This is a genomic window from Pseudomonas sp. Tof1, assembly GCF_055390395.1.
The window spans coordinates 2,108,502-2,163,453 of the sequence record NZ_AP024344.1 but is presented as its reverse complement, the minus strand read 5'-3'; the positions used below and the strand labels follow the sequence as shown (position 1 = coordinate 2,163,453).

The following is a 54,952-nucleotide window of genomic DNA, read 5'->3' as shown; positions in this document are numbered from 1 at the left end:
GACCCTGGAGGAAGGCTCGTGGATCTCCACCTCCTACCTGGTGGCGGAAATCATCATGATCCCGCTCACCGCCTGGCTGGTGCAACTGCTCTCGGCCCGGCGCCTGGCGACCTGGGTATCGCTGGGCTTCCTCGCCTCGTCGCTGTTGTGCTCGATGGCCTGGAACCTGGAGAGCATGATCGTGTTCCGTGCCATGCAGGGCTTTACCGGCGGCGCGCTGATCCCGCTGGCCTTCACCCTGACCCTGATCAAGCTGCCGGAACACCACCGCGCCAAGGGCATGGCGATGTTTGCCATGACCGCCACCTTCGCCCCGTCGATCGGCCCGACCCTGGGTGGCTGGCTGACCGAGAACTGGGGCTGGGAATACATCTTCTATATCAACATCCCGCCCGGCCTGATCATGATCGCCGGCCTGCTCTACGGTCTGGAGAAGAAGGACGCGCACTGGGAACTGCTCAAGAGCACCGACTACGCAGGGATCGTCACACTGGGCGTCGGCCTGGGCTGCCTGCAGGTGTTCCTGGAGGAAGGGCATCGCAAGGACTGGCTGGAATCGGAGTTGATCCTGGCCCTGGGCAGCATCGCCCTGCTGAGCCTGATCACCTTCGTCATCCTGCAACTGTCCAGGCCCAACCCGCTGATCAACCTGCGCATTCTGCGCAATCGCAACTTCGGCCTGTCGAGCATTTCCAGCCTGGGCATGGGGGTCGGTCTGTACGGCTCGATCTACCTGTTGCCGCTGTACCTGGCGCAGATCCAGAACTACAACGCCCTGCAGATCGGCGAGGTGATCATGTGGATGGGCGTGCCGCAGCTGTTCCTGATTCCGCTGGTGCCCAAACTGATGAAATTCGTGTCACCGAAGATGCTCTGCGCCGTGGGTTTCGGCCTGTTCGGGCTGGCGAGTTTTTCCTCGGGGGTACTCAACCCGGACTTCGCCGGCCCGCAGTTCAACCAGATCCAGATCATCCGCGCCCTGGGCCAGCCGCTGATCATGGTGACCATCTCGCTGATCGCCACCGCCTACATCCAGCCCCAGGATGCCGGCTCGGCCTCCAGCCTGTTCAACATCCTGCGCAACCTCGGCGGCGCCATCGGCATCGCCCTGCTCGCCACCCTGCTGGATGCACGAACCCGGGAATACTTCGACTACCTGCGCGAAGCCATCGTCCCGGCCAACCCGCAAGTGGCCGAGCGCCTGGCACTGCTGGCGCAGAAGCTGGGCAGCGATGCCGCGGCACTGGGCAAGCTCAGTGAAATCACCCACCAGCAGGCGCTGATCATGGCCTACAACGACGCCTTCCATTACGTCGGGCTGGCACTGGGCATCAGCATGCTCGCGGTGCTGCTGACCCGGGCGCTGCCGGCGGGCGTCAAGGCCGGGGAGGCGCATTGAGTTCAAGGGCCCCTTCGCGGGCAAGCCCGGCTCCTACAGGGGGAGCGTCGTACACACCATTGGCGGACACCTCATCACTGTAGGAGCCGGGCTTGCCCGCGAAGAAGCCAACACAATCCCGCAGTAACTACAGAAGCGCCCCGCCGCGCTCGCGGATCAGCTCGATCAACGCCCGCAACCCCGCCGGTACGTGTCGGCGGCCCGGGTAGTACAGCGACAGACCATCGAGCGCTGGTGTCCAGTCCCGCAGGACCGGGACCAGAGTCCCCGCCGCCACATCGGCCGCCGCGTTCCACTGCGAGATAAAGGCCAGTCCCAGCCCGGCCCGCGCGGCCTCCAGGACCAGGCCCGGCTCATCCAGGGTCAGCACGCCCGGCACATCCACCTCCAGGCTCTGGCCGTGGCGCGAGAATTCCCAATGGTAGATCCGGCCGCTCGGCATGCGCAGGCGAATGCAACGATGCTGGTACAGATCGGTCGGTGTCTGCGGCAGCGGATGCCGCGCCAGATAGTCCGGGCTGCCCAGCACCAGCAGGCGCAACGGCAGACCCAGGGGAACGGCGATCATGTCCTGGGGCACACTCTCGTGCAGGCGAATGCCGGCATCGAAACCTTGCGCCACGATATCGATCAGCTTGCTCTCGGTGACGATATCCACATTCATCTGCGGATAACGCCGCATGTATTCGATGAACAACGCCATCGCCTGGTTCGCCGCCCCCACCGACGTGTTGATGCGCAACGTCCCGCTGGGCACACCGGCATGGCTGCCGGCCTGCTCCATGGCCTGACGGATGGTCGACAGTGCCGGCGAGATGCGCTCGACGAACTGCGTCCCGGCCTCGGACAAGGCCACGCTGCGGGTCGTGCGGTTGAACAGGCGGGTGCCGAGCCGCCCCTCCAGCGCCGACACCGCATGGCTCAATGCCGAGGTCGACACGTCCAGGTCGGCGGCCGCCGCGCGAAAACTGCGGTGCCGGGCCACCGCCAGCACCGCTTCCAGTTCACTGAGCCCTGATGTGCGCATTATCCCAAATCACTCACCAAGTCATGCCGATTTATCCCACTTATCAGGCCAATGCTAGTCGCTTACCGTATTCGACACCACCCGAACACGCTTTGGAGCCGCCATGCAACGCATTGACCAGATCTACATCAACGGCACGTTTGTCACCCCCCATGGCCAGGAATGGTTCGACCTGTTCAACCCGAGCACCGCCCGGGTCATCGGCCAGGTCCGTCTCGCCGACGAGCACGACGCCGATGCCGCCATCGCGGCCGCCAAGGCGGCCTTTCCGGCCTTCTCCCGCACCGGCAGGACCGAGCGTGTCGCCCTGCTGCTGCGCATGCATGCCGCCATCGCCGCCCGTGAAGAACAACTCAACGAGGCGATCATCGAAGAGTACGGTGCCCCTGCCTCGCGCTCGCTGTGGATGGCCCGGCACGCGGCGAGCGTGCTGCAGGAGGCGGCCCGGGTCCTGCAGGACTATGACTTCATCCGCCAGGCCGGCAGTGCCCAGGTGAGCATGCAACCGCTCGGGGTCGCCGGCCTGATCACCCCGTGGAACAGCAACGCCGGCTTCATCTGCGGCAAGCTCGCCGCCGCCATCGCCGCCGGCTGCACGGCGGTGATCAAGCCCAGTGAAATGAGTGCCCTGCAGACCCGCATCGTCAGCGAGGCGCTGCATGAGGCCGGCCTACCGCCCGGAGTCTTCAACATCGTCACCGGGCGCGGCGAAACCGTTGGTGCGCGGCTCAGCAGCCACCCGGACGTGGCGAAGATTTCCTTTACCGGCTCGACCGCCGTCGGCAAGCACATCCTGCGCTCGGCCGCCGACAGCCTGAAACGGGTCACCCTGGAGCTGGGCGGCAAGTCACCGGTGCTGATCCTAGACGATGCCGACTTCGACCAGGCCATCCCCCTGGCCCTGCAGGCCGGCTTCATGAACAGCGGCCAGGCCTGCATCGCCGGCACCCGGATCCTGGTACCGGAGCAACGCCTGGCCGAGGCCGAGGCGGCCGTGCTCAAGGCCATTGCCGGGATCCGTAGCGGCGATCCGCGGTCGGCGGACACCAGCATCGGGCCGATGGTCAGCGAGAAGCAGTGGCAGCGGGTGCAGCGTTACATCCGCATCGGCCTCGACAGCGGCGCGCGCCTGCTGAGCGGTGGCGAAGGCCTGCCCGAAGGTCTGGAAGCCGGCTGGTTCGTCCGGCCGACGGTGTTCAGCGCGGTGACCAACGACATGACCATTGCCCGCGAGGAAATCTTCGGGCCGGTGCTGTCGATCATCACTTACCGTGACGAGGAGGATGCCCTTCGTATCGCCAACGACACGCCCTACGGCCTGCAGGCCTATGTGCTGGGCCACGATATCGAACGGGCCCGCAAGGTTGCAGAACGGATCGAGGCCGGGCGCGTGCTGATCAATACCCTGGCCCACGAGCCGAAGGCTCCGTTCGGTGGGTTCAAGCAATCGGGGATTGGCCGCGAGTACGGTACCTATGGCATGGAAGCCTTTCTCGAACCCAAGGCGCTGCTCGGGCTGCCTGCCTGAAATGCGATCCCTGCGGGAGCGTGGCTTGCCCGCGAACAGGTACTCAAGCCTTGCGCAACACCCGGGAATCGCCCACAAGGACCAGGTGGCAATCAGAATCAACTGACAGGCTTGCCCCGGCGGTCCCTCGGCGTTAGGTTGGCCGACATTCACTGGCCAACGGGCGGAGAGCCGCATGTCCAACGTCGTACTGGTGTTGACGGAGACCGTCACCGAATACCTGCCGATCATCGAGCGCCATGGCTTCGAACTGATCCTCGCGCCCACCAGCGCCCTGCGCGCCGAAGCCATCGCCACCCAGGGCGCACGCATCAACGCCGTGCTGACCCGCGGCCCGCTCGGCCTGTTCGCCGATGAAATCGCCGCCCTGCCACTGCTGGAGATCATCTGCGCGATCGGCGCCGGCTATGAAAAGGTCGACCTGCACGCGGCCAGGCAACGCGGCATCGTCGTGACCAACGGCGCCGGCGCCAATGCCTCGTCGGTAGCCGATCATGCCCTGGCCCTGCTGCTGTCGCTGGTCCGTGATATACCCAGGGCCGACGCCTCGGTACGTCGCGGCGAATGGCGCAAGCTGATGCGCCCGTCACTGGCCGGCAAGCGCCTGGGTATCCTCGGCATGGGCGCCGTGGGCCTGGAAATTGCCCAGCGGGCCGCACGGGGTTTCGGCATGGCGGTGAGCTACCACAATCGTCGTCAGCGCGAGGCTATCGAATATGCCTACTGTGCAACGCCAGTCGAGCTGGCTGCCGCCTCGGACTTCCTGATCGTCGCCACGCCAGGCGGTGCCGCGACCAACGGCCTGATCGGCCGAAAGGAACTCGATGCCCTCGGGCCGGACGGTTTCCTCGTCAACATCGCCCGCGCCAGCGTGGTGCTCACCGACGAACTGGTCGCCGCCCTGCAGCAGGAGCGGATCGCCGGTGCGGCGCTGGATGTCTTCGACGACGAGCCGAACGTGCCGGACGTGCTCAAGGGCTTGCCCAATGTGGTGTTGACACCCCACGTCGCCGGCCTGTCGCCGGAGGCTTCGCAGGCGACGGTCAGCCTGGTGGCGCAGAATCTGCTGGCCTATTTCTCTGGCCAGCCGGTCCTTACACCCGTTGCCCTGCCCGAGTGATCGCCCCCCTTTCCCAACGCCCCAAGATCATTCCCGGCGATGGTGTCACCGTCCATGCCAGCACCGAGGACGGCTGGGCCCAAGTCATGTACGTTGCCCGGAACGGTGAGGATTTTACCGGCTGGATCGAGGAAGACCGCCTCAAGCTCGGCGATCACCTGGGTGGCAACCTGGAGCCGGATGACGCCCCTGAGCAGTAAGTCTGCCCTCGGTCTGAACTTCCGTCGAGCCATACCGGTCAGCTCAGTGAGTGCCGCCACGCTGCGCACTCAACCAAGCCTGTTCCTCGACCCGGAGTCCCGCGGCCATGACCGAGCGTTCCAACGAACCCCAGAGCCCAATCGAAGCCCACGGCATCATCGGCGACAGGGGCAGCGCCGCGCTGGTCAACGACCGTGGCAGCGTCGATTTCTTCTGCTGGCCGGCCTTCGACAGCCCGGCGATCTTCTGTGCCCTGCTGGACACGCCCGACGCCGGGATCTTCCAACTGGCCCCGGACCTGCCCGACGCACGCCGCGAGCAAATTTACCTGCCCGACACCAATATCCTGCGTACCCGCTGGCTGAGCGCCCAGGCGGTGGTGGAGATCACCGACCTGCTGCCGGTCAGCGATGACCAGGACGACCTGCCGCTGCTGATCCGCTGTGTGCGGGTGGTCAGCGGCCAGGCGACGTTCCACCTGCGCTGCGCGGTCCGCCATGACTACGCCCGCGCCGCCACCACCGCCCGCCCCGACGGCAACGATGTCTGCTTCGATGCACCGGGCCAGCCGAGCCTGCGCCTGTGCGCCGACCAACCCTTGCAGGTGGAACGCAATGCCGCCGTCGCCAGCTTCCAACTGGGCCAGGGCCAGGAAGCCGAATTCCTTCTCGGCGCCCTCGACGACCCACGGGTCCGGCTCGGCGACAGCCAACTGGCCCTGCAGCACACCCTGACGTTCTGGCGGCACTGGATCGGCCGCTCCACCTACCGTGGCCGTTGGCGCGAAGCGGTCAACCGTTCGGCCCTGGCCCTCAAGCTGCTGACCTCGCGCAAGCACGGCGCGATCCTCGCCGCCGCGACCTTCGGCCTGCCGGAAAGCCGCGGCGGCCAACGCAACTGGGACTATCGCTACACCTGGATCCGCGATGCCTCGTTCACCATCTACGCCTTCATGCGCCTGGGCTATGTCGAGGAGGCCAACGACTTCATGCGCTGGTTGCGCGGGCGTGTCGGCGACGGCTGCGAGCAAGCCATCAAACTCAATATCCTTTACGCCATCGACGGCACCCGGCAGTTGCCCGAAATCGAGCTGACGCACCTGTCCGGCTACGGCGACGCGCGCCCGGTACGCATCGGCAACCAGGCCTGGGAGCAGGTCCAGCTGGATATCTTCGGTGAGCTGATGGATGCGGTGTACCTGACCAACAAGTACGGCGAAGCGATTTCCCACCAGGACTGGCTGCGTGTCGGCCAGCTCATCGACCACGTCTGCGCCAACTGGAACAAGCCCGATGTCGGCATCTGGGAGATGCGGGGCGGCCCGCACCACTTCCTCCATTCGCGACTGATGTGCTGGGTGGCCCTGGACCGCGCCATCCGCCTGGCCTCCAAGCGTTCGCTGCCGGCGCCGTTCGCCCGCTGGGACCAGGCCCGCCAGGCCATCCACAACGATATCTGGAACAACTTCTGGAATGCCGAACGCGGACATTTCGTCCAGCACATCGGCGGCACCGGCCTGGACGGCTCGATGCTGCTGATGCCGCTGGTACGCTTCGTCGGCGCCACCGACCCGCACTGGCTGGCAACCCTGGACGCCATCGAGAAAAGCCTGGTACGCGACGGCCTGGTGTACCGCTACCGCAACGACGACCACCCCATCGACGGCCTGCCGGGCAACGAAGGCGCCTTCGCCGCCTGCTCGTTCTGGTACGTCGAGTGCCTGGCCCGCGCCGGCCGCGTGGAGCAGGCGCACCTGGAGTTCGAACAGTTGCTGCGCTACGCCAACCCGCTGGGACTGTATGCCGAGGAATTCGATCCCCAGGCCCGGCACCTGGGCAATACGCCACAGGCCCTGACCCATCTGGCACTGATCAGCGCGGCGTGCTTTCTCGACCGCAAGCTCAGCGGCGACGTCACGCCGTGGCAGCCTTGAGCGGCAAGGCTGGGGGCATTTGTATGAAGTTTGTAACGAAACTGAATATAGTTCATGGCCCGTCGATACACTGGGTTGGAATTCTTTCAATCACCCGACATTCGACAGGACATTTCCCATGGTTTTCTCACCAGAAACCGGGCAGGACGCCAAGGCCGCCAGCCACCTTAACGCTGGGGGTCGGGTATGAGCGTAGGTTCGATCACCGCGTGGGCCACCGAGATGCGCTCGCGGGTCCTCAAGCAGGGTACCGCGGCGGCGGAAAAGGCCGCCAAGCAGAAGGTCAAGACCGACGAGGTGCTCAAGGACATCAAGCCGGACCCGAAGGCACTCGACACGGCCAAGATGGCCAAGGACAAGTTGCAGTCGAAATTCCAGGGCTTCGACCCGAAAGCGGTCACCCCGAGCAGTTGTCCAAATACAGCGACATTCTCAAGGAACAGGGCCTGATCAGTGCCTCCACGGCGAACCTGCTGTCCAGCGCCGGCACGCAGAAAAAGCCGAACGAGAAGTTCAACGCCCTGGACTATTTCGCCAACCAGATCAGCACGCTGCAGAGCGGCCCGAGCAAGAACGAGCCGTTCGCCAACGTCATGATCCCCGAGTACAAGCGGGCGATCAGCGTGATGCTCAACCTGCAACAGTTCGCCAACTCCGGCGCCAGCCTCTCCATCGACACCAAGGCCTGAGGGCCTTGTCTCCATCCGTGGCGCCAGGCGCCACGGGTTGCCTGCCGACAATCCCCCGCAGCTTTCATGTACCCGTCTGCCTTCTCGCGCCGCGCCTGAAGCGCAAATGATCTTTATCTATCAATGCAAATGATTATTATGTAGATTGAAATCCGACCGATTCGCGCAAACTGGAGCACCCGCAAGATGCCAAGCACAATCAACCGGGCTTGGGCCGGAGCCTGCAAGCGTCTAAGCTGGGGACCCCATTCCTTCAGCCTTGGATCGCCGTGTGAAATTCAGCCTGCCGAAAGTTGCCACCGCCCCCTTCTGCCCTTCTGAAGTGAACGGCTCGATCGCAGTCGACAGCGGCGCGCCGTTCTTCAAGCGCGTGCTGCGCTTCGCCGGCCCCGGTTTGCTGGTCTCCATCGGCTACATGGACCCGGGCAACTGGGCCACGGCCATCGAGGCCGGCTCGCGCTATGGCTACAGCCTGCTGTTCGTGGTGCTGCTGGCGAGTCTGGCGGGCATGGCGGTGCAGTGCCTGTGCTCGCGCCTGGGGATCGCCACCGGCCGGGACCTGGCGCAACTGTGTCGGGACCGCTACAGCCCGCGCTCGGCCAAGGCCCAATGGTTGCTCGCGGAAATTTCCATCATCGCCACGGACCTGGCCGAGGTGCTCGGCTGCGCCCTGGCCTTCCACCTGCTGCTGGGCTGCTCGCTGACCTTCGGCATCGTCCTGACGGCTTTCGACACACTGCTGATCCTGGCCTTGCAGAACCGCGGTTTCCGCCGCCTGGAAGCGATCATGCTGGTGCTGGTGGCAACCATCGGCGTGTGCTTCTTCATTGAACTGGTGCTGATCAAGCCCTACTGGCCGCAGGTGTTCGACGGCTTCAAGCCCTCGGTCTCGGCCCTGAGCGAAGCCGCTCCGCTGTACCTGGCCATCGGCATCCTCGGGGCGACCGTGATGCCGCATAACCTCTACCTGCACACCTCCATCGTGCAGACCCGCCTGGTCGGCCGGGACCTCGCCAGTCGCCGCGATGCGGTGCGACTGGCGCGCTTCGACACCATCGGCTCGCTGGCCCTGGCACTGCTGGTGAACGCGGCGATCCTGATCCTCGCGGCGGCAGCCTTCCACCAGTCCGGACACACCGAGGTGGTGGAGATCCAGGACGCCTACCACCTGCTCGATCCGCTGGTGGGCGGCGCCTTCGCCAGTATCCTGTTCGGGATCGCGCTGCTGGCTTCGGGGCAAAGCTCGACCTTCACCGGCACCATTGCCGGGCAGGTGATCATGGAAGGCTACCTGAACCTGAAGATTCCCTGCTGGCAGCGCCGCCTGATCACCCGCGGCCTGGCCCTGATCCCGGCGTTCATCGGCGTCTGGCTGATGGGCGAAGGCGCCGTCGGCAAGTTGCTGGTGCTGAGCCAGGTGGTGCTGAGCCTGCAACTGCCGTTCGCCCTGTACCCGCTGATCCGCATGACCAGCGACGAACGCCTGATGGGCGAATTCGTCAACCGCTGGTACACCCGGGGCCTGGCCTGGCTGCTGTTCGTGGCGATCAGCGCGGCGAACGTGTGGCTGATCGCCCAGGTGTTCAGCGACTGACCGAGCGGCGCGCAGACCTGGTCGGGTCGCTAGCGGTTACACTGTGCTTCCCTTGCTCCCGGGACGATCCATGGATATCGACCTCGCCCGCACCTTTCTCGAAATCGCCCGCTGCGGCAGCCTGGTGGCTGCCGCCGAGAAGCTGCACGTGACCCAGACCGCGATCACCGCCCGGGTGCAGAAACTCGAAAGTCAGCTCGATGCCAGGCTGTTCGTGCGCAACCGCGCCGGCGCCCGGCTGACCGCCGACGGCGAGGCCTTCGTGGTCTACGCCAACCAGCTGGTGCAGACCTGGGATGCCGCCCGCCGCAATCTGCCGCTGCCGGAAGGGTTCAACAACATGCTGCACATCGGTGGCGAAGTCAGCCTGTGCAACCCGCTGATTCTCAGTTGGGCGAAGGCCCTGCGCGAGCACATCCCCACCCACGCCCTGCGCACGGAAATCCGCGACGGCGAGCAGTTGCTGCGCCAGCTCGAACTAGGGGTGCTCGATGCCGCGCTGGTCTATCAGCCCACCTACTGGCCGGGGCTGCAGGTGGAACAGTTGCTGGAGGAAAAGCTGATCCTGGTGCGTCTGGTGGAACAGCCCGACCCTTACGTGTATATCGACTGGGGCGAGAGCTTCCGTCGCCAGCATGACGCCGCCCTGCCGGACAAGGCCCGGGCCGCCGCCAGCTTCAACCTGGGCCCGGTGGCCCTGCAGTTCATCCTGGGCAATGGCGGCTCCGGCTATTTCCGCACCCGCGTGGTCCAGAGCTACCTGGACAGCGGCGTGATGGAGCGGGTGCCCAAGGCGCCGGAGTTCAGCTACCCGACCTACCTGGTGTATGCCCGCGAACGGGACTCGGCCGCTCTGCAGAAGGCCTTCGAGCTGCTGCGCGAAATCGTCAGGGCCGATACCGACTGGTCCCAGCGCTGGGACCCGACGACCTGAACCTCAGGCCGGGCTGACACTGGCACGTCGCCCGTGCCTGGCGAGCACGCTCTGGATGAGCCCCCTCTTGCGCAGGCCTCCCCGCGTCAACGCTCCCACAGGTTTCAGGCGGGTGCGAGATCCTTGTGCGGCACTGCCCCCAGGGTCGCGGCAGCGTCGAAGCGATCCGCCAGAAACGGCGTGATATCCAGCGGCAGTGGCTGCTCATTGACCAGGCGTTCGAGCATCACCCCGGTAATCGCCGAGGTCAGGATCCCGGTACGGAAATGGCCGCAGGCATTGAGGTAGCCCTCGACACCCGCCATCGGTCCGAGGATCGGCAGTTCATCGGGCGAACCCGGACGCAGGCCGGCCCAGCAGCGCTTGAGGTTGATGCCCTGCAGTTGCGGTACGCAGCGCACGGCCCCCTGCACCAGCCCGGCCACTTCCGGGAAGGTGGTGGTCACGTCGAAGCCCTTGTCCTCGGTGGTGCTGCCGATCAGGATCTCGCCGTTGTCCTTCTGCGCCATGTAGCAATCGCTGGTGGTCAGGCAGCCACGCAACAGGCCGGGCATGCGTTCGGTCAGGAGGATCTGCCCCTTGACCGGCTTGACCGGAATTGCGATCCCGGTGGCCTGCCGGCTCAGTTCGGCGGCCCAGGCCCCGGCGGCATTGATCAGCGTGGAGCAATGGAACTCGCCCTCCTCCGCCGTCCTTACACCACTCACGCGGCCGCCGTGGTGCAGCACGTCGGTGACGTTGGTGTTGAAAAACAGATCGACACCATTCTGCCGGGCGCCCTCGGTGTAGGCATCGGCCAGGCGGAACGGGCTGACCTGATGGTCGCAGAGAAACTCCAGCGCGCCTTGCGCCTCGCCACTCACCGCCGGCTCGGCTTCGCGCAGGGCGTCACGGTCCAGCCAGCGCAACTGGTCGGCCAGGTGCGGGATGTGCGAGACGATATGTTCGGCATAGAGCCGATCCTCCTCGTCATAGATCACATACTTAAGGCCGGTGCGTTCGAACTTGCAGTCCATGCCGTGACGTTCGAGCAGTTCGCGATGCAACTGCGGGTACAGCGCATTGGACTGCAGGGCGAAGTCGAAGAACGACTGCGGCAGGATATGCGGGGTGCTGGAGTCCACCGCCACCGCCGCACCATGGGCCTCGCGACGGCGCCGGGCGGACATCATGCGAAAGAAGATCACCCCGCAGCCCAGTCCCACCGATTCGCCGATGGCCCACAGGCCGCCGGCTGATGCGCGGGTCGCGTTGCCCGGGCGCTTGGCATCGATCAGGGCGATCCGCAGGTTCTTCTCACGGGACAGGTGATAGGCGCAGGAAGCACCGATCACCCCACCACCGGCAATCACGACATCGTAGGTTCTGTTCATGGTTCAGGCGTCCTTGCCCAGTTGCTCGAAAGCGGAAAAAGGAATCGGCTCGATAGGAAAACGTGGTCGCAACCAGCCGACGTCGGCACGACCAGTGGCATCACGCAGGCGGTCGCTGCAGTAGCCGACACACATCCGTCCCTGGCAATCGCCCATGCTCACGCGGGTACGCATCTTCAGCGCGGCCATGTCCTGCACGCCCTGGGACAGTGCCAGGTCGATGTCGGCACGGGTGGCGTGTTCACACCGGCAGATCACCGTGTCGGGCCTAGCCAGGTCGATCTGCCGGGTGCCGCGCCGGGTGTAGCGGTCGATACCGGAACGGAACTTGCGGATCTTCGCCAGCCGTTCGAGATAACCCTGGCGCAACGCCAGGGCCGCGTCGGCACCGAGCACATCCCGCTGCATCAGGATGGACACCGCGGCGATCCGTCCGGCCAGCATGGCCGCTTCGCCGCCGCGAATGCCGCCCATGTCGCCGGCCAGGTGAATGTGCGGCTCACTGCTCTGCTGCCAGACATTGGTCTCGGCGCACAGGTAGCCGTCGGCATTGAAGGCGTGGGCCAGGCCCATCTGCTGGCTGAGCTGGGTGCGTGGGATGAAGCCGTAGCCGACGGCCAGGGTCTGGGCTTCGAGCTGATGCGCCCGTGCCAGGTCCGGTTGCCAATCCTCGGAATACGGCGCCAGGGTCACGTGGGTCAGTTCGTCCTGGCCCCGTGCCTCGACCACGCCCCAGCCGTAGTGCATGGGGATGCCGTGCAGCTTCAGGTAGGCCAGCATGCTCAGGCCATCGAGGAACATCTGCGGCTTGTTCAACAGCACCAGGCTTTCCCGGGCAATGCGGCCAAAGGCGCTGGCTTCGTAGATACCCGCCACCGGCACACCCGCGGCATGCAGCTGGCAGGCCACCAGTGGCAGCAACGGCCCGGTGCCGGCAATCACGGTCGCGCCCAACGGCTTGACCACGCCACTCTTGATCTGCAACTGCAGACCGCCAAGCAGCATCACCCCAGGCAGGGTCCAGCCGGGAAACGGCACGTTGCGCTCATGGCAGCCGGAGGCCAGCAGCAGTTGCGGATATTCGACCGGATACAGGCATTCATCGGCATCCAGTGCCATCAGCGTCCGCGCGCCCTCGCCGCCGACGATGCGGGTGTTGAGGCGCACATCGACCCGGTCGGCACAGGTGGCGAATTCACCGTGCAGTTTTTCCAGGGTCGAACTGTAGCGCGCCCCCAGGTAGTCGAGATCGACGCCACTGCGCAGGGGCCCGCGATAGACCACCCCACCCAGGCGCGAGGCTTCTTCGAACAGTACGCTGGACACCCCATGGCGTGCCAGTTCGATGGCAGCCGACATGCCCGCCGGGCCACCGCCGACGATGACTGGAAGCTGGCTCATAGCACCTCCAGCGCGGCAAAGCGGCTGACGCCGGTTTCGATACGCATGCCGGGTTTGACCAGGGTCTGGCAGGCTCGGCGCTTGAGCCGGCCATCGATCGACACCAGGCAGCTCTGGCACACCCCCATGCCGCAGAAGGCACCGGCCACTTGCCCATGGTCATTGCGCGAAACCTGGCGCAGGCCGACCGACTGCAGCACCGAAAGCACGGTCTCGCCTTCTGCCGCGGGCACATCCTGGCCATTGAGGTGGAGGGTCATATCCGCCCGGGGAAGCGGCTGAATATCGTATTTTCGATCCAGGTTCTGCATGTTCTGCATCATCCATGATTGACGTGAGTGGAATGCCACCCTGAGCCCGGCACTTCCTGGCCCGGCCACGACACACATATGGCGCATCGCGGCCACAGAGTGGTGGTTCGCCGCTGCGCGGGGAACCGATGTCCATCACGTTAAGGGGTTGTCCGAGACAAAACCTTGATCCAGGCCAGTAAAGGTGGGGAAAACCCTACCGGCCGTCAGGGCTGCACAGAGGATTGCAGTCCACAGCAAGTCAGTGCCACAAGCAGGGTTGGCACGCGACTGCCGCTTGCAGAGACGGCAGTCGCGGCATCAAAGCGGCCTGAGTATTACTCGGCGACCGCCTGCAGCAACCACTCGCCATCGCGCTCCACGATCAGGCCGCTGGCCAGCAGCAACGGGCGCAGGCGGATATGCAATTCGGGCTTGACGAATTCCCGCACCCGGGACAGGTCCAGCAGGCCCGGCACTTCCAGCTCGGCCTTGAAGAACGACAGCCAGGCTTTCTTCAGCGCCAGCAGTACGTCGCTCGGGGTGGTCCTGGCGAACTGGCGGTTGACCACCTTGCCCAGCTCGAAGGTGTGCTGGAAGGCATAGCCGGTCTCGACGCCCGAATTCTCCACGCAGCGCAGGCACCGGCACGGACCGTCGGCGAACGCCTGGAGCAGGAAGGCGTTGAAGTCCATCACCGGCTTGAGGGAAAGCCGCTTGTCCACCTGAAACAGATCGTCCTGCTGGGCCATGTCCGCCATGCTGATTTCCTCGACTGTGGGCGACCGCCAGTCGCAGCCGCCTGAATTTCGGGCAAAAAAAAACCTGCATCGCTGCAGGTTTTTTCTTCTATCTGGCTCCACAACCTGGACTCGAACCAGGGACCCAATGATTAACAGTCATTTGCTCTACCAACTGAGCTATTGCGGAATGGCGCCTATGTTACTGATATAAAAAGAGAAGTCAACCCCTGGTCGACAACGGCCGGCCCCTGCCCCGCGACGGCCGTGTATCACAGTGTGTCTCTACGGCGTGGCGACACACGTCCTCAAGCATCCAGCGAATGCCGAACACATCCCGGATACATCGATGCGATGAACTATGCCGGTCCCCAGTCACCCACCGCGGGCGGCCTGGCTACCACAACACCGATTCATCCAGGAGGTCATCATCATGAGCATCACCCTTTACGGCTTCAGCGGCAGCACCTACGTCCGTACCGTCAGAATGCTTCTCGCCGAAAAAGGCGCGGACTATCGGCAGGTCCCGGTGGACGTCATCCAGGGCGAGCCCCATCACCCCGAGCACCTGCTGCGCCACCCGTTCGGCAAGGTGCCGGTGATCGAGCATGAAGGCTTCAAGGTGATCGAAACCGGCGCCATCACCCACTACCTGAACGAGGTCCTGCCCGGCCCGTCGCTGCTGCCGGACACCGCCCAGGGGCGCGCCCGCGCCAACATGGCGATCGGTATCTACGACGCCTACGGTTACAACGCCCTGGTGGCGGTGGCCGGTTACCACCTGTTCCCCGACTTCATCGGCGGCAGGAACGAAGCGGCTCGCGAGGCCGGTATCGAGAAAGGGCGCCAGGTGCTGCGCGAGCTGATGAAGATCAGGGGCCGGGACCGCTTCATTGCCGGACCGAACGCCTCCCTGGCGGACTTCTACCTGGTGCCGTTCTGCAGCTACATCTCGCAGACCCCGGACGCCGCGCGGCTGTTCGATATCGAGGGCTTTGCCCAGTGGTGGGAGCAGGTCCAGGCGCTGCCGAGCTTCCAGGCCACCCAGCCCTGACTCCTGCGCCGGGCCCGCTCAAGGAGCAAGCCTCTTGAGTGGGCCCGCCGTTCCAGCGCCTATCGCCGGCAAGCGGAGCGCCGTCCGGCCATCTCCCGCCCGGAGGCCGGGTGGAACACCTGACCGATCTACGACACAACGCCTGCAGGAGCCTGGCTTGCCAGCGAACAGGCCCTCAAGCCTTGCCCAACCCCCGGATTTCCCCCTTCCCACACTCCTGTCCTTTCAGAGAATCCGCTTGCCGGTACGGTCCAGGCGCGGCATCCAGTGGTCGAGGATGTCGGCCGAGACCACGATGTGGTGGGCCCGGCCGATCAGCAGGCGGCGTGGCACGAAGCCGATGTAGCGCGAGTCGGCACTGTTGTCGCGATTGTCCCCCAGCATGAAATAACTGTCCGCCGGCACGGTGATCGGGCCGAAATCCCGGGCTGCCGCGACGCCGTGCAGGAACTGCACCCGACGCACGCTGTTGTCCGACGCCTCGGTCACCGACACGCCAGGAATGTCCACACCCTGACCGCTCGGCTCGGCGATCTCCCGGCTATCGCTGTAGTGCGCTGCCACGCCGTTGACGTACAGCACCTCGTTGCGCATCTCCAGCACATCGCCCGGCACGCCGACCAGCCGCTTGATCAGCCGTATGCCGTCCTTGGGCGAGGTGAACGTCACCACGTCGCCGCGCTGCGGATTGCCCAGCGGGGCCAGGGAGATATCGCTCAGGGGCAGCTTGAGGTCGTAGGCCAGCCGATTGACCAGCACCACATCGCCTTCCAGCAGGGTCGGGCGCATCGAGCCCGAGGGAATCGGATTCCAGTCCGCCATGGACGTGCGGAAGATGCCGAAACACAGGAGAAAGATCAGCAGCCCACGGTTATTGACGATCCAGCGTTTCATGGCGACCTCTGAACAGGATGACGTTGCAGAGGTTCTTGTAGCACCCGGCCCCGGGCCGAGCCAAGCGCCTTGTGCAGCGGATCGTCAGTGTTCAGGATCGGTTCAGGCAAGCCGCCCGCATCGCCCATTGATCGAGCACGCGGGCGACTCCAGACAAACGCCGCCATCGCCCACTCGAGGGCGATGACGGCGACATTGTCCGGCTGGCGGGATCAGGTGCGCCACTTGCCGACATGCACCAGGTCGGCCACCGCCTCGGCAAAGACCCCGGGCGCCTCCTGGGGCAGGTTATGGCCGACACCGGGAACCTGCCGGTGACTGCGCGGGCCGCTTAAACGTGCTGCGGATGCCTGGCCATCGGTGCCGTCGAGGGTGATGGTCGGCACACTGAGCGCCGGCAGCAGCGCGAGTTTCCGCTCGGCCTCGGCGTAGCTCGGATCACCCTCGGCCAGGCCCATGCGATGCCGATAGGAATGGATGACCACATCGACATAATCCGGGTTGTCGAAAGCCTCGGCTGCCCGTTCGAAGCTCGGCTCGTCGAAATGCCAGGTCGGCGAATGGTTGCGCCAGAGAATTCGGGCGATATCGCGACGATGGGCGGCCAACCCGGCGCGGCCGCGTTCGGTCTGGAAGTAGTGCTGGTACCACAGGCCCCATTCGACTTCGGCCGACAACGGGCTGGCAGCCCTGGCGATGTCCTGGATCAGGTAGCCACTGGTCGACACCAGCCCCACGCAGCGGCTCGGCCGCAGCGCCGCCGCGACGCAGGCCGCACGACCGCCCCAGCCGTAGCCGGCCAGTACTGCCTCGGGGATGTGCAGTTCGTTCATCAGGTCCAGCACATCCTGGCCGAGGGCCGCCTGCTGGCCGGAACGCGGCGTCGCGCTGTCGAGGAAACGGGTGCTGCCGTGCCCGCGCAGGTGCGGCACAATCACCCGGAAACCCTGGGCCGCGAGCAGCGGCGCGACTTCGGCATAGCTGTGGATGTCGTAGGGAAATCCGTGCAGCAGGATTACCGGCCGACCGTTTTCCGGCCCGGTCTCGTGGTAACCGATATCCAGCAGGTCGGTACGCACCTGGCGAATGGGCAGGCGCGCCAGCGGCTTGCTCGACGCTCCGGCACGAGGCGCGGCCTGCCCGGTCGACGCCAGCGCCGGGGCCATGTCGGCCAGGCCGATGGCGGCCGCACCGGCGGCGGCGGACAGCAGGAAGCGACGGCGATTGAACAGAGACTCGGACATGAGGCAGTTCCTTGGCAAAGAGAATGGGGTCAGTCGATCGCGACGATCAGTTCGCTGGCGAGCCAGCCGGCCAGCAGCGCACCCGCCCGGGCCACGCCCTCGGACTCGCCGAGACGCTCGACCAGCCACTGGCACAGGCCGGCGAAACTGCCGTTTTCCTGCACTCGCAGCAGCGCCTGGTACTCCAGGGATTCCAGCGGACGCAGGCGCGAGGTGAATTGCCGACGCCAGACGATCACCCCGCCCGGCTCGGCGAGCATTTCGCTCGCAGGCGGCGGCGTCTCCTCGCACAGCGCCGCCCAGATCGGTTCGGCATTGGTGGTCAGCGCATGGCTCCTGAAAGACGGCGTCAGGCACAGCCGCGCCGTGTCCCAGTCGATGCTCGCCAGCGCCTCCAGTGGCAGGGCCTGGGCATCCTCGGCGACGAAGGCATCGTTGAGCGCCGACTCGATCCAGGCCAGCTCATGCACATCGGGATTGTTTGGAAACAGCTCGACCAGGCTGGCATGGAAGCCCTGCGGGTAGGCATCCAGCGTCCAGGCATGGGGTGGCTGCCGGTCGATATGGGTGATCGCCGCAGCGAGAAACGCCTCGTCACCGATCCACCGGCGCACCTGGGGAAATGACTGCTCCAGGCAACCCACCAATTGCGCCCGGTAGTTGTTCTGGTACACCGCCAGGCCGACTTCCAGGCCCTCGCCGAGACGTCCTGCGGCTTCGTCGGACCCGGTCACCAGCCATTGCCGGAACTGCTGTTGCAATTGCGCCAGGTTCATACCGCCCTCCGCAGGCCGCCACGGGCATTCGCCGCGCCGATGGCACGGGCGATATCCAGTTCCGCCAGCAGCTCGGCCAACGGCGGGATATGGTCGTCGCGCTCGATCATGGTCGCGGCGGTGCCGAAGCGCGCCACCGCCTCGGCATACAGCGCCCAGACCGCCTCACAGACCGGGCTGTCATGAGTGTCGATCAGCAGGTGCTCGCCCTGGCTGTGCCCGGCCAGGTGCATCTGGCGCACGCGGTCGGCGGGCAAACCGTCGAGAAAGGCCAGGGCATCGAAACCATGGTTGCTGGCACTGACGAAAACATTGTTGACGTCGAGCAGCAGGCCGCAGCCGGTGCGCTCGGCCATCGCGCCGATGAACTCCCATTCGGTCATCGAGGCACCATCGAAGGCCAGGTAGCTCGACGGATTTTCGAACAGCATGGAACGGCCGAGGGCATCCTGGGCCATGGAAATATTGCGGCAGACGATCTCCAGCGCCTCCTCGGTGTAGGGCACCGGCAGCAGGTCGTGGGCGTTGAAGTGGCCGATACGCGACCAGCTCAGGTGGTCGGAAACGAACAGCGGGTCGATCTCGTCGACCAGTTGCCGCAAACGACGCAGGTAGTCCGGGTTCAGGCCGTCCGCCGAGCCGATGGACATCGACACGCCGTGCAGCACCACCGGATGCCGCTCGCGGACCTGGCGCAGGATGTGCCGGGGCTGGCCGCCTTCGACCATGAAGTTCTCGGAGATGACTTCGACGAAATCGACCGGAACCTCGGTCTCCAGGAAGTCCCGATAGTGTTCCTTGCGCAGGCCCAGGCCGAAGCCCGAGAAAACAGAAGTGGAAACCGACATCGCAGGTACTCGCTTGAGAGGGAAGCTTGGGTATCCGTGTGGATGCGTGGGGCCACAGGAGTAGCCCCACCACCGGCTTGCGCTTACTTCGGCTCGGTCAGGGTGCCGCCGGCCTTCAGGCACTCGCTCGGGGTTTTCACCACGACGCCCTGCCCCTTGCAGCCGTTCAGGCCCTTGCAGTCGTTCTTGGCGGTGGCGCAGAGGCTTTCGCCCTTGCAGCTGTTGACGCCGTAGCAGCGGCCCGGCTGCTCCTTGTCGGCGGCGCTGGCCGAAACGGTGAAGGAAGCGGACGCCAGGGCGATCAGGGCGGCGGCAGTGGCGAGGCTCAGGCGGGAAGCGGTAGTGGTCATGGTGTCTCTCCAGATAAACAGGGTTGTGGGTGAAGCAATGGGGGTCAGTGGACTTACTTGGCGTTCAACGCGGCTTGCTCGATGACTTTCGCCACCGCCTCAGGCTGCGAGATGTACACGGTGTGGCTGGCCTTGATCTCGGTGACCTTGGAACCGGCACGCTTGTACATCCAGCGCTGCAGGTCGGGGTTCAGGGCCTTGTCGTCGGTGGCGACGATTCCGTAGCTCGGTTTCTTGTGCCAGGCGGCCGCCCAGTTCTGCGTACCGAAGGTCGCGGCAGCGGCCGGTACCTGCGAGGCCGCCAGGAAGTCGGTGCGGTTGGTGGTCTGGTCGGCGGCGAAGTCCTCGCCGAACTTGGCCCGGTCGACGAACAGCAGGCCGTCACGGGTGGCGTGGATGTCATTGCTCGGCGACGGCATGGAGCCGAGCAACTGGCCCAGGGTCTCGCCGACCTCCGGTTGCAACCCGGCGACATAGACCAGTGCCTTGACCTTGTCCCGGTCGCCGGCGATACCGATCACCGCACCGCCGGAACTGTGGCCGACCAGCACCACCGGACCGACCTGCTGGTCGAGGATCTCCCGGGTGGCGGCGACATCGGCATCCAGGCTGGTGGCCGGCTGGTGCACCACGGTGACGTGGTAGCCCTTGTGGATCAGGATGTCGTGCACCACCCGCCAGCCGGAGCCGTCGACGAACGAGCCATGGACGATGACGATGTTCCTGGCACCCGCCGGTGCGGCCGGCTCGGCGGCGGCACTGGCGAACATCGGTGCCGCCAGGGCCAGGGCGCTGAAGGCCAGGATGGGTAACTTGCGCATGCTGCATCTCCTCAAGCCGTCATGGCTTGATGTTGTGGTTGAAAATCTTCAGTTCGAGAGGGCGTCGGACGGCGGGTCAGTTCGAGCCGCGGCGCAACAGCCCATCCAGCGACCACTTGCCGCCGCCGTAGGCGATCAGGGGCAACAACAATCCGGCCCAGGTCAGGTGCGTCGGCCACGCGTCGGGGTAGACGAACACCTCGATCACCGCCGTCATGCCCAGCAGGGCCAGCGCCGCCGGCCGGGTCAGCAACCCCAGCACCAGCAGGATCGGGAACAGGTGCTCGGCATAGGTCGCCAGGTGAGCCGCCAACTCGGGCGAAATCAGCGGCAACGCATACTCCGAACGGAACAGCACGTAGGTCGTCGGTTTGATCGTCAGCAGGCCTTCGACCTTGGTTCGTCCCGACAGGAAGAACACCGAAGCGATCCCGACCCGGGCCACCAGCAGCAACAGGGACTCGGGCAACAGCCGGCCGAGGCCGGCGGTCACCGCCCCGGCACTGCGGCTCATGGTTGCTCCGTCAGGGAACCGAAGCCCTTGGGTGTCTTGATCTGGGTGCAGGTGCCCTTGTCCACCAGGACCCAGGCGTTGCCCTGGTAGTCGGTCTTGGCGGTGCCCGCGCAGGACGTACCGGCACCGGCGGCGCAATCGTTCTGACCGGCCTTGGACACGCCGTAGCATTTTTCCTTGGGGGCCTGGTCATCGGCGGCATGGGCCCCGACCGCGAAGGCGCTGAGGGAAATGGCGAGGGTGGCGGCGAGGGCGGCGTATTTGCTCTTCATGGTGTTCTCCTTGATCAACGATGGGGTGAGCGAATCAGCGGCTCAAGCGGCTGCGCTGTTCGACAGGCAAAGTTAATCGCGGGCGTGTATCCCCTCTGTGTCGCACAACCGGCCAGGGCGTCGCCGGATGTATCAGTCAGCAGTGCGTACACACTGTGATACACAGCCGCGCGGCAGCCGGATCATTCGTTGGCGAATCAGCGGGTTCGGGAGAGCAGACGAGAGATCGTCATACAAGCGTCATATTGGAGCGATAGCGTTGTGCCTTCACTTTGCCCGGCGATTCCCAGCATGCGTGCAGAAAGCTTCTCCTTCATGCGTCCACAACGCTCCCGAGATCACCGTTGTGCCGGAGATCTCTGCCTGCAGATGCCGGCGATCGACGCCAGCAGCACCAACGCCCTGGTGATGGAAACCTTCAGTTCGCAGAAGGAGGTGGCCTGCCTGGCAGTGGTGGAAGAGGCACGGCCCATCGGCCTGATCAATCGCAACATCTTCCTGTCGATGATGAGCAAGCCGTTCCACCGCGAGCTGTACGACAAGAAGAGCTGCATCGCCTTCATGGACAAGGAGCCGCTGATCGTCGACGCCGGCATGAGCATCGAGGAACTGACCTTCAAGACCGTGGAATCCGGGGAAAAGGCCCTCTCCGACGGCTTCATCGTCACCCGCGACGGACGCTTCGCCGGGCTCGGCAGCGGCCTGCAACTGATGGCGGTGGTGGCGGCCATGCAGGCCGAGAAGAACCGCCAGATCATGCAGAGCATCGAGTACGCCAGCGTCATCCAGCGCTCCATGCTGCGCGCCTCGCGGGACACCCTCAAGGCGACCCTGGACGACGCTGTCCTGCTCTGGGAACCCCGGGATGTGGTCGGCGGCGATTTCTACCATTTCTGCGCCTACCCCGATGGCTGGTTCGGCGCGATCGCCGACTGCACCGGCCACGGCGTGCCCGGCGCCTTCATGACCCTGATCGCCTCCTCGTCGCTGACCCAGGCGCTGGCCCGGCTCGGCCCCCGCGACCCCGGTGCACTGCTGGCGGCGGTGAACCGTAGCGTCAAGGAACTGCTCGGCCAGGTGCACAGCAGCGATGGCACACCGGAATCCGATGATGGCCTCGATGCCGCGTTCCTCTGGTTCGACAACGCCAACCAGACCCTGAGCTTTGCCGGCGCGCGCATGGCGCTGCACGTGCTGCCGCCGGCGGCCGAACAGATGGAAACCCTGGCCGGGCAACGGGTCGGCGTCGGCTACGTGGACAGTGCCATCGACTACCAGTGGCCGGTGAACCGCATCGCGCTGGCGCCGGCCAGCCTGGTGTTCATCGCCACCGACGGCCTCACCGACCAGATCGGCGGCCCGCGCAACATCGCCTTCGGCAGGAGCAAGGCCTTCAACACGATACTGGAGCAGCGCAATCAGCCGGCGACCGTGATCGGCGAAGCCCTGCAACGCACGCTGGCCGATTGGCAGGGAGAGCAGGCCCGGCGTGACGACCTCACCCTTTTCTGTGCGCGTCTTGGAAACGAACCATGATCAATTCGAATGCTGCCCACCCCGACTACCACTTCTTCGATCTGGCCCAACAGCGCAACGTGATCTTCTATCACATGGGCTATTTCTCCCACACCATCGTCAGCGCGATGGCCGAGGTGGTCCGGCTGCAGCTGGAAATCTCCGGGGTGAACGGGCCGACGCGGCGCAAGCTGTTCTCGTCCTTCGTCGAACTGTCGCAGAACATCATTCACTACTCCTCCGACTCGCTGCCCGGCGAGCCCGGCGAGGAGTCCGCGCTGCGCCAGGGTGCGGTGTGCATCAGCAGCGAAGGTGACCGCCACCTGATGCTCTGTGCCAACCCCATCGCCAGCGGCGACGTCGAGCGCCTGCGGGAAAAACTCGAGCCGCTGCGCAACATGTCCCTGGAAGAGATCAAGCAGGCCTACAAGGTCACCCTGCGCGCGGAAACCCCGCTGGAAAGCAAGGGCGCGGGCCTGGGTTTCCTGACCATGGCGCGTGATTCGAGCGCACCGCTGGAGTTCGACTTCTACCCAAGGGCAGACGAGCCTGGCACCACGCTGTTCTGCCTCAAAGCAACTATCTGATCAGAGTGACACCATCACCATGGACAATTTCTACATCGAAGCAACCGCCACCTCACCGGAAGTCGACTTTCGTTTCGATCAGAACCTGCTGACGATCAAAGGCGAGTCCTACCCGGAAAATGCCGCCGCCTTCTATGCCCCTGTCCTCCAGCAACTGCGCAGCTACCTCGCCTCCCGCGAGGACACCGTGATCACCACGCACATTGCCCTGGCCTACTTCAACAGCTCCAGCACCAAGATGCTGTTCAGCATCTTCGATGCCCTGGACCAGGCGGCTCAATCGGGCAACGAGATGCAGGTGCACTGGTACCACGACGAGGAAGACGAGACCATTTTCGAGTTCGGCGAAGAACTGAAGGCCGACTTCACCGCGATCGTCTTCAACGACCACGCCACGACCCCCCAATGATTCTCCGACAAGGATGATGAGCATGACCGCTTCAGTCACTCGCGCAGGCGCACAGGCACAGGACGAAGCCGAACCCGACCTGTTCCGCAGCGAAACTGACGCCCTCGAACACGCCCGTTCGATCCTCGCCCTGACTGAGGCCGACGCCCCGGTGTACCGGCAGGCGCTCGCCGACCTCACTGTCCACTTCGAGCGCCTGATGCGCGAGACGCGCCGCCTGATCCGCCGCAGCGACCGTGCCGAGCGCGAGATGAACACGCTCAACGCGCAGTTGCAGACCCTGGCACGCCAGCTCGAGTACCGCGCCACCCATGATGCCCTCACCGGTGTGCTGAACCGCGGCGCGGTCATCGACCTGACCGTGCAAGCCCTGCAGAAAACCGGAGCGGTGATGGTGGTGCTGGACATCGATCACTTCAAGCAGATCAACGACGAGTTCGGCCACCCCGCCGGCGATGCGGTGATCCAGGGCATCGTCGGTTGCCTGCGACAGATCGTCGGCAATGCCGGGTTCATTGGCCGGGTGGGTGGCGAGGAGTTCACCGTGCTGATTCCCGGCGGGACGCTCGAAGCCGGCCTGGAACTGGCCGAAAGCCTGCGCCAGACGGTTGCCACGCACGTCTTCGGGGCGCCGGTGAACCGGCAGATCACCGCCAGTTTCGGCGTCAGCGCCAGCCCCATGGGCACCCGCTTCGATTGCGCCTATGGCCGGGCGGATGCCGCCCTGTACCAGGCCAAGCGCACCGGCAGGAACCGTGTGGAAGCGGCGCGGGCGGACACGCCGCCACCGGCCGGAGCAACGCCCTCCTCCCCCGCCGCCTGATCAGAACACCGAGATCGGGTAATCGGCGATCAGCCGCAGCTCGTTGTTGTTGCCCTCGGCCTGGTCGGCGTTGCCGCGATGGAACGACTGGCGCAGGCGCAGGGACAGGTCCTTGGCCGGACCGCCCTGCACCACGTACTTGGCCTCGACATCGGTTTCATGGTGCTCGCCGTCGGCGCCATAGCCATAGGCCCGGTAGGGGCTGTCCGCCGCCATTTTGGTGCCATCGATGTCATCACCGTGGACATAGCGGGTCATGAAGCTCAGGCCCGGCACGCCATAGCTCTGCATGTTCAGGTCATAGCGCGCCTGCCAGGACTTCTCCCCCGGACCGTTGAAGTCCGAGTACTGCACCGAGTTGGCCAGCAGGATCGAGTCGCCGCCGTCGCCGGGGCCGTTGGTGCCGAAGCCGGCATAGTCGAATGGCGTGTCACCATGCACTTTCTGGTAGGCCAGGGTCACCGTGTGAGCGGTCAGGAAGGTGTAGGCGGTAGCGAAGGAGAACGTGGTGTTGTTGATCGCGCCGGCCTTGGCCTGGCCCTCGTCGAGGGTACGGTAGAGGTTGAAGTCGAAGTTCAGCGACTGCCCCGGCGAGAGCGGCAGGGTGTAGTTGGCGTTGGTGTAGTACTGGCGCCAGATGTCTTCGAACTCGGAGCCGTAGAGGGTGAAGTTCAGGTTGTCGCTGACGCTGTACTTGCCGCCCAGGAAGCTGACCGCGTTGGTCGGGACGTTGGCGTAGGTGGCATACAGATCATGGTCGCGGCTGGTGGTGACCACCCCGGTGCCGCTGGTGAAGTGGCCGGCCTCCAGGTCCAGCCCCTTGATCTCGCTGCTCTGCAGGTCGAAGCCGGTAGCGGTTTCCGGGATCAGCCGGGTGCCGCCGGCGGCGAACACCGGCGCGGTCGGCTGCATGTCGCCATAGCGCAGTTCGGTCTTGGAAACCCGCAGCTTGAGCGCACCGCCGGCCTTGGCATAGTCATCCTCGGGAGAACCATCGCGGCCGATCGGCAGGTTGCCGGTGCCTGCGGTACCCGGGCCGCCATCGAGCTTGATGCCCCAGTAGCCGAAGGCATCCACGCCGAAACCGACGGTGCCCTGGGTGAAGCCGGAGCTGTAGTTGCCGAAGATCCCCTGGGTCCAGTCCTTGAGATCGGATTTGCCATCCTTGCGGTCACGGTCGAAATACTGGTTCTTCAGGTGCAGGTTGAGGCTGCTGTCTTCGACGAAGCCCTTGGCGTCACTCTGGTCGGCGATGGCATCGGCCATCGCGACCTGGGCCAGGCCCAGCGATACCGCCAGCGTAAGCAAGTTGATCTTTACCGACATCGTTATTATCCCCTGGTCAATGAAGTTTCACTCTTTTGTTGAAGCGAACGGCAGCGCGCACGCCGTCATCCGCGCGGAGAGTGGAAACGCGAAACATGGAAAATGGCAGAGAGGCCCGAAGGCCAAGGACAATCTTCAAAAGTACGCAAGCGGGGGATCTGGCCGGGCTTTGTCTGTCGCGCTCCGAAGCACGCCGCTGGGGCGTCCTGGACAGGAACCGGAACATTTCAGAGTGCCGACCAGAGGCCTCTGTTGTTATTTTTCACTGCCGGTTTCTATATATATTTTTCCATTGATTCGAACCATGTTCGAGGCGTTAATTAGCCATGAAAGATTATTCATCGATCATTAACTCGACGCTGCACGGAACTCAGGACACGCGCTGATAACCGCCGATCACGCCCTGTTTCGACAGTACCCACTGCCATAGCTGGATGTCCCTGGCGCGGAACGCCCCGGCGCAGGACAACAGGTAGTAGCGCCACATGCGACGGAAACGCTCGCCCATCTGTGCAGCGAAGCGTGGCCAGGCCGCTTCGAAGTTCTCGTACCAGGCCATCAGGGTCTTGTCGTAATCGGCGCCGAAGTTGTGCAGGTCCTCGACGACGAACAGGCCATCGACGGCATCGCCGATCTGGCCGATGGAAGGCAGGTCGCCGTTGGGGAAGATGTACTTGTCGATCCAGCGGTCGGTGGTGGAATGGCGGCGGTTCTTGCCGATGGTATGCAACAGGAACAACCCATCGTCCTTGAGGCAGCGCGCGGCGGTTTCCATGTAGACCCGGTGGTTCTTGCGCCCGACATGCTCGAACATGCCGATGCTGACGATATGGTCGAACTGCTCGTCGACATCACGGTAGTCCTGCAGGCGGAATTCCAGCGGCAACCCGGCATAACGCTGCTGCGCCCAGGCGGCCTGGTCCCGGGAAATGGTCACGCCGACGCACTCCACACCATAGTTCTGCGCCGCATAGGACATGAAGCTGCCCCAACCGCAACCGATGTCCAGCACGCGCATGCCCGGCTCCAGGCGCAGCTTGCGGCAGATCAGGTCGAGCTTGGCATTCTGCGCCTCGACCAGGTCTTCGGCTTCGCGCCAGTAGCCGCAGGTGTAGGTCATTCGCGGGTCGAGCATGCTCGCGTAGAATTCGCTGCCCAGGTCATAGTGCTGTTCACCGACCTGCCAGGCCCGCTTGCGGTTCTGCAGGTTGAGCAGCCTGACCCGGGCGGCGTGCAACAGCATCGCCATCGGGTTGACTCCATCGGCCAGCCCCGAGCGCAGCAGCCGGGCAAAGAACTCATCCAACTGGTCGGCGTCCCAGTCGCCGTCCATGTAGGCCTCGCCCAGCCCCAGGCTGCCTTCGGACAGGGCCCGCTCCGGCACACCCGGTCGATTCAGGCGCATGTCCCAGGGTGCCCGACCGTCCAGGCGCAAGCCGGCCTTGTCGAGCAGCGCTTCGGCCAGTCGATGGGAGCTGCTGGGCGGGGTACGGTCAGGGGAAATATCGGGAGTATCACAGGGCCGGGAGGCTAAAGAATCTTCGCACTTTGACTGCATCGGGAATCCTTACTTCTCAACTTGCACCGGAAGTGGACATCGAGGCCATTGTTCAAACCGTGGACGCAGGCGCTCAGGTTGACTATCGAAGCTCCAGGAAGCTTATGTCCGGGCTCTGGAGCCTGACAAACAAGGATTTGATAAAAGTGCTTTACCGAACTTGTAACAATTTATGAATCCACCGAAGGTGCGGCAGAGAGGCTGATACCTGGGAGTTTGCCGGTAAGGCTTGCCCGCGAAGGGGCCGGTCGGGCGGGAAACGCAAACAGAAAAGCCCGCATCGCTGCGGGCCTTTCCTGCATCCGAAGAACATGGCGGGAACGGCCCCGCCCCGCGATCAGATCACCTGGACGATGGCCTTGACCACGGTCTCGATGTTGCGCTGGTTCAACGACGCCACACAGATACGGCCGGTATCCAGGGCATAGATGCCGAACTCGCTCTTCAGGCGTGCCACCTGCTCCACGGTCAGACCGGAGTAGGAGAACATGCCGCGCTGACGACCGACGAAGCTGAAGTCACGCTTGGCGCCATGCTGGGCCAGCAGATCGACCATCTGCATGCGCATGTCACGGATGCGATCGCGCATCTCGGCCAGTTCCGCTTCCCACTGGGCACGCAGCTCAGGGTTGTTCAGCACGGTCGCGACGATGGTCGCACCGTGGGTCGGCGGGTTGGAGTAGTTGGTACGGATCACGCGCTTGACCTGGGACAGGACGCGGGCAGTCTCTTCCTTCGATTCGCTGACGATCGACAGCGCCCCGACGCGCTCGCCGTACAGCGAGAACGACTTGGAGAACGAGCTGGAAACGAAGAAGGTCAGGCCCGACTCGGCGAACAGGCGCACGGCGGCGGCGTCCTCGTGGATGCCGGCACCAAAGCCCTGGTAGGCCATGTCCAGGAACGGCACCAGGTCCCGGGACTTGATCACGTTCAGCACGTCCTGCCAGTCGGAGGGGCTCAGGTCGACGCCGGTCGGGTTGTGGCAGCAGGCGTGCAGCACGACGATGGACTTGGCTGGCAGCGCGTTGAGGTCTTCCAGCAGGCCGGCACGGTTCACGCCGTTGCTGGCGGCATCGTAGTAACGATAGTTCTGCACCGGGAAACCGGCGGTTTCGAACAGCGCGCGGTGGTTTTCCCAGCTCGGGTCGCTGATGGCGACGGTGGCGTCCGGCAGCAGTTGCTTGAGGAAATCGGCCCCGATCTTCAGTGCGCCGGTACCACCGACCGCCTGGGTGGTGAGCACGCGACCGGCGGCGATCAGCGGCGAATCCTCGCCGAACAGCAGGGTTTGCACGGCCTTGTCGTAGGCGGCGATGCCGTCGATCGGCAGGTAGCCACGGGAAGCATGCTGAGCCGCGCGCTGGGTCTCGGCTTCGACAACGGCACGCAACAGTGGGATCTTGCCACTTTCGTCACAGTAGACACCCACACCGAGGTTGACCTTGTCGGTACGGGTGTCGGCATTGAATGCTTCGTTGAGGCCCAGGATAGGATCGCGGGGTGCCATTTCGACAGCGGAGAACAGGCTCATTATTGCGGCGGCTCTGAATGGAGGGTGATCGGGGGTGACAACGCTCCAGCCGATTGCACTAGAGCGGTGCACAAACGGGGAGCTAGTATAGAGGCCATCACGGGCGACGGCGACCGGCTATTGTCGGATTCCGACAAGTTTTTTGGATTTATTTTACGCCCGACAGTCGAAATGTAACCCGACGTCCGACAGACGCCTGCCTTGAAAGCGATCGGACGAAACACCATTTCCAGGCTTATGATGCCTTTTTCCGCGACATGCCGTCGTGGACGATCCTTTTCGTCGCTGCGCGGCCTGCCGGGCAGCAGTGCCGGCGCGGCACATCAAGAGGTACGTTATGTCCCAATTCCAGCTCGTCACCCGCTTCCAGCCCGCCGGCGACCAGCCCGAGGCGATCCGCCAGATGGTCCAGGGCATCGAGGCCGGCCTGGCCCACCAGACCCTGCTCGGGGTGACCGGCTCGGGCAAGACCTTCAGCATCGCCAACGTGATCGCCCAGGTCCAGCGCCCCACCCTGGTGCTGGCACCGAACAAGACCCTGGCCGCGCAGTTGTACGGCGAATTCAAGACATTCTTCCCGAACAACGCCGTCGAATACTTCGTTTCCTACTACGACTACTACCAGCCGGAAGCCTACGTCCCCTCCTCCGATACCTTCATCGAGAAGGATGCGTCGATCAACGACCATATCGAGCAGATGCGCCTGTCGGCGACCAAGGCCCTGCTCGAACGCAAGGACGCCATCATCGTCACCACGGTGTCCTGCATCTACGGCCTGGGCAGCCCGGAAACCTACCTGAAGATGGTCCTGCACGTGGACCGCGGCGACAAGCTCGACCAGCGCGCCCTGCTGCGCCGCCTGGCCGACCTGCAATACACCCGCAACGACATGGACTTCGCCCGGGCGACCTTCCGCGTGCGCGGCGACGTGATCGACATCTACCCGGCCGAATCCGACCTGGAGGCGATCCGCGTCGAGCTGTTCGACGACGAGGTGGAAAGCCTGTCGGCCTTCGACCCGCTGACCGGCGAGGTGATCCGCAAGCTGCCGCGCTTCACCTTCTACCCCAAGAGCCACTATGTGACGCCGCGGGAAACCCTGCTCGAAGCCGTCGAGGGGATCAAGCAGGAACTGCAGGAACGCCTGGAGTATCTGCGCAACAGCAACAAGCTGGTGGAGGCCCAGCGCCTGGAGCAGCGCACCCGCTTCGACCTGGAGATGATCCTCGAACTGGGCTACTGCAACGGCATCGAAAACTACTCGCGCTACCTCTCCGGACGCGAAGCCGGCGCCCCGCCGCCGACCCTCTACGACTACCTGCCGCCGGATGCGCTGCTGGTGATCGACGAATCCCACGTCAGCGTTCCGCAGGTCGGCGCCATGTACAAGGGCGACCGCTCACGCAAGGAAACCCTGGTGGAATACGGCTTCCGCCTGCCGTCGGCGCTGGACAACCGGCCGATGCGCTTCGACGAGTGGGAGGCGGTGAGCCCGCAGACCATTTTCGTCTCCGCCACCCCGGCAACTACGAGGCCGAGCACGCCGGCCAGGTGGTCGAGCAGGTGGTACGCCCCACCGGGCTGGTCGACCCGCAGGTGGAGGTGCGCCCGGCGCTGACCCAGGTCGACGACCTGCTCTCGGAGATCAACAAGCGCGTGGCCCTGGAAGAGCGCGTGCTGGTCACTACCCTGACCAAGCGCATGGCCGAGGACCTCACCGACTACCTCGCCGACCACGGTATCCGGGTGCGCTACCTGCACTCGGACATCGACACCGTGGAGCGGGTGGAAATCATCCGCGACCTGCGCCTGGGCACCTTCGACGTGCTGGTGGGTATCAACCTGCTGCGCGAAGGCCTGGACATGCCGGAAGTGTCGCTGGTGGCGATTCTCGACGCGGACAAGGAAGGCTTCCTGCGCTCCGAGCGGTCGCTGATCCAGACCATCGGCCGCGCCGCGCGCAACCTCAATGGCAAGGCGATTCTCTACGCCGACAACGTCACCGGCTCCATGCAGCGGGCGATCGGCGAGACCGAACGGCGTCGTGACAAGCAGATCGCCTTCAACGAGGCCAACGGCATCACCCCCAAGGGCGTGGTCAAGGACGTCGCCGATATCATGGAAGGCGCCACCGTGCCCGGCTCGCGCAGCAAGAAGCGCAAGGGCATGGCCAAGGCTGCCGAGGAAAACGCCCGCTACGAAAACGAACTGCGTTCGCCGAGCGAGATCAGCAAGCGCATTCGCCAGCTGGAAGAAAAGATGTACCAACTGGCCCGCGACCTGGAGTTCGAGGCAGCGGCGCAGATGCGCGACGAAATCGCCAAGCTGCGTGAGCGCCTGTTGAACGTGTAGCCCTCGATCCCTGATCGCTCCCACGCTCTGCGTGGGAGCACAGCCCGTGACGCTCTGCGTCACCAGAGCGGATGCGGAGCGACCCGCAGGGGCTTGCCCGCGAACAGCCTCACGCTCGGCGCCTCGTCAGCCGAGCACCATCGCCAGCAGCACCAGCCCCAGCAAGCCGATGTAGAACCCTGCATGCAGCCGGTCCGGGATACGCCCGATCAGGGGCGTCGCCAGGCGCATGCCGAGCAGCGAGCCGAGGATCAGCAGGGCGAATGCCGGAAGGTTCACGTACCCGGCGAACCAGGGCCCCAACCCCAGGGGATGGACCCCGGCCAGGAGCACGTAGGTCAACGTCCCGACCACCGCCACCGGCACGCTCAACGGATTGGCCATGGCCGTGGCCAGCGTCATGCTCAGGCCGCTGCGCCTCAGCAACGGCACGGTCATGACGCTGCCGCCCACCCCGAGCAAGGTCGCCACGCTACCGATCAAGACGCCACCCAGCACCGTCACGCCAGGCGTCAATGGCCGAACCGGACGGGACCCCGCCGGCCGGATGAAACCTTGCCGCGCCAGGCAGTCAAGCAAGGTCAATCCCAGGTAGACGATGAAGGCCCAGCGCAGCACCTCACTGCTGAGCCAACTGGCCAGCACCGCCCCCAGTACCGCGCCCAGGCCGATGAAGCCGGCGAACGGCCAGATCCACTCCCCGCGCAGATTGCCGGCACGCCGGTGCTTGCCGGTGGCGATCAGCGCATTGACGATCATCACGCAGGTCGAGGTCGCCACCGCGATCTGCATCGCCGCCCCGCTGACAGCCGGGTCCGGGCTGTCACGCAGGGCCCGGTACACCAGCGGTACCACCACGAAACCACCACCGAAACCGAACAGCACGCTGGTCACGCCGGCCAGCCCGCCCAACAACGCCAACAGCCCGTAAAGCATCATGTCAGGTCCTTTGAGGAACGAAGCCCGCATATTGCTCCGCCAGGGCTTGGCGCGCCTGCGTAAGTCAGCCAATATCATTCGTGATTCGGCCAGACCGCCATCCCCATGCTCAATAGCCCACTCGCCCTGTACGACCACCTGCCCCGGGCGGTGATCGCCATCGGCACCGACTACCCCGGGGCCACCTGCTGGCCCGCCATCAGCACCGGCGAGCGCAATTGCTCTACGGCGCCAGCGGGGTGATGCATGTGCTGACCGACGACGGCAACTGGATCGTGCCACCGCAGCGGGCGGTCTGGATTCCTCCTCAGGTGCCGCACCAGGTGCTGATGCTCGGCGTCAGCACCCGCAGCCTGTACATCGAGCCCGCTGCGGTCGCGACGATGAGTGCCAGTTGCCAGGTGCTGGAGGTCTCGCCGCTGCTGCGCCAACTGCTGCTGGCCGCCGTCGAGATGCCGGTGGAGTACGCCGAACAGGGCCGCGACGGGGCCCTGGTCAGCCTGTTGCTGCATGAACTGGCCGCCGCCGGCAGCCTGCCGCTGCATATCCCCATGCCCCAGGACCCGCGCCTGCTGCCGCTGTGCCAGGCCTTCGTCGAACAGCCGGATATCCGCCAGTCGCCCGAGGCCTGGGCGGCGCGGTTGCATATGAGCCTGCGCAGTTTCGGCCGGCTGTTCCACGGCCAGACCGCCCTGAGCTTTTCCCAGTGGCGCCAGCGGGTCTGCGTGGTCCTGGCCCTGGCGCGACTGGCCGAAGGTGAAGCGGTGACGCGCATTGCCCTGGATTTCGGCTACCAGAGCCCGGCAGCGTTCTCGACCATGTTTCGTCGCACCCTGGGCCGGGCGCCCACCGACTACTGAAACGGCAACGGGCCGGACCGACAGGTACACGATGCCAGAATGCCTGTGATATTAATGACCTACCGCGCCGCCGATGGACCGAGCATGAAATTCGACAAAGCCTACTGCGTCAGCCTCGACGAGAAACTGACAATCTACGATGTCCGCGACCTGAACTTCGACGAGACCGTACCCTTCGATTCGGACACGGAAATCTTCCAGTGCCCCAACGATGCCTGCCGCAACGCCTTCGACCGCAGCAACCACCTGACCACCTTCAATGCCCGTCGGGTCCGCTTCAAGCGCACCCCGCACTTCAAGAACACGCCCAGTACCCGGCACCTGGCGGACTGCCCCTACCTCAGCCCGGAAACCGCACCCGACCTGCTCGACCCGGACCAGGCGCCGGACGGGATCGAAGGCGAGCAGAATTTCCCGGTGGAGTTGCTGCTGAGCCGTCGCGTCTACACCCGCAAGCCCACCACGCCAGCCGACTCCGCCCACCCGGAGCCGAAGGAGGCAACCCGCCCGGCGGGCGACAGCAGCGCCACCAGCACGCCCAGGGCGACACCGAATCGCACCAGCGTGTTCGCCCACCCGGTGGAATGCTTCGTCTCCAACTTCGCCAACAAGGATCTGCTCAAGCGCATGCCGCTGACCATTGGCGAGCTGAGCCTGAACTACAACGCCTTCTTCAAGCGGGTCGAGTACTGCCAGGATCGCAAGGGGCTGATCTACTGGGGCAGGATCAAGGAGATCAAGGACTACAGGAGCAGCTTCAGCGTGGTCTTCGACAAGCCGGTCTGGGCCGACCGCAAGCGCTATTCGGTGAACGTCTACCTGAGCAAGAGCCTGATCGAAAACTACCGCCAGCGCACGGCGTTCCTCGAGGAGATCAAGAGCGTGATCGACCAGGCCGATGACCTGTACTGCTTTTTCTACGGGGTGACGCCGGAGCTGAAACAGGTGCCGAGCAAGAAGAACCCGGAGCAGACCTTCAGCGTGTTCAGCTGTGAAATCGAGAACCTGGATCACTTCCTGATTCGCGAAGCGTCAGCCCTCGATACGCCTTGACCGGATCACTCGGCCGCCGTGGCCCGGGTGACCGTGGCACCGGCCCACTGGTAGGTCTTGTGGGCCGCGCAACGGCTGTCGCTGGCCTTGGAGCGGTCGAAGATGAACTCGAAGGTCACCGCCCCCTGGTAGTCGGTGCGCACGATGCGGTTGACGTCCAGCAGATGCCAGTTGCCGTCCTGCTTGAGCGAATCCGGCGAGTGATAGACGTCGTTGCCCCTGACCACGCCCTGGCGATTGAGCGTGTCCAGATGGAAATTGATATTGGCCTTGTTGCCGCCGCCCTCGCCCCCGCTGCGCACGATGCGGTATCTCACCGTACTGACATCGAAATAGGCCGAACTGCCGGCGGAGGCGAAGGCCACCCTGGCCTCCAGCTCGCCCCGGAAACGCCCGACCGAGCAGGAGAAATAGTCGGTGCGGGTCCCGCCCAGCATCTCCGCCGGACTCGGCTCGACACCGTCGGGGGCGGTGGAGGACGCCGCCAGTTGCTCGCCGTTCGCCTGCCCACCCTGGGCCACCGCCGCAAACATCAGCCCCGCACACAACAACGTACCGCATAAACCTCTGAGCGCTTTCATCGCAAATTCCATTTGATCGGGTTGAGAATCCGGGCCCGTTCTTGTGACCCGGTCCGGGAACGGCCGTTATCGGCCGGCGATCCCGTCGATTCATCAAGCCAAAAAGCGCCCGGGCGGACAAGGGTGCAACGCCCCGGTGGCGAGAGAGGGGAATCCGAACAACACGTCAGCGGTGTTTGGTCGGGACGATCAGACCTGGCGCCGGGCCGTGCCGAACAGGTGCACGCCCTGCAGTTCGCCGCCCTGTTCCAGCAGGCGGATCGGCGCGGTACCGCCCGGCATTTCGACCCGGACCTCGCCCGCGGCGACCCAACCGACCCGCCAGGCCGCACAGGCCACCGCACTGGCGCTGGTGCCCGAGGACGCGGTCGGCCCCTCGCCGCGCTCGAACACCCGCGCCTGCAGGTGCCCCGGCGCCACGAGCATCGCCCACTGCAGGTTGACCCCGGCCGGGCACGGCTCGCCCGCCCCCACCGGTGGCGCAAAGGCAATCGCGGTCAAGCCCTGCTCCAGCGCCGCCTCCAGCATCTGTGGGTTGCTCGGCAATGCCGAGAGCTGCTCCACCAGGGTCACGCAATGGGGATTGCCGACCCGCACGAACTGGCTGCGCTGCCAGGCCTCGTTCAAGCGCGCCAGGGGCGCGACATGGCTCAGTTGACGGCCATTCAACGCGGCCTCCCCGGTGCCCCAGGCAGCGACTGCCGCGGGGCCGAATTCCGGTTTGCCCAGCGCCAGCCAGAAGCCCGGCTGGCCCTCCACCTGCGCCGGTTCCACCGCCGTCGCGACAGGAGACGAACCGCCCGGCTGATCGTGATGGACCCGCAACAGGCTGCTGCCCTCGGCCGCCAGCAGACCCTGCTCGCTCAATGCCTGGGAAAAGATCGTCAGGCCGTTGCCACTGCGCTCGGCCAGGGTGCCGTCGGTATTGACGATCAGCAGATCGAACGGCGCCGCGCACTGGAACGGCCCGACCAGCAAACCGTCGGAGCGATGGTGCTTGCCTCCCCGTCCCGGCTCCTGCCCCGCCCAGCCGCACAGCGCTTGCACCGCCGCAACCGACCAGTCGCGCCGCTGCAACGCCGCCCGGGCGGCATCCACCGGTACGTCGAGCCCCAGTGCGCGCAACTCCTCAGGGCTCGCCACCGCATAGATGTTCCCGCGTGCATCATAAAACGTCGCCATGGTCCCGCTCCGGCAAAACCCTCACTTTAGCCGCGATCCCCGTGGGGAAAAACACCCGGGCGTTAGCATTTTCCAGCGGATTGGCTAGGCTGCCAGCTGTCGATGTCCTGCTGTCGTCGACGCGCGAAGGATTCCCCGGATCGCCAATAGGAGACAGCATGAACGACAAAGCCCCCATGGCCGAGCTCTACTGCGAAGGCCGCAAGCAATTCATCGACCTGGTGCCCAACGGCGGCGCCCGCCTGGATGCGCTGTTCCACACCACGCCCGCTCTCGGCGAGCTGGCGGTCGGCGTGGTCTACGGCCACCTGCACCAGCGCCCCGGCCTCGATCCCCGACTGCGGGAGGCCGCGACCTTCGCCGCCATCGTCGCGGCGGGGATGGTCGGCCCGCCCCTGAGTGTACACTTCAAGACCGGCCTGGCCTCGGGGCTGGCCCCGGGCGAATACACCGAACTGCTGTTGCAGGCCTCGGCCTTCACCGGCTTTCCCAGGGCCGTGGCCACCGCCGACCGGCTCAACCAGCTGTTCGCCGAGGAAGGCATGACTTCACCACCCGCGCCGGCGCCACGCGCGGTGGTGCTGGAATTCTGCGACGCGGTGCGGGACAACCGCGAGCACTTTCCGGTCTCGCCACAGATACGCGCGCTACTGCGCCCACCCCACCAGTTGCAGGTCACCGCCACGGCGGCGGACCGGGTGCTGGTGGAGAGTTATCAGAAAGGTCATCCGCTGCCACGGGGCCTGCTGCTGGTGCGCGTCGACGGCGAGCGGATCGTCGCCGTGACGCTGTTCGACCCCGTCTAGTGGCCTGTGTGGCCACTAGGAGTCAGCGCACCAGGCAGGGACGCTTGTTGTCGAACGACCAGCCGGGGATCAGGCACTGCATGGCCACGCTGTCGTCCCGGGCGCCAAGGCCCATGTGGCGGTAACACTCATGGGCGCGGGCCACCGCGTCCATGTCCAGCTCGATCCCCAACCCCGGCTTCTGCGGCACCTGGATGAAGCCGTCGACGATCTGCAACGGCTCGCGGGTCAGGCCCTGGCCGTCCTGCCAGATCCAGTGGGTGTCAATGGCGGTGATCTCGCCCGGCGCCGCCGCGGCGACATGGGTGAACATCGCCAGGGAAATGTCGAAGTGGTTGTTGGAGTGCGAGCCCCAGGTCAGGCCCCACTCATGACACATCTGTGCGACCCGTACCGAGCCCTGCAGGGTCCAGAAATGCGGGTCGGCCAGCGGGATGTCGACGGCGTGCAACTGGATCGCATGGCCCATTTCCCGCCAGTCGGTGGCGATCATGTTGGTCGCCGTCGGCAGGCCGGTGGCCCGGCGGAACTCGGCCATGACTTCGCGCCCCGAATAGCCGTTTTCCGCACCGCAAGGGTCCTCGGCATAGGCCAGTACCCGATGCTGGTCGCGACACAGGGCAATCGCCTCCCTGAGCGACCAGGCGCCATTCGGATCGAGGGTGATGCGGGCCTCGGGGAAGCGCTCGGCCAGGGCCGTCACCGCTTCCATCTCGCGAGCGCCCTCGAGCACGCCGCCCTTGAGCTTGAAGTCGTTGAAACCGTAGCGCGCCTGGGCAGCCTCGGCCAGGCGGACGATCGCCTCCGGGGTCATCGCCTGCTCGTGGCGCAGGCGGAACCAGGCGTCCTCGGCCTCGGCCTCATTGCGGTAGGCCAGGTTGGTGCGCTGCCGGTCGCCGATGTAGAACAGGTAGCCGAGCACCTTGACCGCTTCCCGCTGCTGCCCCTCGCCGAGCAGCGCCGCCACCGGTACGCCGAGGAACTGGCCGAGCAGGTCGAGCAGCGCCGCCTCCAGGGCGGTGACCGCATGGATGGTGATGCGCAGGTCGAAGGTCTGCAGCCCGCGGCCACCGGCATCACGCTCGGCAAAAGTCTGGCGGACCTGGTTGAGCAGCTTCTGGTAGTTGCCGATGGACTGGCCCAGCAGCAGGCCGCGGGCGTCCTCCAGGGTCGCGCGGATCCGCTCGCCGCCGGGCACCTCGCCGACGCCGGTGCGGCCGCTGCTGTCGGTGATGATGACGAGATTGCGGGTGAAGAACGGGCCGTGGGCGCCACTGAGGTTGAGCAGCATGCTGTCGTGGCCGGCCACCGGGATGACCTGGAAGCCGCTGATGACCGGGGTCTGGCCGGCAGTGCCGAGCATCTGTGCATTCATGATGGGTACCTGTCTGGCGAAACTGTCGTTTCGAAAAAAGTGTCGTTCAGTGAGATTCGTTCAGAGCCGGGCCGATGCTGCCCGGCACGCCCTGCCCGGGTTTGGGCCGAGTGCGGGCAAAGAACACCAGGATCGCCGCGATCACCGAGGTCGCCGCCAGGCCGTAGAGGCCGCCCTGGATCGAACCGGTGTTCTGCTCCAGCAGGCCGAAGGTGGCCGGTGCGACGAAGCCGCCGAGGTTGCCGGTGGAATTGATCAGGGCAATCACCGCCGCCGCGATCCGCGCATCCAGGTAGGCCTGGGGGATCGGCCAGAACAGCGACGAGGCGGACTTGAAGCCGATGGCGGCGAAACACACCGCGACGAAGGCGAACACCGGCCCGCCGGTGGTCGACATGAACATCCCGGCCGCCGCCACCAGCAGCGCCGTGGCAACCCAGGCCTGCTGGTGCTTCCACTTGCCCGAGGCCGCCGCGAAGGCATACATGGCGATGATCGAGATCAGCCACGGAATGGAGTTGAGCAGCCCCACCTGCAAATCGCTGAGCGCACCCATTTTCTTGATGATGCTCGGCAGCCAGAAGGTCGCCGCGTAAATGGTCAGTTGAATGCAGAAGTACAGCAGGCAGAACAGCAGGATCTGCCGGTCCTTGAGCAGGCTCCAGGTCGACGGCCTGATCGGCATCGACGCCTCGCGGGCCCGCTGCTCCTCGTCGATCGCCTGCACCAGCGCCTCCTGCTCGGCACGGCCCAGCCATCTGGCGTCGCGTGGCGCGGAGTCGAGCCAGAACCAGGTGAAACCACAGAGCACTACCGAGGCCATTCCCTCGATGATGAACATCCACTGCCAGCCGTGCCAGCCCAGGCCTTCGATCTGCAGCAGGGCGCCGGACAGCGGACCGGAGATCAGCGAGGCCAGCGCCGAGCCGCTGAGAAAGATTGCGATGGCCTTGCCCCGCTCCACCCCCGGCAGCCAGCGGGTGAAGTAGTAGATCACCCCGGGAAAGAACCCGGCCTCGGCGATCCCGAGCAGGAAACGCAGGATGTAGAAATGGGTTTCGTTCTGGACGAAGGCCATGGCCGTGGCGACCACGCCCCAGCTGAACATGATGCGGGTCAGCCAGAGCCGTGCGCCGACCTTCTGCAGGAGCAGGTTGGAAGGCACCTCGAACAGCGCGTAACCGATGAAGAACAGCCCGGCACCGAAGCCATAGGCGGCGGCACCGATGCCCAGGTCATGCTCCAGATGCGTGCGCACGAAGCCGATGTTGACCCGGTCGATGTAGTTGACGATGAACATGATGACGAACAGCGGCAGGACATGGCGCTTGACCTTCGCCACGGCGACGGCCAGCAGTGAATCGTGTGCCGCTGACGCGGACGGATCGAGGGTGTGGTTCACGACGGTCTCCCACGGATTATTGTTGTGTGCGGGGTGCTGGCCAACTCAAGCCAGTCGACAGTCATCATACGAGTAGAAAAATCTGCTAACAAGCACTTCGATGTTGTGGCACGCCCTCAACGCTCAGGAAAACGCTCGGAGTAAAAACCTAATTATTTGTTTTATAACAACTAATTTCCAATAAATATATTTTCTCTGGTGAGCCTTTTCATTTGAACCGGACGGGGCTGACCCGGCCTTCACGGGAAAAACACCTGAAAGACCGAACTTGTCATACATGTATCGCCGCCACTCACACCACTTGTCGTACGAGTGTTAAGCTTTCCCCCTCACACCCCCACGATACGACCATGAGCACTGACAGCGATCTCCCCACCGCGCGCCGCAAGCGCACGCCCAACCTGGCCACCGACCTGGTCAATCACCTGACTCAGCGGATACGCCTGGGCGAGTTGAAACCGGGCGAAAAGCTGCCGTCGGAAAGCGCGATCATTCGCGAGCACAAGGTCAGTCGCACAGTGGTGCGCGAGGCGATCTCCAAGCTGCAGGCCGCGGGCTGGGTCGAGACCCACCACGGCGTCGGCAGTTTCGTGCTGGAACGCGAGGAGGGCCACGGCCTGCGCCTGAGCGCCGACACGGCCATGAGCGTGCGGGGCCTTCTCGAATTGCGCCTGGGCCTGGAAACCCAGGCCGTCGCCCTGGCGGCCCGCCGACGCACCGATGAACAGCTGCGGCAGATGCGCGCGGCGCTGGACGAGTACCAGAGCCTGCTGGCCAACAACGACAGTTGCGTACCCGCCGACCAGCGCTTCCACCTGCTGATCGCCGAAGCCACCGGCAACCCGTATTTCGTCGAGATCCTGCTGCATCTGGGCAACTCGATGATCCGCGGACCCGGGTGCACGCAGCCGAACGCGGCAATGCCGACCTGCAGGCCCTGGGCCGCTTGGCCAATCAGGAACACGAGGCGATTCTCGCCGCGATTCGCCGCCAGGATGCCGATGCGGCACGGGCGGCGATGTGGACGCACCTGAGCAACAGCCAGGAGCGTTTCGCCGGCGAGTAGACGGTCAGCCGGCCGGGATTCGCCGGCAGTCATCCGGCCCGAGCAGGCGACCGTCCTCGGCGCGCAGTTCCAGCGGCCTGAGCGGCAACCCCTGCTCGCGGTCGACCATGACCGAGTGCGGCTCCTGCGGCCCATAGCAATGCGCCTCGCCCCACTGGCGCAAACCGATGAGCAGGTTGAACAGACCCCGGCCCTTTTCCGTCAACACGTACTCCTGGTACGCGCTGCCATCCGACGCCGGAACGATGTCCAGCACCCCCTGCCCGACCAGGCTCTTCAAGCGCGTGGCAAGAATGTTGCGCGCCAGCCCGAGGTTGCGCTGAAACTCGCCGAAGCGGCGAAGGCCGTCGAACGCATCCCGAATGATCAGCAACGACCAGCCATCGCCGATGGCCGCCACCGAGCGGGCCACCGGGCATTCGGCGGCTTCCAGGCTGGAACGTTTGACCATGGCAAGGGACTCCGGCAGAAAAATGTGGTTGCAATGTAAAACCAGCCTCTCTAGGGTACAAGTGGTTTTAAATTGAAACCACCTACTCGAGGAGCCTTGCCATGACGCTTGAAGCCCCGGCCAGCACCGATATCGCGCAGACCGGCAGCCGACTGTCCAGGGTCACAGTGCTGCTGTTCGCCGTCGCCTGCGGACTGTCGGTAGGCAATGTGTACTACGCCCAGCCCCTGCTGGATGCCATGGCCGATACCTTCGCCATGGATCACGCCACGGTCGGCATCGTGGTCAGCCTGAGCCAGGTCGGCTACGGCCTGGGCCTGCTGTTGCTGGTGCCACTGGGCGACCTGTTGAACCGCCGACGGCTGATCGTCGGCCAGATGCTGCTGTCGGTGCTGGCCCTGCTGCTCGCGGCCCTGGCCCCCGACAGTGCCTGGCTGTTGCTGGGCATGAGCCTGATCGGCCTGCTGGCGGTGGTGACCCAGACCCTGGTGGCCTATGCGGCACAACTGGCGGCGCCAGGCGAGCGCGGCCAGGTCGTCGGCAGCGTCACCAGTGGCATCGTCGTCGGCCTGCTGCTGGCCCGCACCGTCGCCGGGGGCATGGCCGACCTGGCCGGCTGGCGTTCGGTCTACCTGTTGTCGGCGCTACTGACCCTGCTGATGGCCGTGGCACTCTGGCAGGTGCTGCCCCGGCATGAGCCACCCAAGCCGCGCCAGGGCTACGGCGCGCTGATCGTCTCGCTGCTCGGGCTGTTCCGCGAGGAAAAGGTCCTGCGCGACCGGGCGGTGCTGGCCATGCTGATCTTTGCCGCCGGAACCGTGCTGTGGACTCCGTTGGTACTGCCCCTGAGTGCACCGCCGCTATCGTTATCGCATACCGGGATCGGCCTGTTCGGCCTGGCCGGTGCGGCCAGCGCGCTGGGGGCGGCGCGCGCCGGGCATTGGGCGGATCGTGGCCGGGCGCAGTGGGTCAGCGGCCTGGCGCTGACGATGATGCTGCTGTCCTGGTTGCCGATCGCCTTTACCCAATCGTCGCTCTGGGCCCTGCTGCTCGGCGTGGTCACCCTCGACCTGGGCCTGCAGGCGGTGCATGTGACCAGCCAGGCGCTGATCTACAGCGTCCGACCCCAGGCGCAGAGTCGGCTGGCGGCGGGCTACATGCTGTTCTATTCGGTGGGGAGTGCCAGCGGTGCCGTGGGGGCCACGGCGATGTATGCCTGGGGCGGGTGGCCGGGCGTCTGCCTGTTGGGGGCCGCGATCAGTGCCACGGCCCTGGTGTATTGGGGGTGGTCCGTGAGGGAGTGAACTCAGTCCTTGCCCCGCAGCATGCTCTCCAGCACCCCATCCCGGCGGATCCAGCCATGGAACAGCGCCGCCGCCAGGTGCATCAGCACCGTCAGGAACAGCAGGTAGGCCAGGTAGCCGTGGGCCTTGCGCAACCAGGCAAAGGTCGCGGCATCCGCCGACAACAGTGCCGGCAGGCGGATCGAACTGCTCAGCATCACCGGATCACCCGCCGCGCCAATCATCGCCCAGCCCAGCAACGGCAGCACCAGCATCAGCGCATACAGCAGCACATGGGAGAGCTTCGCCGCCAGCACCTGCCAACCCGGCAGATCCGCCGGCAGCGCCGGCTGCCGCGTGCCGAAGCGCACGGCAAGCCGTACGATCGCCAGTACCAGGATCGCAATCCCCAACGGCTTGTGCAGGTGGATCAGCCACTCGTGCCGTGCCGACACCGAGGCCACCATCCCGGCGCCGATGAACAGCATCGCCAGGATCATCAGCGCCATCAGCCAGTGCAGCAGGCGCGCCAGGGGAACGAAATGTTTCAACGGGGCGCTCATGGACGGGACTCCTGTTGGGCGTGAGTGGCGGGCAACTGGCCGACTTCGCTGGTGCGACGCAGGTAGGAACTGGAATACGCCGCCGAACGCGCCGCCAGCAGCGGGTCGGCCGAGGCCTCGATACCGCTGGGCAGGACCAGCGGGTCGTAGTTGATGTCACGGCAATCGCCGCTGTCCTGCGGTTGCGTGCTCTCCAGCACCAGGGTGCCGGCGTTGAGCACCTTGTGATCGCCGGTCCAGGCCTTGCTCGCATCGTCGATCGGGTCGCCGGGGTTGGCCAGGGTAATGCGCAGCTCCCATTTCAGCGGACCGGCCGCCAGACGCTGTACCAGATCCTTTTCCAGGAAGTCGGCAGCGGCCGGCGCCACCGCGCCGGGGGTGTCCTGACTCAACGGCACATAGCCCCAGCGTACCGCCTGGCGCTGGCCCGCGGCATTGACCAGGTAGAAGGCGTTCAGCGCGTTGTAACTCTCGGTGGCATAGCTGGCCGAAGGCTTGGCGGTCTTGACCCATTGCAGGAACGGACCGGTTTCCGGATGCGCGGCAAAGAACGCCGCCAGCGCCGCCGGGTTCGGCTTGCCGGTCGCCGGGTCCGGCGCGGAAGCCTTGAGCTGCTCGTAGAAGGCTTGCGGCGTACTCACCGGGAATACCGGCATGCTGTTCATCCCGCTGCGCCATTGCTGGCCGTTGGCGAGAATGAAGCGCAGCCCCAGGCTGCGGATCGGCACGCTGCTGTCCGCGGCGTAGGGGTTGCCCCCCGGCAGGGCGAAACGCCCTTCCACCGGCACGCTGCCTTCGGCGAAGACCTTGGCGATGGAGTACGGACGGGCTTCAGCGCTGCTTTCGAAGTAGCCCGCGACGCAGACGCCCTTGGCGTGGTTGCGCCGCAGCCCCGGATAGTGGCCGCTGTTGTTCTCCAGCGTATCGACGATGCGCGCGGGCGTCAGGCGTTGCGGATCGAGCCGGCCACCGACATAACCGAGGGCGCCGGCCAGCGCCGCCACGACCACGGCGATACCGGCCAGACGCAAGACCTTGCTCGTACCGCTCAGTGGCGGCGGGGTGTGATCTACCATGAAAAACTCCAGGGCCCTGGGCGGCCACACGGTTGGGGGAGCGAGTAGGACGCAGGTCGTCAGGGGTTATTCCCGGGCGTCGATAATTTATTTCGATCAATATTTTTCCGCTGGCTGGAATAACCTTCAGGCACGGACGTCTTCCTGCATCCAGCGTAGTGACTGACCAGAACCCTGCAGGTTTCCATGAACGATCTCGACGAACAGCTACGTGAACTGATCCCGCGCATGCGGCGCTTCGCCGTGTCCCTGACCGGCAACCCGAGCAGCGCCGACGACCTGGTCCAGGCCAGCCTGGAGCGGGCTCTGTCCAGCTGGAGCAGGAAACGCCCGGACGGCGACCTGCGCGCCTGGCTGTTCTCGATCCTCTACCGGCAGTTCCTCGACGCCCACCGGCGCCAGCGCCGTTATGCGCGAATGCTGGAATTCTTCACCGGCCGCGACGACAGCGAACCTTCGGCGGAACGCACGGTGATGGCACAATCGACCCTGGCCTCCTTCGAACGCCTGCCGGTGGAACAGCGTGCACTGCTGCTCTGGGTCTCGGTGGAGGGCTTGAGCTACAAGGAAGTCGCCGAGATCCTCGACGTGCCCATCGGCACCGTGATGTCGCGTCTGTCCCGCGCCCGCCAGGCCCTGCGCCAACTCAGCGACGGCGAAATCGCCAGCCCTTCCCTGCGGATACTCAAATGATCAGCATGCCTCCCAGCGAACGCGACCTGCACGCCTATGTCGACCATCAGCTCAGCGATGCCGACCGGCAACGGATGGACACCTACCTCGCCAGCCACCCGGACCTGGCCCGCCAGGTCCGCGACTGGCAGCGCGATGCCCAGCACCTGCGCGCCGCCCTGGGGGCGACCCTGCGGATGCCGGCCAACCCCGACCTGGACCCGGTCGCCATCCGCCAGCGCCGCCGTGACCGCTCCCGGCGCCACCTGGCCAGCGCCGCGGTGCTGCTGATCGCGGTGAGCCTCGGTGGCGTGAGTGGCTGGCAGGCCCGCCAACTGACCTTGCCGACCCCGTTGCCCATGGCCGACGCGATGCAGGCCTACCGGATGTTCGCCACCCAGGACATCCTGCCGGCGGACTTCAAGGTCGACGGCAACGGCGACCTGCAGGGCTGGCTCGACCGCTACTTCAGCCGAGCCAATCGCCTGCCGAACCTGGCCGACGCCGGATTCAAGCCGGTCAGCGCACGGCTGCTGAGCACCGAGCAGGGCGCGGCGGCGATGGTCCTCTACCAAGACCCGCAAGGCCGGCGGATCACCTACTACATGCGCCCGCCAGGGCCGCAGAATCACCTGCTCGAACGGGGTCACCGCCGGGACGGCGAATTGCAGGCCGAGTACTGGTCCGGACCCGGCTACAACTACGCCATGGTGGCACCGGCCGATACGCCGGTGGCACAGGTGTTGCGGCAGGCCACGCCGTTCTAGAAAGTCGTGCTCCGGGGTGAACCGTTCGCGGATAAATCCTGCTCCCACAGGGCCAGCGTCTTTCGCAGGATTCATGCACGGCGCAAGCACTTGTGGGAGCCGGATTCACCGATGCGTCGGACCGCCGCGAAACGCTCTTGAAGTCAGCACAGAAACCAGCGGAAGCCGCTATTCCGGGGTACCGAAAATCTGCGAAGGCCTGCGCAACAGCGGGTCGAACGGATTGATCCGCGGTCCGATAGCCGCCGCCTCGCGCTTGAGCAGCTCCACCACCGTCGGCAAACGGTCCGGCCCGAGACGGTCGCTGATGGTCGCCACGCTCAACGCCGCGACCGCCCGCCCATCGCGATCGAGAATCGGCACCGCCACCCCCGCCATGCCCTGCAAGACACCGGTGTTGCGCCCGGCATAGCCGAGCTTGCGCACGCTCTCGACTTCCGAGCGCAGGAACACTTCGTCGTACAGGTGAAAATCCCGCAGCCGCGGCAGGTTGTAGCGGATCACCGTTTCCCGCTCGTCTTCCGGCAGGAACGCCAGGATCGCCAGGCTGCCCTGCCCCACGCCCAGGGCCACCCGGCCACCGATGTCGCCGGTGAAGGTACGGATCGGGAACGGCCCCTCGCTGCGATCCAGGCAGATCGCATCGAAACCGCTGCGCGCCAGCAGGAACAGCGAATCGCCGAGCGAAGCGGACAGCCGCAACAGCGCCGGGCGCACCAGTTCGCGCAGGTTGCCACTGCGCCCGGCACGGGCCGCCAGGGCAAAGAACTCCAGGCTCAGGCGATAGCGCTTGCTGCGCGCGTCCTGCTCGACCATGCCCTCGTCCATCAGGCTGCGCAGCAGCCGATGGGTGGTCGGCTGGGACAGGCCGATGCGTTCGGCCAGTTGCGTGACCCGCTCGCCCTCTTCCGGCGAGTCACCCAGGCTGCGCAACACCGCAAACAGTCGGGAGACCGCACCGACTCCGACTTCATTCGATTTTTCATTCCGATCAGTGGAATTCATATGGATATTTCTCACCTAAAAATCTACTGAATGAATGAAACTGAAAATAGTCATTCTTTCAGTGAAATTCACTCTTTCCCACATCCTAGGCTTCGTCCTACTCTGCGTCCACAAGGGGCGATTCGAACAACATCGGTAGCCGACAGACGTCGAGCACCACGCACCCACGCAATGCCCTTTCGTCTCTGCCCATGACAAGAAACGTGCGCCTCGCCGCGCACACCAACCAAAGGTGGAACGCAGTTATGGCCTTTCTACGACTTGAAGGCGTTTGCAAGCGCTATGGCGCCCTCGAAGCGGTGGTCGCCACCAACCTGGCGGTGGACAAGGGCGAGTTCGTCTCGCTGCTGGGCCCCTCCGGTTGCGGCAAGACCACGACCTTGCAGATGGTCGCCGGCTTCGTCGAGGTCAGCGCCGGGCGGATCCTGCTCGACGACCGCGACATCACCCATGCCAAGCCCAGCAGCCGCGGCCTGGGCGTGGTGTTCCAGAGCTATGCGCTGTTTCCCCACATGACCGTCCAGGACAACGTCGCCTTCGGCCTGCGCATGCGCAAGGTAGCGGCCGCCGACGTACAACGGCGAGTGGCGACGGTGCTGCAACTGGTGCGCCTTCACCGGCATGCCGAACGCTACCCCCGCGAGTTGTCCGGCGGCCAACGCCAGCGCGTCGCCCTGGCCCGCGCACTGGTGATCGAACCGCCGGTGCTGTTGCTCGACGAACCCCTGTCGAACCTCGACGCCAACCTGCGCGAGGAAATGCAGTTCGAGATTCGCCGTATCCAGCGCGAGGTCGGTATCACCACCCTGATGGTCACCCACGATCAGGCCGAGGCGCTGTCGATCAGCGACCGCGTGGTGGTGATGCAGGCCGGCCGTATCACCCAGGTCGACGAGCCCTACCGCCTCTATGAACACCCGCGTACCCGCTTCATCTCCGGCTTCGTCGGCAAGGCCAACCTGTTGCCGGGCGACCGTGACGCCAGCGGCTGTCCGCAGGTCCGGCAACTATCCGGAGAAGGCACGCTGACCCTCAGCCTGCGGCCGGAAAAGATCGACCTGCTGGCCGCCGGCTGCGGGCGCCTGCAGGGGCGGATCCGCACGCGCTTTTTCCTTGGCAGCCAGTGGCTGTACCGGGTCGAGACCGCCCTGGGCGAGCTCAGCGTGGTTCGCCGCAACGACGGCTCGCCCCCCCTGGAGGAAGGCGGCCCGGTCGGCCTGGACTGGCCCGGCGAACTGCTGCGGGTCCTGGACACCGACGAGGTGTCGGCATGAGCCTGCTGGCGCGGATGCGCCAGGGCCGGCATGGCTACCTGCTGTCGGCACCGGCCCTGGCCCTGTATGTCGGCCTGCTGGTTCTGCCGCTGGGATTGACCGCCGTGCTGTCGCTCAACGTCTTCGACTACCAGAGCGGCGTGCGCAGCGACGCCTACACCCTGGAGCACTACGGCGCGCTGTTCAGCGATCCCTACTTCTACGAGATCTTCCTGCGCACCTTCTGGATCAGCGGCCTGACCACCCTGCTCTGCGTGCTGATCGGCGTCCCCGAAGCCTACATCCTCAGCCGCATGGGCCGTCCGTGGCGCTCGATCTTCCTGATCCTGATCCTCACGCCACTGCTGATCTCGGTGGTGGTGCGGGCCTTCGGCTGGAGCCTGCTGCTGGGCGCCGACGGCCTGGTCAACCAGAGCCTGCAGGCCATTGGCCTGGCCCCGATGAAGCTGCTCTACACGCCGTTCGCGGTGGTGATCGCGCTGGTCCATGTGATGCTGCCGTTCATGATCATCCCGGTCTGGACCTCGTTGCAGAAGCTCGACCCGTCCGCCGAACAGGCCGCGCTGTCCCTCGGCGCCAGCCACGCCAAGGTGATGCGCCTGGTGGTGCTGCCGCAGGTCATGCCCGGCGTGCTGTCCGGCACGCTGATCGTGTTCGGCCTGTCCGCCAGCTCTTTCGCGATTCCCGGCCTGCTCGGCGGACGCCGGCTGAAGATGGTCGCGACGCTGGTCTACGACCAGTACCTGTCGGAACTCAACTGGCCGATGGGCGCGGCGATCGCGGTGACGCTGCTGCTGCTCAACCTGCTGATCATGCTGTCGTGGAACCGCATGATCGAACGTCGCTACAAGAAATCCCTGGGGGCCGCGTAAATGTCCAGAAACGGCCCGTTGGCCCTGCTGTTCCACAGCCTGATCGTGGTGTTCATGCTCGCTCCGCTGGTGGTGGTGTGCCTGGTGGCCTTCACCCCGGAAAACACCCTGAGCCTGCCGACCACGGATTTTTCCCTGCGCTGGTTCCGCGCCGTGTTCGAGCGTGCGGACTTCGTCCAGGCGTTCTACAACAGCCTGCTGCTGGCCTTCAGCGCCGCCAGCCTGGCGACGGTGATCGCGGTGCCGGCCGCCCTGGCGATGACCCGTCATCAGTTCCCCGGGCGGGACTTTCTCAATGGCCTGTTGCTCTCGCCGATCATCATTCCGCACCTGGTGCTCGGCGTGGCGCTGCTGCGGCTGTTCGCCCTGATGGGGGTCAATGGCAGCTTCAGCTGGCTGATCCTGGCCCACGTGCTGGTGATCACCCCCTATGTGCTGCGCCTGGTGCTGGCCGCCGCCATCGGCCTGGACCGCAGCGCCGAGCAGGCCGCCGAATCCCTCGGTGCCGGGCGCTTCACGCTGTTTCGCCAGATCACCCTGCCGATGATCCTGCCCGGCGTCGCCGGCGGCTGGCTGCTGGCGTTCATCAACAGTTTCGACGAGGTGACCCTGTCGATCTTCGTCACCTCCCCTGCGACCCAGACCCTGCCGGTGCGCATGTACGTGTACGCCACCGAATCCATCGACCCGATGATGGCGGCGGTGTCGGCCCTGGTGATCGCGCTCACGGCATTGACGATGATTCTGCTCGACCGGGTCTACGGCCTCGATCGGGTCCTGGTAGGCAAACAATGAGGCCGCTATGGCGCTGCTGAAACGACTGGCCGAGGCACAACGCCCGGCCCTGGACTTCACCCTCGACGGCCAGCCGGCCCGCGGCCTGCAGGGCGATACCCTGCTGACCGCACTGCTCACCGCCGGCGAGCACCTGCGCCACAGCGACTTCGGCGGCGAACCCCGGGCCGGCTTCTGCCTGATGGGCGCCTGCCAGGACTGCTGGGTCCGGCTGGCCGATGGGCGCCGGGTCCGCGCCTGCTCGACGATGCTCGAAGCCGGGCAACAGGTGAATCGCGAAGGGAGGTCGAAAGCATGAAACCCGTGCTGATCGTCGGTGCCGGTCCGGCCGGGATTCGCGCCGCCCAGACCCTGGTCGAACATGGCCTGCGACCGATCCTGCTGGATGAATCGCCACGGGGTGGCGGGCAGATCTACCGGCGCCAGCCGGAAAACTTCCGCCGTTCGCCCGCACAACTGTATGGCTTCGAGGCCGGCAAGGCCGAAGCCATCCACCAGGCCCTCGATGAGCTGCGCGAACAGCTCGACTATCGCCCCGACACCCTGGTGTGGAACGCCGAACACGGCGGTCTCGACACACTGCACCAAGGCCGCGCCGAACACCTCGAATACGCGGCGGTGATCGTTGCCACCGGTGCCACCGACCGCGTGCTGCCGGCACCCGGCTGGACCTTGCCGGGCGTCTACAGCCTGGGCGCGGCGCAGATCGCCCTGAAATTCCAGGGCTGCGCCATCGGCGAACGGGTGGTCTTCGCCGGCAGCGGCCCCCTGCTCTACCTGGTGGCCTATCAGTACGCCAAGGCCGGGGCGAAGGTCGTCGCGGTGCTCGACAGCTCGCCCTTCGCCGCACAATGCCAGGCCCTGCCGGGGCTGCTCAGGCAACCGCTGACCCTCGCCAAGGGCCTGTACTACCGGGGCTGGCTGAGCGCCCACGGCATTGCCGTGCACCAGGCCGCGCAACTGCAACGGATCGATGGCGAACAGCGGGTAGGCGGGCTGAGCTGGCGCCAGGGCGAGCAGTCGCACGCCCTCGACTGCGACGCCGTGGCCTTCGCCCATGGCCTGCGCAGCGAAACCCAACTGGCCGACCTGCTGGGGTGCCGGTTCAGTTGGAACCCCCTGAACCGCAGTTGGCTGCCGGAACGCGACCGCGCCGGGCGCAGCAGCGTGGCCGGGATCTACCTGGCTGGCGACGGTGCCGGCATCATGGGCGCCGACGCCGCGGAAATCGCCGGCGAACGGGCCGCCCTGGCACTGCTGGAAGACCAGGGCTACAGCGTCGACCCCGACCGTACCGCCGACCTGGAAAACCGCCTGGAACGCATCGGCCAGTTCCGTACAGGCCTGGAGAACGCCTTCCCCTTTCCCGAACACTGGGCCCGCCAGGCGCCGGACGAGCTGATGCTCTGCCGCTGCGAGGAAGTGCGGGTCGGCGAGGTGCGCACGGTGGTTCGCGAAGGGCACTGGGAGATCAACCGGGTCAAGGCCCACTGCCGGGTCGGCATGGGCCGCTGCCAGGGCCGCATCTGCGGTGCGGCGGCGGCGGAGATCATTGCCTGCGAGAGCGGCCGGCCCCTGGAGGCCATCGGCCGTCTGCGGCCCAGGCACCGATCAAGCCGCTGCCGTTCGGGCTGGAGGTGGCGCCATGATCGAAGTCGAGGTGGCCATCCTGGGCGGTGGTATCGTCGGTTCCTCGGCCGCGCTGGCGCTCAGGCGCCAGGGGCGCAGCGTGGCCCTGCTGGAGCGGGATTTCTGCGGCAGTCATTCCAGCGGCGTGAACTATGGCGGGGTACGTCGCCAGGGCCGCCCGCTGTCGCAGTTGCCCTTGTCCCAGCGCGCCCACGAGATCTGGAGCCGCCTGCCCGAACTGATCGGCATCGATGGCGAATACCAGCGCTCCGGCCATCTCAAGCTGGCCCGCAGCACGGCCGACCTGGCCGCCCTGCAGGCCTACGCCGACAGCAGCCAGGGTTTCGGCCTCGACCTGCAGATACTCGATCGTGCGCAACTGCATCGGCGTTTTCCCTGGGTCGGGCAGATCGCCGAGGGCGCCTCGTTCTGCCCCGACGACGGTCACGCCAACCCGCGCCTGGTGTCGCCGGCCTTCGCCCGGGCCGCACGCCAGCTCGGGGCGACCGTGCTGGAGCAGAGCGATGTCAGCCGGGTCGAACACGATGGCCGGCGCTTTATCCTGCACACCGGCCATGGCCAGGAAATCCGCTGCGCCTGGCTGCTCAACTGCGCCGGCGCCTGGGCCGGCAGCCTCGCCGCGCAGTTTGGCGAGCCGGTGCCGATTCACGCCGGCCACCCGGCCATGCTGGTGACCGAACCGTTGCCGCTGGTGATGGATGCCAGCACCGGCGTCGAGGGTGGCGGCATCTATGCCCGCCAGGTCAGCCGCGGCAACTGCGTGCTGGGCGGCGGCCAGGGTTTTGCCCTCGACAGCGCCCGGGCCCGGCCGGGCCAGCAGGCGGTCCTGGAAATACTCCGCCAGGCCGTCGAACTCTACCCGTTTCTCGAAGGTGCCCAGGCGATCCGCACCTGGAGCGGCACCGAGGGCTACCTGCCCGATCGCCAGCCAGTGATCGGCCCGAGTTCGACCCAGCCCGGTCTGCTGCACGCCTTCGGTTTTGCCGGGGCGGGCTTCCAGATCGGCCCGGCGGTGGGCGAAGTGCTCGCCGAACTGGTCTGCCAGGGCCAGTCCTCGACGCCGATCGAGGCCTTTTCCATCCACCGTTTCCACGCCATTCCCGCCGCTTGAGCGGGCCGTCAGAACCCAGAGGAAGATCGCGCCATGAACCATGCCCCACGCAATGCCCTGATCGGTTTGTCCTGCCTGCCGCTCGCCGCCCTGCTCCTCGCCACGCCGGCCCAGGCGGAGCCGACGCTGTACCTGGGCATGAACGGCGGGACCATGGAACGGCTGTACGCCGACAAGGTACTGCCGCCCTTCGAAAAGGCCAACAACGTCAAGGTGGTGATCGTGCCCGGCACCTCCGCCGACATCCTCGCCAAGGTCCAGGCGAGCAAGGACAACCCGCAACTGCACGTGATCTTTCTCGATGACGGGATCATGTACCGGGCGATCTCCATGGGCCTGTGCAGCAAGCTGCAGGACAACCCGACCCTGGCGCAGATTCCGGCCAAGGGCCGGATCAAGGACGAAGCGGTGGCGGTCAGCCTGGGCGTGACGGGGCTGGCCTACAACACCCGCCTGTTCAAGGCAAAGGGCTGGGCCGCCCCCACCTCGTGGATGGACATGGCCGACAGCAGATACAAGGACAAGCTGGTGTTCCAGTCGATGTCCTCCTCGACGTTCGGCCTGCACGGTTTCCTGATGTTCAACCGGCTCCAGGGCGGCAACGAGACCAATGTCGACCCGGGCTTCAAGGCCTGGCCGACGAGCGTGGGGCGCAACGTGCTGGAGTACATTCCCAGCTCGGCCAAGCTGTCGGAGATGGTCCAGACCGACGAGGCCGCGCTGTTCCCGCTGACGCCGACCCAGGTCACCGCGCTCAAGCTCAAGGGCATCCCGGTGGAGTACGCGCAGCCCAAGGAAGGCGCGGTGGTGCTGAACGTCGCCGAATGTGCGATTGCCAACAACAACCAGCCGGAGCTGGCGCAGAAGCTCGCCGAGTTCCTGCTGACGCCCGAGGCCCAGGCGGCGGCGCTGGAGGATGGCGACCAGATCCCGTCCAACCCCAATACCCCGACCAGCGAGCGCACCCGTGGCCAGGTCGAGGCGATGAAGCAGTACCTGGAAACCGCCGTGGCGATCGACTGGGATCAGGTCAACCTGCTGCGTCCGGAGTGGAACGCCCGCTGGAACCGCAGCATCGAACGCTAGAATCGTCGGGGCCCGCCGATGCCGCCCCGGCAGATCGGGGATGCCGGGGCGGGCAATATCGTGCCGGGCCCCGCGTTCACCGCGTAACGTGCAGAACAAACGAGATAGCCATATGCCGGCGCTGTTTTCCGCGCCCGCCGGCACAGGGCATTCGTCGCCCCGGCAGCCATTCCCTTTAGAGATTGCTGGCCGCCCCATTTTCTATTGGTAGAATCGCGGCAGTCCCCGGCAACATGGCACTGCACCACCCAAGTTGCAGCGTTGCCCGGGAGACCAGCACCGCAACGCTCGGAATCTTCACGCAAGGGGACTTTCTCCGTTGGCCGCCACACCTCCTCACCGCCCAGGCAGCAAATCACGCTGGCCGGCACTGCGCCGTCTCTTCGGCAAGACGGCGCCGGGCAAGGCTGGCGTTGCCAAGCCACACCACGATGTCCATGAATACTTCCGGCGCAAGGCCAGCCACCAGGGCTATACCCTGAGCCACAGCCAGCAGCGGGTCATCGAACGCATGGCGCAACAGGCCACGACCCTGTTACAGGGCGCTCCCTCGCAGTTGCGCAGCCTGTACCTGCACGGTGCCGTTGGCCGGGGCAAGAGTTGGCTGCTGGACGGTTTCTTCCAGGCGGTGCCGGTCGCCGAGAAACAGCGGCTGCACTTCCATGATTTCTTCGCCCGCCTGCACCAGGGCATGTTCAGCCATCGCGAAAACCCGGATGCCCTGGGCGCCACCCTGGATGACCTGCTCGTCGACTGCCGGCTGCTGTGCTTCGACGAGTTCCATGTCCATGACATCGGCGACGCCATGCTGATCACCCGGCTGTTCAAGGCTCTGTTCCAACGCCAGGTGCTGCTGGTGGTGACATCCAACTACCCGCCCGAGGGGCTGCTGCCCAATCCGCTCTATCACGCGCGGTTCAAGCCGGTCATCGACCTGATCAACGCACGCATGGAGGTGATGGAGGTTGGCGGCCCCCACGACTATCGCAGCCAGTCGCGCAGCCACACGCAGCAGCAGTTCACCCATGGCCAGTACATCTGGCCCGGCAGCGCCGAGCAGCGCCAGGCTTTGTGCTTGCCGGAACGGGGTGTGCCGGCAAGCCCGCTGACGGTCGGTGCGCGGCAACTCAAGGTGCGCCAGACCCACGACCGCTGCGTGCGCTTCGAGTTTGCCGACCTGTGCGAAGAGCCGACAGCGGTGATGGACTATCTGGAACTGTGCCGACGCTTCGACAACTGGATCATCGACGAACTGCCCAGCCTGGAAGACTGCCCGATCGCCAGCCAGCAACGCTTCATCAACCTGATCGACGTGCTCTACGACCAGGACAAGCGCCTGCAACTGATCGGCGCCCGGCCCCTGCGCGACAGCCTGGGTGGCAACGCCATCGACCTGGCGCGCACCCGCAGCCGACTGGGGCAACTGGTGGAGGTCGGCCCCTGAGCGCGACAACGAGCAAGGTCGCGCCCGGACGGCTATGATGGCGGCCTTTTTCGATGATCGTGACCCGTACGGAACGCCCGCTCATGCACACCCTTGATCAACTGCGCGCCGGCCAATTGGCCGGTATCCGGCGACTCGACCTGTCCTGCGGGCTGACCGAGTTTCCCCGGGAGATCTTCCAGCTGGCCGACTCCCTGGAAATTCTCAACCTGAGCGGCAACCGCCTGAGCAGCCTGCCGGACGACCTGCATCGCCTGCCGCACCTGCGTATCCTGTTCTGTTCCGACAACCTGTTCACTGAACTGCCCGGTTGCCTGGGCCAATGCGCCCAACTGAGCATGGTCGCGTTCAAGGCCAACCGGATCGAACACGTGCCGGCGGCGGCGTTGCCGCCGTTGCTGCGCTGGCTGATCCTGACCGACAACCGCATCGCCGAACTGCCCGACGAGCTGGGACGCCGCCCTCGGTTGCAGAAGCTCATGCTCGCCGGCAACCGGCTGCGACAACTGCCGGCCACCCTGGCCGACTGCCAC

At 65.5% G+C, this 54,952-nt stretch carries 52 protein-coding genes, 1 tRNA gene and 4 pseudogenes (2 of these 57 only partly in view); 31 read left to right on the top strand and 26 right to left on the bottom strand.

Going from position 1 to position 54,952, the window contains the following annotated elements:
• Positions 1-1,399: the 3' portion of an MDR family MFS transporter gene (locus ACZ5KU_RS10030; protein WP_054059724.1), read on the top strand. Its footprint begins 152 nt before the window's first position; 1,399 of the gene's 1,551 nt are visible here — the last part of the coding sequence; its start codon lies off the left edge, out of view; its stop codon occupies positions 1,397-1,399.
• 127 nt (positions 1,400-1,526) lie between these two features.
• Here ACZ5KU_RS10030 and ACZ5KU_RS10025 read toward each other — a convergent pair whose 3' ends face one another.
• A complete protein-coding gene (locus tag ACZ5KU_RS10025) occupies positions 1,527-2,426 on the bottom strand; it encodes a LysR family transcriptional regulator (protein WP_054059829.1) in 900 nt (299 codons plus the stop codon).
• A 103-nt stretch (positions 2,427-2,529) separates the two neighbouring features.
• Between ACZ5KU_RS10025 and ACZ5KU_RS10020 the strand changes: the two genes are divergently transcribed.
• The 8 genes from ACZ5KU_RS10020 to ACZ5KU_RS09985 all read left to right on the top strand — a co-directional run bounded on the left by ACZ5KU_RS10020 (position 2,530) and on the right by ACZ5KU_RS09985 (position 10,425).
• Positions 2,530-3,954, top strand: coding sequence for an aldehyde dehydrogenase family protein (locus ACZ5KU_RS10020; RefSeq protein WP_054063835.1), 1,425 nt, complete (start codon positions 2,530-2,532; stop codon positions 3,952-3,954).
• A 175-nt stretch (positions 3,955-4,129) separates the two neighbouring features.
• Positions 4,130-5,074, top strand: coding sequence for a 2-hydroxyacid dehydrogenase (locus tag ACZ5KU_RS10015; protein ID WP_464737084.1), 945 nt, complete (start codon positions 4,130-4,132; stop codon positions 5,072-5,074).
• The gene (locus tag ACZ5KU_RS10010; protein ID WP_204375748.1) at positions 5,071-5,274 is read left to right on the top strand and encodes a hypothetical protein; all 204 of its coding nucleotides are present in this window, start codon (positions 5,071-5,073) and stop codon (positions 5,272-5,274) included. The genes ACZ5KU_RS10015 and ACZ5KU_RS10010 overlap by 4 nt, the downstream gene beginning before the upstream one ends.
• A gap of 107 nt (positions 5,275-5,381) precedes the next feature.
• The gene (locus ACZ5KU_RS10005; RefSeq protein ID WP_464737083.1) at positions 5,382-7,208 is read left to right on the top strand and encodes a glycoside hydrolase family 15 protein; all 1,827 of its coding nucleotides are present in this window, start codon (positions 5,382-5,384) and stop codon (positions 7,206-7,208) included.
• A gap of 186 nt (positions 7,209-7,394) precedes the next feature.
• Complete coding sequence (locus ACZ5KU_RS10000; RefSeq protein ID WP_464737082.1) at positions 7,395-7,658, top strand: hypothetical protein; 264 nt, start codon at positions 7,395-7,397, stop codon at positions 7,656-7,658.
• Complete coding sequence (locus ACZ5KU_RS09995) at positions 7,619-7,897, top strand: hypothetical protein (protein WP_464737081.1); 279 nt, start codon at positions 7,619-7,621, stop codon at positions 7,895-7,897. The genes ACZ5KU_RS10000 and ACZ5KU_RS09995 overlap by 40 nt, the downstream gene beginning before the upstream one ends.
• A gap of 334 nt (positions 7,898-8,231) precedes the next feature.
• Positions 8,232-9,491, top strand: a complete 1,260-nt coding sequence (locus ACZ5KU_RS09990; RefSeq protein ID WP_464737396.1) for an Nramp family divalent metal transporter — start codon at positions 8,232-8,234, stop codon at positions 9,489-9,491.
• A gap of 70 nt (positions 9,492-9,561) precedes the next feature.
• Positions 9,562-10,425 carry a LysR family transcriptional regulator gene (locus tag ACZ5KU_RS09985; RefSeq protein ID WP_054059835.1) on the top strand — a complete coding sequence of 288 codons (864 nt, stop codon included), beginning with the start codon at positions 9,562-9,564 and terminating at the stop codon, positions 10,423-10,425.
• A 104-nt stretch (positions 10,426-10,529) separates the two neighbouring features.
• Here the strand turns inward: ACZ5KU_RS09985 and hcnC are convergent, their stop codons facing one another.
• From hcnC to ACZ5KU_RS09960, 5 genes are all read right to left on the bottom strand, one after another.
• Positions 10,530-11,798 carry a cyanide-forming glycine dehydrogenase subunit HcnC gene (gene hcnC / locus ACZ5KU_RS09980; protein WP_054059836.1) on the bottom strand — a complete coding sequence of 423 codons (1,269 nt, stop codon included), beginning with the start codon at positions 11,796-11,798 and terminating at the stop codon, positions 10,530-10,532.
• Between the two features lie 3 nt (positions 11,799-11,801).
• On the bottom strand, positions 11,802-13,199 hold the full coding sequence (hcnB, locus tag ACZ5KU_RS09975; RefSeq protein WP_054063839.1) for a cyanide-forming glycine dehydrogenase subunit HcnB: 1,398 nt from the start codon (positions 13,197-13,199) through the stop codon (positions 11,802-11,804).
• On the bottom strand, positions 13,196-13,510 hold the full coding sequence (gene hcnA, locus ACZ5KU_RS09970; protein WP_054059842.1) for a cyanide-forming glycine dehydrogenase subunit HcnA: 315 nt from the start codon (positions 13,508-13,510) through the stop codon (positions 13,196-13,198). Before hcnA ends, hcnB begins: the two co-directional genes overlap by 4 nt.
• A 317-nt stretch (positions 13,511-13,827) precedes the next feature.
• Positions 13,828-14,250 (bottom strand): hypothetical protein, encoded by a 423-nt coding sequence (locus ACZ5KU_RS09965; RefSeq protein ID WP_464737080.1) that lies wholly within the window; start codon positions 14,248-14,250, stop codon positions 13,828-13,830.
• Positions 14,251-14,343: 93 nt separating this feature from the next.
• Positions 14,344-14,419, bottom strand: a tRNA-Asn gene (locus ACZ5KU_RS09960).
• A gap of 243 nt (positions 14,420-14,662) precedes the next feature.
• Between ACZ5KU_RS09960 and ACZ5KU_RS09955 the strand changes: the two genes are divergently transcribed.
• Positions 14,663-15,283, top strand: coding sequence for a glutathione S-transferase family protein (locus tag ACZ5KU_RS09955; RefSeq protein ID WP_054059839.1), 621 nt, complete (start codon positions 14,663-14,665; stop codon positions 15,281-15,283).
• A gap of 225 nt (positions 15,284-15,508) precedes the next feature.
• Here the strand turns inward: ACZ5KU_RS09955 and lepB are convergent, their stop codons facing one another.
• The 8 genes from lepB to ACZ5KU_RS09915 all read right to left on the bottom strand — a co-directional run bounded on the left by lepB (position 15,509) and on the right by ACZ5KU_RS09915 (position 21,002).
• Positions 15,509-16,177, bottom strand: a complete 669-nt coding sequence (lepB, locus tag ACZ5KU_RS09950; protein WP_054063840.1) for a signal peptidase I — start codon at positions 16,175-16,177, stop codon at positions 15,509-15,511.
• Between the two features lie 212 nt (positions 16,178-16,389).
• A complete protein-coding gene (locus ACZ5KU_RS09945; protein ID WP_464737079.1) occupies positions 16,390-17,421 on the bottom strand; it encodes an alpha/beta fold hydrolase in 1,032 nt (343 codons plus the stop codon).
• A 29-nt stretch (positions 17,422-17,450) separates the two neighbouring features.
• On the bottom strand, positions 17,451-18,197 hold the full coding sequence (locus ACZ5KU_RS09940) for an HvfC/BufC family peptide modification chaperone (RefSeq protein ID WP_464737078.1): 747 nt from the start codon (positions 18,195-18,197) through the stop codon (positions 17,451-17,453).
• Complete coding sequence (bufB, locus tag ACZ5KU_RS09935) at positions 18,194-19,045, bottom strand: MNIO family bufferin maturase (protein ID WP_054057654.1); 852 nt, start codon at positions 19,043-19,045, stop codon at positions 18,194-18,196. Before bufB ends, ACZ5KU_RS09940 begins: the two co-directional genes overlap by 4 nt.
• Before the next feature lie 83 nt (positions 19,046-19,128).
• Positions 19,129-19,395 (bottom strand): BufA2 family periplasmic bufferin-type metallophore, encoded by a 267-nt coding sequence (bufA2, locus tag ACZ5KU_RS09930; RefSeq protein WP_054057655.1) that lies wholly within the window; start codon positions 19,393-19,395, stop codon positions 19,129-19,131.
• Positions 19,396-19,448: 53 nt separating this feature from the next.
• Positions 19,449-20,216, bottom strand: a complete 768-nt coding sequence (locus ACZ5KU_RS09925) for an alpha/beta fold hydrolase (protein WP_054057656.1) — start codon at positions 20,214-20,216, stop codon at positions 19,449-19,451.
• 76 nt (positions 20,217-20,292) lie between these two features.
• Positions 20,293-20,730 (bottom strand): DoxX family protein, encoded by a 438-nt coding sequence (locus ACZ5KU_RS09920; RefSeq protein ID WP_054057657.1) that lies wholly within the window; start codon positions 20,728-20,730, stop codon positions 20,293-20,295.
• Positions 20,727-21,002, bottom strand: coding sequence for a BufA1 family periplasmic bufferin-type metallophore (locus ACZ5KU_RS09915; protein WP_017906588.1), 276 nt, complete (start codon positions 21,000-21,002; stop codon positions 20,727-20,729). Before ACZ5KU_RS09915 ends, ACZ5KU_RS09920 begins: the two co-directional genes overlap by 4 nt.
• A gap of 315 nt (positions 21,003-21,317) precedes the next feature.
• Between ACZ5KU_RS09915 and ACZ5KU_RS09910 the strand changes: the two genes are divergently transcribed.
• The 4 genes from ACZ5KU_RS09910 to ACZ5KU_RS09895 are packed head-to-tail and all read left to right on the top strand — an operon-like array spanning position 21,318 to position 24,336.
• The gene (locus ACZ5KU_RS09910) at positions 21,318-22,538 is read left to right on the top strand and encodes a SpoIIE family protein phosphatase (protein ID WP_054057666.1); all 1,221 of its coding nucleotides are present in this window, start codon (positions 21,318-21,320) and stop codon (positions 22,536-22,538) included.
• On the top strand, positions 22,535-23,104 hold the full coding sequence (locus ACZ5KU_RS09905; protein ID WP_054057658.1) for a SiaB family protein kinase: 570 nt from the start codon (positions 22,535-22,537) through the stop codon (positions 23,102-23,104). Before ACZ5KU_RS09910 ends, ACZ5KU_RS09905 begins: the two co-directional genes overlap by 4 nt.
• Before the next feature lie 19 nt (positions 23,105-23,123).
• On the top strand, positions 23,124-23,513 hold the full coding sequence (locus ACZ5KU_RS09900; protein ID WP_054057659.1) for a DUF1987 domain-containing protein: 390 nt from the start codon (positions 23,124-23,126) through the stop codon (positions 23,511-23,513).
• A 22-nt stretch (positions 23,514-23,535) separates the two neighbouring features.
• Positions 23,536-24,336, top strand: coding sequence for a GGDEF domain-containing protein (locus ACZ5KU_RS09895; protein WP_054057660.1), 801 nt, complete (start codon positions 23,536-23,538; stop codon positions 24,334-24,336).
• Here the strand turns inward: ACZ5KU_RS09895 and ACZ5KU_RS09890 are convergent, their stop codons facing one another.
• The 3 genes from ACZ5KU_RS09890 to ACZ5KU_RS09880 all read right to left on the bottom strand — a co-directional run bounded on the left by ACZ5KU_RS09890 (position 24,337) and on the right by ACZ5KU_RS09880 (position 28,754).
• Complete coding sequence (locus tag ACZ5KU_RS09890) at positions 24,337-25,662, bottom strand: OprD family porin (RefSeq protein WP_054063843.1); 1,326 nt, start codon at positions 25,660-25,662, stop codon at positions 24,337-24,339.
• A gap of 370 nt (positions 25,663-26,032) precedes the next feature.
• On the bottom strand, positions 26,033-27,220 hold the full coding sequence (gene cfa, locus ACZ5KU_RS09885; RefSeq protein WP_275044512.1) for a cyclopropane fatty acyl phospholipid synthase: 1,188 nt from the start codon (positions 27,218-27,220) through the stop codon (positions 26,033-26,035).
• Between the two features lie 337 nt (positions 27,221-27,557).
• Positions 27,558-28,754 (bottom strand): amino acid aminotransferase, encoded by a 1,197-nt coding sequence (locus ACZ5KU_RS09880; protein WP_054057662.1) that lies wholly within the window; start codon positions 28,752-28,754, stop codon positions 27,558-27,560.
• 337 nt (positions 28,755-29,091) lie between these two features.
• Between ACZ5KU_RS09880 and uvrB the strand changes: the two are divergent.
• Positions 29,092-31,106: pseudogene (gene uvrB / locus ACZ5KU_RS09875) on the top strand (excinuclease ABC subunit UvrB).
• A 126-nt stretch (positions 31,107-31,232) separates the two neighbouring features.
• On the opposite strand, the gene ACZ5KU_RS09870 reads toward uvrB, so the two are convergent.
• Entirely contained in the window at positions 31,233-32,042 is an 810-nt protein-coding gene (locus tag ACZ5KU_RS09870) for a sulfite exporter TauE/SafE family protein (protein WP_054057668.1), read from the bottom strand.
• A 108-nt stretch (positions 32,043-32,150) separates the two neighbouring features.
• Between ACZ5KU_RS09870 and ACZ5KU_RS09865 the strand changes: the two are divergent.
• Together ACZ5KU_RS09865 and ACZ5KU_RS09860 are read left to right on the top strand one after the other, a co-directional pair.
• Positions 32,151-32,905: pseudogene (locus ACZ5KU_RS09865) on the top strand (AraC family transcriptional regulator).
• 84 nt (positions 32,906-32,989) lie between these two features.
• Positions 32,990-33,958, top strand: coding sequence for a hypothetical protein (locus ACZ5KU_RS09860; protein WP_054057669.1), 969 nt, complete (start codon positions 32,990-32,992; stop codon positions 33,956-33,958).
• Positions 33,959-33,963: 5 nt separating this feature from the next.
• Here ACZ5KU_RS09860 and ACZ5KU_RS09855 read toward each other — a convergent pair whose 3' ends face one another.
• Positions 33,964-34,539 (bottom strand): hypothetical protein, encoded by a 576-nt coding sequence (locus ACZ5KU_RS09855; protein WP_054057665.1) that lies wholly within the window; start codon positions 34,537-34,539, stop codon positions 33,964-33,966.
• 189 nt (positions 34,540-34,728) lie between these two features.
• A complete protein-coding gene (locus ACZ5KU_RS09850) occupies positions 34,729-35,721 on the bottom strand; it encodes a diaminopimelate epimerase (protein WP_464737077.1) in 993 nt (330 codons plus the stop codon).
• Positions 35,722-35,879: 158 nt separating this feature from the next.
• Between ACZ5KU_RS09850 and ACZ5KU_RS09845 the strand changes: the two genes are divergently transcribed.
• The gene (locus ACZ5KU_RS09845; RefSeq protein ID WP_464737076.1) at positions 35,880-36,527 is read left to right on the top strand and encodes a carboxymuconolactone decarboxylase family protein; all 648 of its coding nucleotides are present in this window, start codon (positions 35,880-35,882) and stop codon (positions 36,525-36,527) included.
• A 22-nt stretch (positions 36,528-36,549) separates the two neighbouring features.
• Here the strand turns inward: ACZ5KU_RS09845 and gudD are convergent, their stop codons facing one another.
• The gene (gene gudD / locus ACZ5KU_RS09840; RefSeq protein ID WP_054063847.1) at positions 36,550-37,902 is read right to left on the bottom strand and encodes a glucarate dehydratase; all 1,353 of its coding nucleotides are present in this window, start codon (positions 37,900-37,902) and stop codon (positions 36,550-36,552) included.
• Positions 37,903-37,948: 46 nt separating this feature from the next.
• On the bottom strand, positions 37,949-39,304 hold the full coding sequence (locus ACZ5KU_RS09835) for an MFS transporter (RefSeq protein ID WP_054061552.1): 1,356 nt from the start codon (positions 39,302-39,304) through the stop codon (positions 37,949-37,951).
• A 350-nt stretch (positions 39,305-39,654) separates the two neighbouring features.
• Here ACZ5KU_RS09835 and ACZ5KU_RS09830 point away from each other — a divergent pair.
• Positions 39,655-40,370: pseudogene (locus ACZ5KU_RS09830) on the top strand (FadR/GntR family transcriptional regulator).
• A 4-nt stretch (positions 40,371-40,374) separates the two neighbouring features.
• On the opposite strand, the gene ACZ5KU_RS09825 reads toward ACZ5KU_RS09830, so the two are convergent.
• Positions 40,375-40,821: a winged helix-turn-helix transcriptional regulator gene (locus ACZ5KU_RS09825; RefSeq protein ID WP_464737075.1), complete on the bottom strand. Its 447-nt coding sequence runs from the start codon at positions 40,819-40,821 to the stop codon at positions 40,375-40,377.
• 101 nt (positions 40,822-40,922) lie between these two features.
• Between ACZ5KU_RS09825 and ACZ5KU_RS09820 the strand changes: the two genes are divergently transcribed.
• A complete protein-coding gene (locus ACZ5KU_RS09820) occupies positions 40,923-42,125 on the top strand; it encodes an MFS transporter (RefSeq protein ID WP_416772557.1) in 1,203 nt (400 codons plus the stop codon).
• Positions 42,126-42,127: 2 nt separating this feature from the next.
• Here ACZ5KU_RS09820 and ACZ5KU_RS09815 read toward each other — a convergent pair whose 3' ends face one another.
• Both ACZ5KU_RS09815 and ACZ5KU_RS09810 read right to left on the bottom strand, forming a co-directional pair.
• Entirely contained in the window at positions 42,128-42,667 is a 540-nt protein-coding gene (locus tag ACZ5KU_RS09815) for a cytochrome b (RefSeq protein ID WP_054061563.1), read from the bottom strand.
• Positions 42,664-43,743, bottom strand: coding sequence for a catalase family peroxidase (locus tag ACZ5KU_RS09810; protein WP_464737074.1), 1,080 nt, complete (start codon positions 43,741-43,743; stop codon positions 42,664-42,666). The genes ACZ5KU_RS09815 and ACZ5KU_RS09810 overlap by 4 nt, the downstream gene beginning before the upstream one ends.
• A gap of 186 nt (positions 43,744-43,929) precedes the next feature.
• Between ACZ5KU_RS09810 and ACZ5KU_RS09805 the strand changes: the two genes are divergently transcribed.
• Together ACZ5KU_RS09805 and ACZ5KU_RS09800 are read left to right on the top strand one after the other, a co-directional pair.
• On the top strand, positions 43,930-44,436 hold the full coding sequence (locus ACZ5KU_RS09805; RefSeq protein ID WP_054061565.1) for an RNA polymerase sigma factor: 507 nt from the start codon (positions 43,930-43,932) through the stop codon (positions 44,434-44,436).
• On the top strand, positions 44,433-45,182 hold the full coding sequence (locus tag ACZ5KU_RS09800; RefSeq protein ID WP_054063852.1) for an anti-sigma factor family protein: 750 nt from the start codon (positions 44,433-44,435) through the stop codon (positions 45,180-45,182). Before ACZ5KU_RS09805 ends, ACZ5KU_RS09800 begins: the two co-directional genes overlap by 4 nt.
• A 168-nt stretch (positions 45,183-45,350) precedes the next feature.
• Here ACZ5KU_RS09800 and ACZ5KU_RS09795 read toward each other — a convergent pair whose 3' ends face one another.
• Positions 45,351-46,187: an IclR family transcriptional regulator gene (locus ACZ5KU_RS09795; protein ID WP_054061314.1), complete on the bottom strand. Its 837-nt coding sequence runs from the start codon at positions 46,185-46,187 to the stop codon at positions 45,351-45,353.
• A 245-nt stretch (positions 46,188-46,432) separates the two neighbouring features.
• On the opposite strand from ACZ5KU_RS09795, the gene ACZ5KU_RS09790 reads away from it, so the two are divergent.
• The 9 genes and pseudogenes from ACZ5KU_RS09790 to ACZ5KU_RS09750 all read left to right on the top strand — a co-directional run.
• Positions 46,433-47,461 carry an ABC transporter ATP-binding protein gene (locus ACZ5KU_RS09790; protein ID WP_464737073.1) on the top strand — a complete coding sequence of 343 codons (1,029 nt, stop codon included), beginning with the start codon at positions 46,433-46,435 and terminating at the stop codon, positions 47,459-47,461.
• Complete coding sequence (locus tag ACZ5KU_RS09785; RefSeq protein WP_054061316.1) at positions 47,458-48,333, top strand: ABC transporter permease; 876 nt, start codon at positions 47,458-47,460, stop codon at positions 48,331-48,333. Before ACZ5KU_RS09790 ends, ACZ5KU_RS09785 begins: the two co-directional genes overlap by 4 nt.
• Positions 48,334-49,128 (top strand): ABC transporter permease, encoded by a 795-nt coding sequence (locus tag ACZ5KU_RS09780; protein WP_054063854.1) that lies wholly within the window; start codon positions 48,334-48,336, stop codon positions 49,126-49,128.
• 7 nt (positions 49,129-49,135) lie between these two features.
• A complete protein-coding gene (locus ACZ5KU_RS09775) occupies positions 49,136-49,426 on the top strand; it encodes a (2Fe-2S)-binding protein (RefSeq protein ID WP_054063855.1) in 291 nt (96 codons plus the stop codon).
• Positions 49,423-50,777 (top strand): annotated as a pseudogene (locus tag ACZ5KU_RS09770) (FAD-dependent oxidoreductase). The gene ACZ5KU_RS09775 and the pseudogene ACZ5KU_RS09770 overlap by 4 nt, the downstream one beginning before the upstream one ends.
• Positions 50,774-51,889, top strand: coding sequence for an NAD(P)/FAD-dependent oxidoreductase (locus ACZ5KU_RS09765; RefSeq protein WP_464737072.1), 1,116 nt, complete (start codon positions 50,774-50,776; stop codon positions 51,887-51,889). Before ACZ5KU_RS09770 ends, ACZ5KU_RS09765 begins: the two are co-directional and overlap by 4 nt.
• Positions 51,890-51,922: 33 nt before the next feature.
• Positions 51,923-52,975, top strand: a complete 1,053-nt coding sequence (locus tag ACZ5KU_RS09760) for an ABC transporter substrate-binding protein (protein WP_054057401.1) — start codon at positions 51,923-51,925, stop codon at positions 52,973-52,975.
• Between the two features lie 319 nt (positions 52,976-53,294).
• A complete protein-coding gene (zapE, locus tag ACZ5KU_RS09755) occupies positions 53,295-54,419 on the top strand; it encodes a cell division protein ZapE (protein ID WP_054057400.1) in 1,125 nt (374 codons plus the stop codon).
• An 83-nt stretch (positions 54,420-54,502) separates the two neighbouring features.
• On the top strand, positions 54,503-54,952 hold the beginning of the coding sequence (locus ACZ5KU_RS09750; protein ID WP_054057402.1) for a leucine-rich repeat-containing protein kinase family protein. 858 nt of this gene lie beyond the right edge of the window; only the first 450 of its 1,308 coding nucleotides appear in the window; the start codon lies at positions 54,503-54,505; its stop codon lies beyond the right edge, outside the window.

What these genes read in the sequence shown, in the direction of transcription:
- ACZ5KU_RS09860 (WP_054057669.1), top strand. Translation starts at nt 32,990, where the DNA reads ATGAAATTCGACAAAGCCTACTGCGTCAGCCTCGACGAGAAACTGACA.
- ACZ5KU_RS09815 (WP_054061563.1), bottom strand. Translation starts at nt 42,667, where the DNA reads ATGAGCGCCCCGTTGAAACATTTCGTTCCCCTGGCGCGCCTGCTGCAC.
- ACZ5KU_RS09965 (WP_464737080.1), bottom strand. Translation starts at nt 14,250, where the DNA reads ATGGCGGACATGGCCCAGCAGGACGATCTGTTTCAGGTGGACAAGCGG.
- ACZ5KU_RS09940 (WP_464737078.1), bottom strand. Translation starts at nt 18,197, where the DNA reads ATGAACCTGGCGCAATTGCAACAGCAGTTCCGGCAATGGCTGGTGACC.
- ACZ5KU_RS09895 (WP_054057660.1), top strand. Translation starts at nt 23,536, where the DNA reads ATGACCGCTTCAGTCACTCGCGCAGGCGCACAGGCACAGGACGAAGCC.
- ACZ5KU_RS09925 (WP_054057656.1), bottom strand. Translation starts at nt 20,216, where the DNA reads ATGCGCAAGTTACCCATCCTGGCCTTCAGCGCCCTGGCCCTGGCGGCA.
- ACZ5KU_RS10025 (WP_054059829.1), bottom strand. Translation starts at nt 2,426, where the DNA reads ATGCGCACATCAGGGCTCAGTGAACTGGAAGCGGTGCTGGCGGTGGCC.
- ACZ5KU_RS09870 (WP_054057668.1), bottom strand. Translation starts at nt 32,042, where the DNA reads ATGCTTTACGGGCTGTTGGCGTTGTTGGGCGGGCTGGCCGGCGTGACC.
- ACZ5KU_RS09905 (WP_054057658.1), top strand. Translation starts at nt 22,535, where the DNA reads ATGATCAATTCGAATGCTGCCCACCCCGACTACCACTTCTTCGATCTG.
- ACZ5KU_RS09845 (WP_464737076.1), top strand. Translation starts at nt 35,880, where the DNA reads ATGAACGACAAAGCCCCCATGGCCGAGCTCTACTGCGAAGGCCGCAAG.
- lepB (WP_054063840.1), bottom strand. Translation starts at nt 16,177, where the DNA reads ATGAAACGCTGGATCGTCAATAACCGTGGGCTGCTGATCTTTCTCCTG.
- cfa (WP_275044512.1), bottom strand. Translation starts at nt 27,220, where the DNA reads ATGCAGTCAAAGTGCGAAGATTCTTTAGCCTCCCGGCCCTGTGATACT.
- ACZ5KU_RS09820 (WP_416772557.1), top strand. Translation starts at nt 40,923, where the DNA reads ATGACGCTTGAAGCCCCGGCCAGCACCGATATCGCGCAGACCGGCAGC.
- hcnB (WP_054063839.1), bottom strand. Translation starts at nt 13,199, where the DNA reads ATGAGCCAGCTTCCAGTCATCGTCGGCGGTGGCCCGGCGGGCATGTCG.
- ACZ5KU_RS10015 (WP_464737084.1), top strand. Translation starts at nt 4,130, where the DNA reads ATGTCCAACGTCGTACTGGTGTTGACGGAGACCGTCACCGAATACCTG.
- hcnA (WP_054059842.1), bottom strand. Translation starts at nt 13,510, where the DNA reads ATGCAGAACCTGGATCGAAAATACGATATTCAGCCGCTTCCCCGGGCG.
- bufB (WP_054057654.1), bottom strand. Translation starts at nt 19,045, where the DNA reads ATGTCGGTTTCCACTTCTGTTTTCTCGGGCTTCGGCCTGGGCCTGCGC.
- ACZ5KU_RS09985 (WP_054059835.1), top strand. Translation starts at nt 9,562, where the DNA reads ATGGATATCGACCTCGCCCGCACCTTTCTCGAAATCGCCCGCTGCGGC.
- hcnC (WP_054059836.1), bottom strand. Translation starts at nt 11,798, where the DNA reads ATGAACAGAACCTACGATGTCGTGATTGCCGGTGGTGGGGTGATCGGT.
- bufA2 (WP_054057655.1), bottom strand. Translation starts at nt 19,395, where the DNA reads ATGACCACTACCGCTTCCCGCCTGAGCCTCGCCACTGCCGCCGCCCTG.
- ACZ5KU_RS09795 (WP_054061314.1), bottom strand. Translation starts at nt 46,187, where the DNA reads ATGAATTCCACTGATCGGAATGAAAAATCGAATGAAGTCGGAGTCGGT.
- ACZ5KU_RS09810 (WP_464737074.1), bottom strand. Translation starts at nt 43,743, where the DNA reads ATGGTAGATCACACCCCGCCGCCACTGAGCGGTACGAGCAAGGTCTTG.
- ACZ5KU_RS10000 (WP_464737082.1), top strand. Translation starts at nt 7,395, where the DNA reads ATGAGCGTAGGTTCGATCACCGCGTGGGCCACCGAGATGCGCTCGCGG.
- ACZ5KU_RS09780 (WP_054063854.1), top strand. Translation starts at nt 48,334, where the DNA reads ATGTCCAGAAACGGCCCGTTGGCCCTGCTGTTCCACAGCCTGATCGTG.
- ACZ5KU_RS09955 (WP_054059839.1), top strand. Translation starts at nt 14,663, where the DNA reads ATGAGCATCACCCTTTACGGCTTCAGCGGCAGCACCTACGTCCGTACC.
- ACZ5KU_RS09850 (WP_464737077.1), bottom strand. Translation starts at nt 35,721, where the DNA reads ATGGCGACGTTTTATGATGCACGCGGGAACATCTATGCGGTGGCGAGC.
- ACZ5KU_RS09775 (WP_054063855.1), top strand. Translation starts at nt 49,136, where the DNA reads ATGGCGCTGCTGAAACGACTGGCCGAGGCACAACGCCCGGCCCTGGAC.
- ACZ5KU_RS09785 (WP_054061316.1), top strand. Translation starts at nt 47,458, where the DNA reads ATGAGCCTGCTGGCGCGGATGCGCCAGGGCCGGCATGGCTACCTGCTG.
- ACZ5KU_RS09825 (WP_464737075.1), bottom strand. Translation starts at nt 40,821, where the DNA reads ATGGTCAAACGTTCCAGCCTGGAAGCCGCCGAATGCCCGGTGGCCCGC.
- ACZ5KU_RS09805 (WP_054061565.1), top strand. Translation starts at nt 43,930, where the DNA reads ATGAACGATCTCGACGAACAGCTACGTGAACTGATCCCGCGCATGCGG.
- gudD (WP_054063847.1), bottom strand. Translation starts at nt 37,902, where the DNA reads ATGAATGCACAGATGCTCGGCACTGCCGGCCAGACCCCGGTCATCAGC.
- ACZ5KU_RS09880 (WP_054057662.1), bottom strand. Translation starts at nt 28,754, where the DNA reads ATGAGCCTGTTCTCCGCTGTCGAAATGGCACCCCGCGATCCTATCCTG.
- ACZ5KU_RS09790 (WP_464737073.1), top strand. Translation starts at nt 46,433, where the DNA reads ATGGCCTTTCTACGACTTGAAGGCGTTTGCAAGCGCTATGGCGCCCTC.
- ACZ5KU_RS10020 (WP_054063835.1), top strand. Translation starts at nt 2,530, where the DNA reads ATGCAACGCATTGACCAGATCTACATCAACGGCACGTTTGTCACCCCC.
- ACZ5KU_RS09760 (WP_054057401.1), top strand. Translation starts at nt 51,923, where the DNA reads ATGAACCATGCCCCACGCAATGCCCTGATCGGTTTGTCCTGCCTGCCG.
- ACZ5KU_RS09800 (WP_054063852.1), top strand. Translation starts at nt 44,433, where the DNA reads ATGATCAGCATGCCTCCCAGCGAACGCGACCTGCACGCCTATGTCGAC.
- ACZ5KU_RS09855 (WP_054057665.1), bottom strand. Translation starts at nt 34,539, where the DNA reads ATGAAAGCGCTCAGAGGTTTATGCGGTACGTTGTTGTGTGCGGGGCTG.
- ACZ5KU_RS09910 (WP_054057666.1), top strand. Translation starts at nt 21,318, where the DNA reads ATGCGTCCACAACGCTCCCGAGATCACCGTTGTGCCGGAGATCTCTGC.
- ACZ5KU_RS09920 (WP_054057657.1), bottom strand. Translation starts at nt 20,730, where the DNA reads ATGAGCCGCAGTGCCGGGGCGGTGACCGCCGGCCTCGGCCGGCTGTTG.
- ACZ5KU_RS09890 (WP_054063843.1), bottom strand. Translation starts at nt 25,662, where the DNA reads ATGTCGGTAAAGATCAACTTGCTTACGCTGGCGGTATCGCTGGGCCTG.
- ACZ5KU_RS09945 (WP_464737079.1), bottom strand. Translation starts at nt 17,421, where the DNA reads ATGTCCGAGTCTCTGTTCAATCGCCGTCGCTTCCTGCTGTCCGCCGCC.
- ACZ5KU_RS10005 (WP_464737083.1), top strand. Translation starts at nt 5,382, where the DNA reads ATGACCGAGCGTTCCAACGAACCCCAGAGCCCAATCGAAGCCCACGGC.
- ACZ5KU_RS09765 (WP_464737072.1), top strand. Translation starts at nt 50,774, where the DNA reads ATGATCGAAGTCGAGGTGGCCATCCTGGGCGGTGGTATCGTCGGTTCC.
- ACZ5KU_RS09915 (WP_017906588.1), bottom strand. Translation starts at nt 21,002, where the DNA reads ATGAAGAGCAAATACGCCGCCCTCGCCGCCACCCTCGCCATTTCCCTC.
- ACZ5KU_RS09900 (WP_054057659.1), top strand. Translation starts at nt 23,124, where the DNA reads ATGGACAATTTCTACATCGAAGCAACCGCCACCTCACCGGAAGTCGAC.